The organism is Actinomycetospora sp. NBRC 106375 (assembly GCF_030269665.1).
In the GTDB taxonomy this organism is placed as follows: Bacteria; Actinomycetota; Actinomycetes; order Mycobacteriales; family Pseudonocardiaceae; genus Actinomycetospora.
On the sequence record NZ_BSTS01000010.1, the window covers coordinates 1 to 55,348 of the forward strand.

Consider the following 55,348-nt stretch of genomic DNA (forward strand, 5'->3'; position numbering starts at 1 on the left):
CGTCGCCGCCGAACTCAACGGCCGACCCCGCAAGACCCTCGACTGGCGCTGCCCCGCCCGAGCCATCGACCAACTACTCTCCGCCCCACCAACCACCGGTGTTGCGACCACCCCCTGAGCTCAAGGGGCGCCGGGGTGGACGGCGCGCTCCTGATCACCAGGTTCGCACGCGCGCTCGACGCCCGGTCAGTTCGCGCGGTTCCCGTCGCGCAGGGAGTGCCGGGGGCGGCTGGTCGACGGGTACGGCGCACGGGGCCCGTCGGACGCGTCGCGGGGCGTCGAGGGGAAAGACGGGTGCGGCTCGCGGAACGAGCCCGACGGCGCCGGGTCCCCGTACTCCCGGTCCTCGCCGAAGGAGAGCGAGGGCGCGGGGTCGCGGAACGCGTCGTCGAACGACGGCTCCGCGAAGGACGGCTCCGCGAACGACGGCTCGCCGAAGGACGGCGAGGGGAACGACGTCGACGGGAACGGCTCGGCGAACGGCGGGAACGAGGGGTGCGGTTCCCGGACGGCCGGGATGCCGCCCGACTGGGACGCGGCGATCTGCAACGCCGGGATGCCCTGCGAGTCCGTCGCGCTGCGCGCCGCCTCCTCGGCGGCCCGGGCCGGCACCGGGGTGACCGGACGGGATCCGGTCGTCGCCGGGTCGGCACCCCAGGTCGGCGTCGCCCCGGTCGTCGGGGCGGCCGCCGTCGGGGCGGCCGTCGGCATCGGCGCGAACACGGGCGCCGCCGCGGGCTGCCCGCCCGGGACGGGCTCCTCCTCGAGACGCGGGGCGACGGTCGACGGGGCGTCGGTGTCGGGCAGCGGGGCGGTGTCGCGGCGGCCGACGGCGACGAGGTCGCGGCCGAGCAGCCCGGAGACGAGCCAGTCGAGCGCGATGCGCACGGTGCGGTCGGCGGTCGGCATGGCCCAGAGGTGGTAGGCGCGGTGGAGCAGGAACGCGGGCCAGCCGGTCATCCGCAACGGGCCGATCTGGGCCGCACCGCGCCGGCGGCCCAGACCGGCCACCGCCCCCGCGTTCTTGTGGCGGTAGCCCTTGAGCAGCCGCCCGGCGAGGAAGGCGTCGACGTTGCGCGCGAGCAGGCGGGCCTGGCGCACGGCGTGCTGGGCGGTCGGCGCCGTCGTCGCGGGCTCGCCGTCGCGGGCGGCGGGCACCGTCACGTCGGGCACGGCGGCGCAGTCGCCGGCGGTGAAGACGTGGGCGCGGTCGCGGACCTGCAGCGTCGTCGCGCAGCGCACGCGACCGCGCGGGTCGAGGGGAAGGTCGGTGCGCTCGAGCAGCGGGTTGGGCACCGAGCCGGCGGCGACGACGATCGTGTCGGTGGCGAAGCTCGTGCCGCCGGCGAGCACGACGTTGCCGTCGCGGGCCGAGGTGATCTTGGCGCCGACGCGGACCTCGATGCCGCGGCGCAGCAGCTGGGCGTGCACGCGGGCGGCGAGCGCCGGGCTGACCTCGGGCATGATCCGCCCGGCGGCCTCCAGGAGCACCCACTGGATCTCGCCGGCGATGTAGCCCGGCTGGTGCTTGGCGGCACGGCGGGTCATGTCCTCGAGCTCGCCGAGCACCTCGAGCCCCGCGAACCCGCCGCCGATCACGGTGAAGGTCAGCAGGCGCCGGCGCTCGGCGGGATCGGTGGTCGACGCGGCCGCGTCGAGGCGGGACAGGACGTGCTCGCGCAGGGCGAGCGCGTCGGTGACCGACCGGAACGGGAGCGCCTGGTCGTCGAGGCCGGGGACCGGCAGGCGCCGCGGCGCGGTGCCGGGAGCCACCACGAGCACGTCGTAGTGGACCTCCCGCGTGCCGCCGCCGGGCAGCGACACGACGGCGCGGTGGCTCGCGTCGTCGATCGCGGCGACCGAGCCGGTGATGACGTCGCAGCGCCGTAGCACCCGTCGCAGCGGCACCGTGAGGTGCCGGGGCTCGATCGCGCCGGCCGCGGCCTCGGGGAGGAACGGCTGGTAGGTCATGTGGGCCTGCGGGTCCACGACGGTGATCGAGGCGATGCCGTCGCGCGCGTCCCCCGACCCGAGGTGCCGCCCGCCGCGGGTGCCGCCGGGCAGGCGGGCCTGCAGCGCCCGCGCCGCGACCAGTCCGGCGTAGCCGCCGCCGACCACGAGGACCCGGGCGCCCTCGCCGCCCTCCGGCCCCCGACCGCGCAGACGGGCGAGGAAGACCAGCGCGACCACGCACAGGAAGCCGCCGAGGGCGGCCGCGCCCCACGCGGGCAGCGCGCCGAACACCCACAGCAGGGCGACGATCACCGGGCCCGCCACGAGCAGGGCCCCGCGACCGACGATGAAGTCCGTGGTCGACCAGGGCTCACCCGACGCGTCGGGCTCGGGTTCCGGCGCCTGCGGAGGCACGCTGGACATGCAGAGGTCTCCTCGCGATCGGGGTCGAGGCGGCCGGTCCGGGCAGAGGGGGAGCTCCCGGAGTCACGGCCCGGTCACGGTACGAACGACGATCTTCACGTGGGGCCGACCTGAGAGCCCGACACGCGCCGGGCCGTCCATCACGCACCACCGCGCGGTCACCGGTTCGGTGATCGCCCGATCGGGCCAATCGACGACCGTCGGGCTCTCAGGGACGGCGACGAGCGGTCATCGCGGGAGACGGGCGTGGGCGCGGGTGACGGCCGCGTCGGTGCGGGCGTCGAGGGGACGGAACGGCGTGACCTCCAGCCGACCGCGCGGCGCCGCCCACGTCCCGACGACCCTCCCACGGTGGACGACCGTCGACCGGAACACCCCGTTGCCGCCGGGGACGATGCGCTCGAACCAGGCGGGCTCGAGGACGTCGTCGCGGCGCCCGTAGCCGAGGACGAACTCGTCGAAGCCCGGCAGCAGGTGCACCCCGAGGGCGGCACGCCGGTGCGCGGCCAGGCGGTCGGGCACCGCCGGGTCGAGGAGGTACTCGGTGCCGTCGACGTCCGTCGCGGCGAGATCGGGTCGGGCGAGGGCGATGCCGGTGTCCACGTCCGCGGCGGGGATCCCGGTCCAGCGGGCGAAGTCGGCCCGGGTCGCCGGGCCGTGCGAGCGGAAGTAGCGCCGCGCCCACTCCCCCAGCGCCTCGTCGCGCTCGAGGTGCCGCGGCACCGGGACCCAGCGGGCGACGTCGACGATCATCTGCTCGCCGTCGCGGTAGGGCCCCCAGCACAGGACGCCGGTGGACGCGAGCTCGGCGAGCAGGTGGTAGCCGCGGCCCCGCGCCGGCGCGAGCCCCGCGGACTCCCACGCCGCGAACAGCCCGGCGCGCGTGGCGGGCACCGCGCTCCGCGCGACCGCCCGGGCCCGGTCGACGTCGGCGTCGTCGAGCCCCAGCTCGCCGCGGCGCCGGGCGGCCTGCACGCGCGGGCGGGGCGTGCCCAGGGGCAGCATCCACGCGAGGTCCTCGGCGGGCAGGACGTGCAGCGTGCCGCGCATCGGCCAGCTGCGGACGATCGTGCCGGCGTCGAACGCGGCGACCACGGCGCCGGTCGACCGGCCGGCCGTGCGCAGGGCGAGCGACGTCAGCGCGCCCGCCGGGTCCTGGCCCTGCGCGGCGCCGAGGTGACGGACGACGCCGGCGACGTCGTCGTCGGGCGGGGCGACCAGCCGCTGCGCGACGAGCCGCAGCAGCCCGATCTCGGAGACGCCGCGGGAGCTCACACGCCCAGATACTTCCGGAACCACCCGACGGCGTGGTCGTCGACCTCGGCCGCGTGCGGTGTCTGCGGCGCGGGCTCGAGGCCCGGCTCCTCGGCCAGTGCGTGGCCCATCCCCTCGATCACCACGACGTCCGACGGCCCGGCCGCCGCGGCGGCGAGCTCCCGCGCGGGCTCGAGGAACGCCGTGGCGTCGTCCTCGGACCCGAGGACGAGGCGCACCGGCAGCGTGCCCAGCTCCCCGGCCCGCGCGACGTAGTCCATGCGCGCCGCCACCGCGTCGGACTCCGGCGACCACCGGTAGTCGACGCCGAACATCTTCCCGAGGGTCGCCACCACCGGACGCAGGCGCAGCATCGGGCTCACGCCGACGAGCGCCGCGAGATCGTCGCGGCGCGTGGCCACCTCCAGCGCGACGCCGGCCCCCGCCGACCCTCCGAAGATCGCCAACGGGCCCCCGGCGAACCCGTACCGCTCGCGCAGAGCCTGCAGGGCCCCGTCGAACTCGTCCGCGGCCCGCGCGTTGACCGGGCCGTGCATGAGCATGACCGCGTCCTCGTAGCCGCGGGCCATCAGCTCGTCCATCCCGCCCGCCGGCAGGCGCGCCCCATCTCGGGCAGGCCGAGGTAGATCCGCCAGGCGTCCAGCCCGTCCAGCGGCAGCACCGCCGCGAAGGCCGCCTCGCTGCGCGGCGCGTCCATGAGGTGCCACCCGACGACGACGGGTGCGTCCGTACGCCGCCCCGCCGGCGCCCGCAGCACGTAGGGCACGCCGGCGGCGACGCCGGTCTCGAGGTCCGTGACGGTCATGTGCGTTCCCCTGACTCTCGAACTGTACGGTGTCCAGCATACTGGACGGTGTACAGTTCGTCCATGCCGAGGACCCCCGGCCAGCGTGCCGGACTGACGCACGACGCCGTGCTGACCGCGGCGAGGACGGTGTTCGCCCAGCGCGGACTGCCCGGGCTGTCGATGCGCTCGGTCGCCGGCGAGCTCGGCGTCGCCCCCAACGCGCTCTACAGCCACGTCGCGGACAAGACGGCGCTGGTCGACGCGCTGCTCGACGACCGGCTCGGTGCGCTCACCCCGCCCCCGCCGGACGCGGACCCGGTGGGCGGGCTGCGCGACGTCATGCTCGCGACGTTCGACCTGCTCGCGGCGCACCCCGACCTCGTGCCGCTCTACCTCGCCCGCCAGGGCGCGCGCGGACCGAACGCCCGGTCCCTCGGCGCGGCCATGACCGTGCTGCTCGCGCGGGCCGGCGTCGACTCCGACGCCGCGGGCCGCGTGGTGCGGGCGCTGATCGTCAGCACCCTCGGCTACGCCGCGCTCGCGACCGCCGACGAGGCGAACCTGGCGCCGCCACAGCTGCGCGCCGACCTCGAGGTCACCCTCGGCTGGCTGCTGCGGGGTGCGATACCGCGCACGTGAGCACGAGCCCGGAGGGCACCTAGCGCAGCCGGGCCCCGAAGCGTTCGGTGGCCGTCGCGACCGCGGCGTCGCGGCGGGCCGACGCCTCCTCGAGGGTCAGCGTCCGGTCGGGGGCGCGCAGGCGCAGGGCGAACGCGAGCGAGCGCTTGCCCTCGCCGACCTGGGGGCCGGTGTAGACGTCGAACAGGCGGACGTCCTCGACGAGGTCGCCGCCGCCGTCGCGCAGCGCGGACACCACCGACGCCGCCGGCACCGCCTGGTCGAGCACGAGGGCGACGTCGAGCAGCACCGGCGGGAAGGACGACACCGCGGGCACCGGGCGGTCCTCGGCCAGCGGGAGCCGGTCGAGCTCGAGCTCCATCGCACACGTGCGGGCCGGCAGGCCGAGGGCCTCGAGGACCTTCGGGTGCAGCTCGCCGGCGTGCCCGACGAGGGTGTCGCCGAGGCTCAGCGCGGCGCAGCGGCCGGGGTGCCACGGGGCGTGGACGTCGGAGGTCACCGTGAGCTCGGCGCCGTACACCCGTCCGACGAGCCGGGCGGCCTCGATCGCGTCGGCCCAGTCGGCGGGGCGGCCCGATCCCCACCAGCCCGCGCGCTCCCAGGCGCCGGCGAGGACGGCGCCGACCCGCAGCGGCTGGGCCGGCAGGTTCGCGAGCACCGAGGTGACCGCCGCGTCGTCCGGGCGGTGGTCGACCGGCAGCAGCGGCGCCTCCGGCGGGTCGTCCGGACCGGGGCGGACCACCTGTCCGACCTGGTAGAGCGCGAGGTCGCGCAGGCCGCGCGAGACGTTGCGGACCACGGCGTCCAGCAGGCCCGGCAGCAGCGTCGTCGCCATGAGCGAGCGGTCGGCGTCGAGCGGGTTGGCCAGGCGCAGGGCGTTCCGGCGGTCGTCGTCGGCGTCCAGCCCGAACGCGTCGAAGACCGCGGGTGCGACGAACGGCGACGGGAGCACCTCGTCGTAGCCGGCGTCGGCGAGCGCCCGCGAGACCTGGCGGCGGCGCCGCTGGGCGAGGGTGAGGCCGGTACCCGGGCGCGCCAGGGGCAGCTGCGACGGGATCCCGGCGTACCCCTCGAGGCGCAGGACCTCCTCGACGAGGTCGGCGGGGCGGGTGAGGTCGGGGCGCCAGGTCGGCGGCACGGCGCGCAGCCCGGCGCCGCCCGTGTCGCCGGGATCGGCGGCGGCGACCTCGACCGCGCACCCGATCTGGCTGAGCCGCCGCACCACGGCGCCCCGTTCGTAGCGGGTGCCGGCGACCCGGTCGGGCAGGTCGAGCGCCATGTCGACGGGCTCCGGGGTCGGCACGCCGCCCTCGTCGGTGACGCCGGGCGACACCGTCGCGCCGCCGTAGTGCGCGAGCAGCCACGCCGCGCGGTCGGTGGCGGCCCGGGCGACGGCGGGGTCGACCTCGCGCTCGAAGCGGCGGGCGGCCTCGCTGGGCAGGCGGTGGCGGCGCGCGGCGCGGGCCACCGACGGCGCGTCCCACGTCGCGGCCTCGAGGAGGACGTCGGAGGTGCCCGTGCCGACCTCGGTGCTCGCCCCGCCCATGACGCCCGCGAGGCCGATGGGCCCGGAGTCGTCGGTGACGACGACGTCGTCGACGTCGAGCGCGCGCTGCGCGTCGTCCAGGGTGGTGATCTTCTCGTCCGCGGTCGCCCGCCGGACCACGACGTCGCCCTGCACGGTGGCGGCGTCGTAGGCGTGCATCGGCTGGCCCAGCTCGAGCATCACGTAGTTGGTGACGTCGACGGCCAGCGAGATCGGGCGCACGCCGCAGAGCAGCAGGCGCCGGCGCAGCCACCACGGCGACGGGGCCGTGGGGTCGAGGTCGGTCACCCGGCGGGCGACGAAGCGCCGGCACTGCGAGGACGGGTCCAGGCGCACCGGCCAGGCGTCCCCGTCCTCGGCGGGCAGGTCCCGGCCGAGCAGGGCCGGGTCGCCGTAGGGCGCGTCGAGGGCGCAGGCGAGCTCGCGGGCCAGCCCGCGGACCGAGAGGCAGTAGCCGCGGTCCGGCGTCACGGCGATGTCGAGGACGGCGTCGTCCAGTCCGAGCAGCGCCGCGCCGTCGTCGCCGGGATCGGCCGTCGCGGGCGGCAGCACGAGGATGCCGCTGTGGTCGTCGCCGAGGCCCAGCTCGTCGAGCGCGCAGATCATGCCGTCGGAGACGTGGCCGTAGGTCTTCCGCGCGGCGATCGCGAAGTCGCCGGGCAGGACGGCCCCGGGCAGGGCGACGACGACGAGGTCGCCCTCGGCGAAGTTCGTCGCGCCGCACACGATCCCCCGCGACCCGGTGTCCTCGTTGTGCTCGGGACCCACGTCGACGCGGCAGTACCGGATCGGCTTCTTGAACTCGGTGAGCTCCTCGACCGACGCGACGCGTCCGACCACGAGCGGGCCGGTGCTGGCCGGGATCGGGGCCACGTCCTCGACCTCGAGCCCGACGCGGATGAGCGCCTCGCCGACGGCGTCGGCCGTCAGCGAGTCGCTGTCCGCGGGCAGGTCGACATGCTCGAGGAGCCACGAGACGGGGACACGCACGGCTACGGGGCCTTTCTGGAGCTGGCGGGTGGGGCCGGGGACCGGCTCACGGTTCGACGGCGAACGCCGAGGTGAACCGCACGTCGCCCTCGACCATGTCGCGCATGTCGGGCAGGCCGTTGCGGAACATCAGCGTGCGTTCCAGCCCCATCCCGAAGGCGAAGCCGGAGTAGACGTCCGGGTCGACGCCGCAGGCGCGCAGCACGTTCGGGTCGACCATGCCGCAGCCGCCCCACTCGACCCAGCCCGCGCCGCCCTTCTTCTGCGGGAACCAGACGTCGGGCTCGGCCGAGGGCTCGGTGAACGGGAAGTACGACGGGCGCAGCCGGATCGTCGACTCCTCGCCGAACATCGCCCGCGCGAACGCGTCGAGCGTGCCCTTGAGGTGAGCCATGGTCAGGCCCTTGTCGACGGCGAGGCCCTCGATCTGGTGGAAGACCGGGGTGTGGGTGGCGTCGAGCTCGTCGGTGCGGAACGTGCGCCCCGGGCAGACGACGTAGACGGGCAGGTCGCGCTCGAGCAGGGCCCGGATCTGCACCGGCGAGGTGTGGGTGCGCAGCACCTGGCGGGCCGCGGCGGGCTCGACGTGGAAGGTGTCCTGCATCGTGCGCGCCGGGTGGTCGGGCAGGAAGTTCAGGGCGTCGAAGTTGAACCACTCCGACTCGACCTCGGGGCCCTCGGCCACCTCGTAGCCCATGGCGACGAAGATGTCCGCGATCCGCTCCGAGAGCTGCGTCAGCGGGTGCCGGCTGCCGCGCGGGTGCCGGTCGCCGGGCAGCGTGACGTCCACGGCCTCCTCGGCCAGCATCCGCTCGTCGCGCTCGGCGGAGAGCACCTCGTGGCGCTCGTCGTAGGCGGACTGGATGGCCACACGGATCTCGTTGACCCGCTTCCCGGATGCCGAGCGCGCCTGGGGCGGCAGGGCGCCGATCTCGCGGCGCGCGGTGAGCACCGGCGAGCGGTCGCCGAGGTGGGCGGGCTTCAGCGCCGTGAGCGCCTCGAGAGTGGCGGCGCCGGCGAAGGCCGAGGTCGCGTCCGCCCGCGCGGCGTCGAGCGTCTCGGGGTCGAGCGCCGCGACCTGCTTGGGGTCGTAGAGGTCGTTGGTGCCGGACATCGAGGTCGTCTCGCTCCTGCTGCTCTCGGGTGCCGACCGATCCTATCGGAGCAGGTCGAGGCCATCGGTTGCCTGCTCCCGGCTCAGGGCTCCGCGCGCCGCTCGTCGAGCGCCGCCAGCCGGGCCCGCACCGTGTCGCTGACGGCGGCGAGCGTCTCCAGCTCCTCCGGCGTGAGGTGGTCGACGACGGCCTCGCGGACGTCGGCGACGTGCCGTGGGGCCGCGGCCTCGACGAGCTCGCGACCGTGCGGGGTGATGGTCACGACCGCCCCGCGCTGGTCGGTCGGACACCGGTCGCGGGACACCAGGCCGCGCCGCTCCATGCGGCCCAGGTGCTGGGAGAGACGGCTCTTCTCCCAGCCCAGGCTGCGCCCGAGCACGAACGGCCGCAGGCACCCGTCCGGCGCCTCCGAGAGGTGGGCCAGCACCTCGAAGTCGGCGCCCGACAGCCCGCACCGGGTGCGGAGGCGACGGTCGAGGAACTCGGTCAGGCCGTCCTGCATCGCCATGAGGCCGCGCCAGGCCCGCTCCTCGCGCTCGTCCAGCCACCGCGTCTCCGCCACGTCGGCAGCGTAGTGGCTGGTTGACGTGTGAACCACAGCAGGCCTAGCGTCTGGTTAACACATGAACCATCGACGAGGGGACCACGGATGAAGATCGTGACGATCGGCCGGGGCAGCATCGGGGGCGGGCTGGCCCGGCTGTGGCGCGAAGCGGGCCACGACGTCGACGAGCTGGGCCGGGACGGCGGTGATGTGTCGGACGCGGACGTCGTCCTCGTCGCGGTGCCCGGCGACCAGGTCTCCCCCGCCCTGGCGAAGGTCAGCGGCCTCGCGGGGAAGACCGCCATCGACGCGACGAACGTCTTCCCCGCGCGGGCTGGAGACGCTCCGTCGAACGCCGAGGAGGTCAAGTCCGTCACCGGCGGACCGGTGGCCAAGAGCTTCAACATGAACTACGCGAGCCTGTTCGACCGCGTCCGCGAGCAGCGGGTCCGGCCGAGCAACTGGTACGTCGCCGACGACGAGGCCGTCGAGGTCACCGAGACGCTGATCCGCGACGCCGGCTACGAGCCGGTGCGTGTCGGCGACCTCTCGCGTGCCCGGGACTTCGAGGGCGCGGTGTGGCTGCTGCTCGGCGCCACGCCCCCGGGGGGTGTCTTCTACCGCTTCGCCGCGCCGGGCGAGCTCTGAGCGCCCTCAGCGCTGGGCGCGGGCGGAGGCGTAGAGGCACACGGCGGCCGCCGTCGCCAGGTTGAGGCTCTCCGCGCGGCCGTGGATGGGGACGCGGACGCGGTGGTCGGCCGCGGCGGCGGTGCGCTCGTCGAGGCCGCGGGCCTCGCTGCCGAACAGCCACGCGGTAGGCCGGGCGAGCAGGGCGTCCGCGCCGGCGTCGAGGACGGTCTCGCCGTCGCCGGCCGCGGCGAGCAGGGTCAGGCCGCGGTCCCGGAGCGCGGCGACGACGGCATCGACGTCGCGGTCGACGGCCAGGGCGACGTGGAAGAGGCTGCCCATCGTCGACCGCACGCACTTGCCGTTGTGCGGATCGACGGCGTCACCGGCGAGGACGACGGCGTCGGCGCCCGCGGCGTCGCTGGTGCGGATGACCGTGCCGGCGTTGCCCGGGTCGGCGACGCCGACGAGCACCGTGACCAGCCGGGGCGCGTCACCGAGGGCCTGCTCGAGCCCGACGGTGACCGTCGAGCACACGGCGGCCACGCCCTGCGGGGTGACGGTGTCCGAGAGGCCGGCCGCGGCCTTGTCGGTCACGCGCGCGACGCGGACGTCGAGCGCCCTCGCCCGGTCCTCCAGCGCGGGGTCCCGGTCGGCGACGGCGTCGGTGAGGAAGAGGTCGTAGAGGCGACCCGAGCCTTCCTCGGCCCAGGCCAGCGCCTCGTGCACGGGGCGGACGCCCTCGACGAGGAACCGCCGGGCATCGACACGCGCCGCGCGCCGCAGCAGCTTGCGGGCTGCGGCGACGCGCGGCGTGCGTTCGGTGAGGAGCGCCTCGCTCAGGCGGCGTCCTCGTTCTTCGCGTTCTTGTCCGCGGGGACCGCGGCGCGGGCGACCTCGACCAGCGCGGTGAACGCGGCCGGGTCGGACACCGCGATCTCCGCGAGGTTCTTGCGGTCGACCTCGACGCCCGCGAGCTTCAGCCCCTGCATGAACCGGTTGTAGGTCATGTCGTTGGCGCGGGCCGCCGCGTTGATGCGGGTGATCCACAGCTGCCGGAAGTCGCCCTTGCGCTGCTTGCGGTCCCGGTAGGCGTAGGTCAGCGAGTGGAGCGTCTGCTCCTTGGCCTTGCGGTAGAGCCGGGAGCGCTGGCCGCGGTAGCCGCTGGCCATCTCCAGGGTGGTGCGACGCTTCTTCTGCGCGTTGACCGCGCGCTTCACGCGTGCCACGTGGTCCTGCCTTCGATCTGATCAGGGAGCGGACGAACGTCCGCCCGGGGTGGGTCGGCGGGGCCGGGAGGTGGTCAGAGACCGCCGAGCAGGCGCTTCACGCGCCCGGTGTCCTGCGGCGCGACGTTCTCGTTGCCGGAGAGCTCACGGGTCTTGTGGCTGGACTTCTTCTCCAGCAGGTGGCGCTTGCCCGCCTTCTCGCGCAGCAGCTTGCCGGACCCGGTCACCTTGATGCGCTTCTTGGCGCCGCTGTGGGTCTTGTTCTTCGGCATGTCCAGTCCTTGGTTCCTCGTGCGGAGCGGGTGCTCCGGAGTCGATGGTCGAGCTCCGCGGCGCTCCGTCTCCGCCGGGGTGGATCGACGTCCGCGCCGTCGCTCGGGAGCGACGGTACGGGCGCCCGGGTACCCGGCCGCGCCCACCCCGGGAGGCGGGTGCGGCCGGTCGTGCGCCAGCTCAGCCGGCCGGCTCGGGGGCCGGCTCCGCTGCTTCCTGCTGGGATTCCTGGTTGGCGCGCGGGGCCTTCTGCGGCTTCTTGTTCGGCGCCAGGACCATCGTCATGTTGCGGCCGTCCTGCTTCGGCGTGGCCTCGACGTAGCCCAGCTCACCGACGTCCTCGGCGAGGCGCTGCAGCAGGCGGAAGCCCAGCTCCGGGCGCGACTGCTCGCGGCCGCGGAACATGATGGTGACCTTGACCTTGTGACCCTGCCCGAGGAAGCGGGTCACGTGACCCTTCTTCGTCTCGTAGTCGTGCGGGTCGATCTTCGGCCGGAGCTTCTGCTCCTTGATCACCGTCTGCTGCTGGTTACGCCGCGACTCGCGGGCCTTCTGCGCGCTCTCGTACTTGAACTTGCCGTAGTCCATGAGCTTGCAGACCGGCGGGCGGGCCTGGGCGGCCACCTCGACCAGGTCGAGGTCGGCCTCGCGGGCCAGGCGCAGGGCGTCCTCGATCCGGACGATCCCGACCTGCTCCCCGTTGGGGCCGACCAGTCGCACCTCGGGAACGCGGATGCGCTCGTTGATGCGGGTCTCTGTGGTAATGAGCTCTCCTCGGGTCCGTGACTGTGTCGCTGCGACCCGGCACCCGGAGCCCCGATGAACGTCGGGCCCCGCGCCATGCCTGGCGTCGGGGCCCACGGTCGACCGATCCGGTGTCCACCAGCGCGGACACCTCCGCCTCAGGACCGGCCTGAGGCGGCTGGACCGGACCCGCTCACCTGGACGGCGGACGGGTGGGAGCCGGGGCTCCACTTGCCGCTCGACGGACGCGCTGCACCCACCGAGCTGGTCGCTCAGGGTGTAACGCTACCACTGCCCTGCGGTGTTCCTTCCCGTCGCCCCGGGATCGGGCCCCGCCGGACTAGCCCGCCTTCTTCGCGCGGCTCTTGCGGACGGGGCCGGCGTCGGGCTCGACGAGCTTGGTCAGGAACTGGCCCGTGTAGCTCTCGGGCACCGCCGCGATCTGCTCCGGCGTGCCCTGGGCGACGATGGTGCCGCCGTTGTTGCCGCCCTCGGGACCCATGTCGACGACCCAGTCGGACACCTTGATGACGTCGAGGTTGTGCTCGATGACGAGCACGGTGTTGCCCTTGTCGACCAGGCCGTTGATGACACCGAGCAGCTTGCGGATGTCCTCGAAGTGCAGGCCGGTGGTGGGCTCGTCGAGGATGTAGAGCGTCCGGCCGGCGGAGCGCTTCTGCAGCTCGGACGCCAGCTTCACCCGCTGCGCCTCGCCGCCGGAGAGCGTCGGGGCGGGCTGGCCGAGCCGGACGTAGCCCAGGCCCACCTCGGTGAGCGTCTGCAGGTGACGGTGGATCGCCCCGATCGGCTTGAAGAACTCGGCGGCCTCCTCGATCGGCATGTCGAGGACCTCGGCCACGTTCTTGCCCTTGTAGTGCACCTCGAGGGTCTCGCGGTTGTACCGGGCGCCCTTGCAGACCTCGCAGGGCACGTACACGTCGGGCAGGAAGTTCATCTCGATGCGGATGGTGCCGTCACCCGCGCACGCCTCGCAGCGCCCGCCCTTGACGTTGAACGAGAAGCGCCCGGGCCCGTAGCCGCGCACCTTCGCCTCGTTGGTGGCGGCGAACAGCTTGCGCATGTGGTCCCACACGCCGGTGTAGGTCGCCGGGTTGGACCGCGGCGTGCGCCCGATCGGCGACTGGTCGACCCGGACCAGCTTGTCGAGGTGCTCCGTGCCGGTGACCCGGGTGTGCCGGCCCGGGACCTGGCGGGCCTTGTTCAGCTTGTTGGCCAGCACCGTGGCCAGGATGTCGTTGACCAGCGTCGACTTGCCCGACCCGGACACCCCGGTGATCGACACGAGGCAGCCGAGCGGGAACGAGACGTCGACGTCGTGCAGATTGTGCTCGCGGGCCCCGACGACGCTGACCTGGCGCTTCTTGTCGACCGGGCGCCGAATCTGCGGCACCGGGATCTCCTCCCGGCCCGCGAGGTAGGCACCGGTGAGCGATTCCTCGCTCTGCTCGAGACCCGCGACCGGCCCGGAGTAGACGACCTTCCCGCCGTGCTCGCCGGCGCCCGGGCCGATGTCGACCACCCAGTCGGACGCCCGGACGGTGTCCTCGTCGTGCTCGACGACGATCAATGTGTTGCCGAGGTCGCGCAGCCGGGACAGTGTGTCGATCAGCCGGCGGTTGTCGCGCTGGTGCAGCCCGATCGAGGGCTCGTCGAGCACGTAGAGCACGCCGACGAGGCCGGAGCCGATCTGGGTGGCCAGGCGGATGCGCTGGGCCTCGCCGCCGGAGAGCGTGGCCGCGGCACGCGCCAGCGACAGGTAGTCGAGCCCGACGTCGAGGAGGAACCCGAGCCGCGCGCCGATCTCCTTGAGCACCGCCCCCGCGATGACCTGCTCGCGGTGGCCGAGGACGAGGCCCGTCATGAACTCGGCGCAGTCGGCCACGGAGAGCGCGCAGACCTCGGCGATCGAGCGGTCGCCGAGGGTCTCGTGCCGCAGGGTCACGGCCAGGATCTCGGGCTTGAGGCGCGTGCCCCCGCACGCCGGGCACGGCACGTCGCGCATGTAGCCCTCGTAGCGCTCGCGGGCGCTGTCGGACTCCGCCTGGTCGAGCCGGCGCTCGAGGAACGGCACCACGCCCTCGAACGAGGCGTAGTACGAGCGCTCGCGGCCGTAGCGGTTGCGGTAGCGCACGTGCACCTGGTCTTCCGAACCGTGCAGCACCGCCTTCTGCACCCGCGCCGGCAGCTTGCGCCACGGGGTGTCCATGCGGAAGCCGACCTGCTCGGAGAGCGCGGTGAGCAGCCGCGTGAAGTACTCCGCCGACTGCCCGATGGCCCAGGGCGCGATGGCGCCGTCGGCGAGCGAGAGCTCGTCGTCGGGCACCAGCAGCTCGGGGTCGACCTCCTTCTTGATGCCCAGCCCGGCGCACGTCGGGCACGCGCCGTAGGGCGAGTTGAAGGAGAAGGCGCGGGGCTCGAGGTCGTCGACCTGGAGCTGGTGGCCGTTGGGGCAGGCCATGCGCTCGGAGAACCGGCGCTCGCGGTCCGGGTCGTCGTCGGGGAGGTCGACGAAGTCGAGCACGAGGATGCCCTCGGCCAGGCGCAGCGCGGTCTCGACCGAGTCGGTGAGGCGCTGCTTGGCGCTGGACTTCACCGACAGGCGGTCGACCACCACCGCGATGTCGTGCTTCTCCTGCTTCTTCAGCGTCGGCGGCTCCGAGAGCGGATAGACCGTGCCGTCGACCAGCACGCGGGAGTAGCCCTGGCCCTGGAGCTGGCTGAACAGGTCGACGTACTCGCCCTTGCGGCCGCGGATCACCGGCGCGAGGACCTGGAACCGGCGGCCGGGCTCCATCTCGAGCACCTGGTCGACGATCTGCTGCGGCGTCTGCTTCGAGATCACCTCACCGCACGTCGGGCAGTGCGGCGTGCCGGCGCGGGCGTAGAGCAGGCGCAGGTAGTCGTAGACCTCGGTGATGGTGCCGACGGTGGAGCGCGGGTTGCGGCTCGTGGACTTCTGGTCGATCGAGACCGCGGGCGAGAGCCCCTCGATGAAGTCGACGTCGGGCTTGTCCATCTGCCCCAGGAACTGGCGGGCGTACGCCGAGAGCGACTCGACGTAGCGCCGCTGGCCCTCGGCGAAGATCGTGTCGAACGCCAGGCTCGACTTGCCCGATCCGGACAGCCCGGTGAACACGACCAGGCTGTCGCGGGGCAGGTCGAGATCGACGCCCGTGAGGTTGTGCTCACGGGCGCCCTGGACGACGAGACGATCGACCACGTGCGGGGCCTCCTGGCTCGGGGCGAGACGCGCCGGGGTTCGGAACACACGCCATCGGATGCCTCTTCCCCCGGTGCACTCCATGCTAGGAGCGACCCCCGACAACGGCCGTGCCGCCCGCGGTCGGGGCGCCGGACGGGGTGCGAGGGACGACGAGCACCGGGCGGCGGGGACGGCGTCGCGACGGTCGCGTGACCGCTGCGCCGGTCGTCGCAACGACGGCGCCGGTCCCGGTGTTCCCGCCGCCCGGTTCGTGGAGGTCCGGACGGGTTCGTGCCCTGGGGCCCGGTGATCAGGAGCGCCTGGTGCACCTCGCGGCCCGCCCGGGGGTGGACAGCGCGCTCCTGATCTCCGGCCCGCCGGCCGCCCACGGCGCCGGCGCCGGCGCGGTGACCGTCAGACCGGTGATCCCGGGTAGCGGCGGGCGTACCAGGTCGGCGGTTCGCCGAAGAGGTCGGTGAAGTCGCGGGACAGGTGACCCTGGTCGGCGTAGCCGAGGGTCGCGGCGAGGTCCGCCCAGTCCACCTCCGGCCCGCCCGTCTCCAGGCGCTCGACGACCTCCTGGAGCCGGTAGCGCCGGATCACCCACTTCGGGCCGGGGCCGACGTGCTCGGCGAACAGGCGCTGCAGGGTGCGCATCCCCAGCCCGGCGGCCGCGGCGAGGCGGTCGACCCGCGCGATCGTCGGGTCGGCGGCGACGTGCGCGACCAGCTCCCCCGCCTCCCTCGCCGCCGCCCCGGGACCGTCGGCGGGCACGCCGGCCCGCAGCCAGGCGCCCATGTCCCCGCGCCAGACACCACCGAGGCCCGGGAGGTCCGCGGCGTCCAGCTCGCGGTCGACCAGCCGCCCGACGGGCCGGTCGGCCCACGCCCGGAACACGCCGGGCCGGAAGGCCGCGCCGACGACCGCGTCCCGGCCGACGAGCTCGCGCACCATGTGCCGGCTGCGCGGCCCGACGACACGGGGCCCGGAGTCGCCGATCACCGACACGTGCACCTGCGGCAGCGGGACGATCTTCTGGGCGTAGGGCTCGGCGTAGTCCCACGAGGCGGTCCAGATCCGCTCGACCCACGGCGCGAGATCGGGGTCGGGCTCGTGCACGGCGATCCGCTGGGCGGTGCGCCAGTGACCGCCGAGCTCGCGCGGATCCCGCTCGTCCACGGTGTCGCGTTCCTCCATGACGGGCGGCCGGGGCGTCACTAGCGTCCTCCGGGTGTTCCCCGACTTCGCGGCCCGCCCGCACCTCATCGGCGCCGCTGCCGCCCCGCACGAGGAGCTCGTCGCCGACGCCGCCGGTGACCTCGACGCGCTCGTGCCCTGCGAGGGCTGGACCGTGCGCGACCTCGCCGAGCACCTGATGACCTGGACGCCGGTCCTCGCCGGCGCCGGGCGCGGCACCCCGCCCGAGCCCACGACCCGCGCCCTCGGCGACGACTGGCCGACGGTGCTCGGTGCCGAGCGCGACGACCTCGTCGCCGTCTGGAGCGACCCGCAGGCGTGGACGGGCACCACCACGATGACCAGCTCGGAGATCCCGTCCGCGGTGGTCGGCACGATGGCGCTCTGCGAGCTGGTGCTGCACGGCTGGGACCTCGCGACGGGGCTGCGCCGGCCCGTGGCGTGGGACGAGGGCCTGCTCGAGGAGGTCCACGACGCCCTCACGGCCCTGACCCCGCTCGGCCGGCAGATGGGTGCCTTCGGCGCCGCGGTCGACGTCACCCGGGACGCGCCGCTGCTCGACCGCGTCGTCGCCCTGGCCGGCCGCGACCCGGCCCGGACGCCCTGACGGGCACCATGGAGCCATGAGCGGTATCGACCCGGCGGACCTGGCGCGGTTGCGGTCGCGCCCGGGCTGGAGCGGCGAGCGCGCCGAGTGCCGCCACCGCGAGGTGGTGATGGCCGAGGACGAGCTCCCGCGCTGCGAGAGCTGCGGCGAGATCCTCAGCCCGGACGCGTTGCGCCGCGCCGGCCACAAGCCGGTGCGGCCCTGACGCCACTAGGCTCACGGCCGTGGACCTCCTCGACGACTACACCGGCCACGTCGAGCCCGGCGGCCCCGCCGCCCGGCGCGACCTGAAGGACGTCTCGATCACCAAGGTGTCGGTCGGGCCGATGGACAACAACGCGTACCTGTTGGTCGACCACGGCTCCGGCGAGGCGCTGCTGATCGACGCCGCCAACGAGACCGACCGCCTGCTCGACACCGTCGCCACGGTCGCCGACCGCGGCAAGGTGACGAGCCTGGCGACCACCCACAAGCACTGGGACCACATCCAGTCCCTGGAGGACGCCGTGCGTGCCCTCTCCCCCGCCACCTACGCCGGGGAGGCCGACGCCCCCGAGCTGCCGGTCGCCCCGGACCACACCGTCGGCGACGGCGACACCGTGCGGTTCGGCGGCGCGCAGGTCGAGATCATCCACCTCGACGGGCACACCCCCGGCTCGATCGCGCTGCTCTACCGCGACCCGGCCGGCTCGGGGCACCTGTTCACCGGCGACTCGCTCTTCCCCGGCGGCCCGGGCAAGACCGCGGGCCCGGCCGAGTTCGCGTCGCTGATGGACGATCTCGAGGCGAAGGTGTTCGGGCAGCTCGGCGACGACACGCACGTCTACCCGGGCCACGGCGACGACACGACGCTCGGTACCGAGCGCCCGAAGCTCTCCGAATGGCGCGAGCGCGGCTGGTGACCCCGCTCCGGTCGTCCGCGTGACGCCGACGCTGCGGTGGGCCGGCCTGGCCTGCGCCGCAGCGCTCGTCGTCGCCGGGCTCGTCGTCGTGGTGGTGTCCGCGCTGCCCCGGGCGGAGCCGTCGGTCCTCGACGACCCGGCCCGCCTGCGCGCGGCGGGCGTCGCGACCCTGCGGCCCGAGGTCCTCGCCGTCATGCCGCACGACCCGACGGCGTACACCGAGGGGTTCGAGATCGACGGCGACGCGCTGCTGGAGAGCACCGGGCTGACCGGGCGCTCCCAGCTCCGCGCGCTCGACCCGGCCACCGGCGCGGTCCGCCGCGCCGAACCGCTGCCGCCTGCGGTCTACGGGGAGGGCGTCACCGCGACCCCGACCGCGCTCTGGCAGCTGACCTACCGCGACGGGATCGCCTACGAGCGCGACCCCGCGACGTGGACGATCCGGCGCACCGTCCCTCTCGAGCGCGAGGGCTGGGGGGCGTGCCACGACGGGACGCGCGTCGTCACGAGCGACGGCACCGACGAGCTGGTGCTCCGCGACCCGGCTTCGTTCGCGCCGGTGAGGACGGTGCGGGTGACGGCCGCCGACGTGCCGGTCGAACGGCTCAACGAGCTCGAGTGCACCGCCGAAGGCGTGTGGGCGAACGTCTGGCACACCGACCGCCTCGTGCGCATCGACCCGGGCTCCGGGCGCGTCACCGCGGTCGTCGACGCGGCCGGACTGCTCCCGCCCGGGCAGCGCCCGGACGACCCCGACGCCGTGCTGAACGGCATCGCCGCCGTCCCCGGGACCGACCGGTTCCTGCTCACCGGCAAGTACTGGCCCTCGATGTTCCGGGTGCGCCTCGTCCCGTCCTGACTCACGCGGTGCGGCAGTCCGCCGCCTCGGACGGGATGCGCGGGTAGCGGTAGGACGTGCGCTCCCACGCGCCGGTGAGGTTCTCCCAGAACCGCGCGGCGGTGAGGGGCTCCCGGACCGACGCCAGCATCTCCTGGGTGCGGGGGCAGGCGACGGCGGCGCCGGCCGCCGCGAGCTCGCCGGGGTCGAGCCACTGCGGATCGGTGACGCCGGCGTCGGCGAGGTCCCAGGACGGCGGCAGCTCCTTGTCGTGACCGATCCGGCCGTCGGGCACGCTCGTCGAGTGCGCGGCCAGCGGGTTGGTCAGCCCGACCGCGTCGTGCACGCGGACGTCGAGAGGGGCCAGCTCGCCGGTGACACCGAGGTTCAGCCAGACGATCGTCGACGGGACGCCGGGGGCCTCGCGGAACAGCGACCAGTCGTCCTGTGCCCCGCGCAGCACGAACGTGCCGGGCGGCGCCGCGGCCACGGTCGCCGCGCCGTCGGGGGCGACGGGGTGCCCGAGGTAGTCGTCGGTGGTGATCGGGTGCGGCGACCGCGTGATGTTCACGTAGTACATGCGCTCGTTGGCGATGAAGTTCGGGCCGAGCTCCTCGCCGTAGTCGGGCCGCAGTCCGGCCACGCAGACGAGCGCCCACGCGCCCAGCACCACCAGCCCCGGCACGAGGTCGCGGCGCAGCGGCACCGCCATCACGGGCAGCACCAGGCAGAACAGCGCCGGCAGCAGCATGCGCGCGTGCATGAAGTCGCCGCCGACGCGCGTGACGTAGAGGGTCAGCAGCAGGGCGGCGACCGGCGGCGCGGCGGCGACGGCCAGGGTCGTCCGGCGCCCCGCGGACCCCGTGCCCCGGGGCGGCGAGCCGAGCACCAGCGCCAGTCCCACCACCGCGAGGACCGCGAGCGGGACCCACAGCACGTAGGTCCGGACGAGGTCGTCGAGGTAGTGCAGGCCCTGCTCCCACCGGGGCGCGGACGCCTCCTTGGCCAGCGCGGTCGAGGGCACGAGCAGGCCGTAGTAGCCCGCCCGGAAGATCTCGTAGACGACGGGAAGGGCCGCGGCGGCACCCGCGAGCCCGGCGAGCCGCCACCATCCGTGCCGCGCCTCGAGCACGACCACGACGACGGCCACCACCAGCGCCACCAGGGTGAGGTCCGGCCGCACGAGCGGGGCGAGGCCCAGCACGACCGCGAGCCACCAGGCCTCCCGTGGCCGGCCCGGGTCGATCCGGCGCACAAGCAGCCACCACGTGAGGCCGAGCCACCCGATGATCAGCCCGGTCTCGAGCCCGGAGGTCCCGAAGTCCCAGAACGGCGGCATCGCCACGACCAGCAGGGCGCCGAACGGGACCATCCGCGGCGGCGCGCCGAACAGCCGGCGGGCGCCGTCGAGCCCGAGCGCGAGCCCGGCGACGGAGAGGACCAGGCCCAGGACGACGGCGGACCAGTTCAGCACCTGGCCCGGCAACAGGCCGGGGAGGGCGAGCAGCGCGGTCCACAGGGTCGAGGTGTTGGCCTCGACGCGCTCGCCGGCGTTGAACACCGGCCCCCGGCCGGCGGCGAGCTGGCGGACCGTCCGCAGCACGATGAGGCCGTCGTCGCTGATCCAGCGCCGGTGCCACACGAGGACCGCGAAGACGGCCGTCGTGGCGCCCAGCGTGACGAGGTTCCAGCGGGTCCGTCCGCGGTCGTCCGCGCGCGGCACGGTCTCGACGGTGTCCACCGTCGCCCTCGGTTCGATCACCGCGCTGATGAGTCCGCCCCCGACGCCCGACCAGAGGGGACATGCAACCACAGGCCACGGTGACCGCTGCCACGAGGTCCACCGTCCGCCCCGGGCACGCGGCATCCGAGGTCGCCGCCGCCGGGCCGGCCACCCGTTCGGGCGAACGAAGCTAACGCCCGGTGGCATCGCGCCGATCTAGCAGTGACACGTCGGAACGGATCGCTCGGGGGCCAGGGATGTCGGTACGGGAACGCACGCCGCAGCAGGGGAAGTCGCGCACGATCCTCGGGATCGTGGCGGCGGTCGTCATCGTGGTCGTCCTGCTGCTCGCCCTCGCCCTGACCGGCGTCGCGCGCGGCCTGTTCGCCAAGGACGTCGACCGGGTGGTGCGCAACGACGTGGACGCGAGTGGGCTGGTCGCGACGCTCGTCTCCTACCCCGACTCCCTCCGCGGCTCCACGCTGGCCCAGGGCCAGGTAGACCTCCAGGTGCAGATCGACCAGGCCGCGCTCACCGGCGGCAATGCGGCGGCCCAGCCGGCCACGGTGGTCGTGCGCAACTTCAGCTGCCCGGGCGCCGACAGCGCCGCCGCGGACGCCGTGCTGACCATCCAGGGTGCCGACGCCGCGCACGTCGCGCCGCGCCCGGCCGAGGCCGGCGGCGGGGTCGCGCTCACCGGCGCCTTCGAGATCGCGGCCGTGGCGCCGGTCCAGCCCGTCGTGCAGGTGCCGGCCGGGGCCGACCCGGTCGCGCAGTGCCGGATCGACCTCGTCGCCCGCTGATCCACGTCGTGCCCTGACCGTTACCCGGTTGACGGTGCACGGCGGTATCCCGCCGTGCGCCGTCCGGGGAACGCTCGGTCGTCCGGGTGGACGACGTGACGGGAGCGCGACGATGCGCGAGGACATCTCTTTCGACGCCGACGGTGTGACGCTGCGGGGCTGGTTCTACGCACCGGACGGCGCCGACGCGAACGGCGGCCACCCGTGCGTGGTCATGGCGCACGGCTTCTCCGCGGTCAAGGAACAGCACCTCGACGACTACGCGGAGGTCTTCGCCGCCGCCGGACTGGCGTGCGTCGTCTACGACAACCGCGGGTTCGGCGCGTCGGACGCCGCGCCAGGAAAGCCGCGCCAGGAGATCGACCCCTGGGAGCAGATCCGCGACTACCAGCACGCGATCACCTACGCCCAGGGCCGCGACGACGTCGACGCGGACCGGATCGGCGTGTGGGGCTCGAGCTACTCCGGCGCGCACTCCTACGTCGTCGGCGCGATCGACCGCCGCGTCAAGGCGGTGTCCGGTCAGGTCCCGCTCGTCTCGGGCCGGCAGGCGTTCGAGTCGCTCGTGCGCATCGACGCATGGGGTCCGACGTGGGAGGCGTTCGCCGCCGACCGCCTCGAGCGCGCCCGGGGCGGGGAGCCGGCGATGATGCCCGTCGTCAGCGAGGACCCGGCGGCGCCGGCCGCGCTGCCCACCCCGGACTCGTACGAGTTCTTCACCCGCACCCAGCGCGACCGCGCGCCGTCGTGGCGCAACGAGGTCACGCTGCGCTCGATCGAGCTCTTCCAGGGCTACGAGCCCGGCCGGTTCCTCCCGCTCATCTCCCCGACGCCCGCGCAGATGGTGGTGGCGCCGCACGACCGCCTCGTCGCCGGCGAGGCGGCCGCCGCCGCGTACGAGACCGCCGTCCACCCGAAGAAGCTCGTGATCGTGCCCGGCGGGCACTTCGACGCCTACACCGGCCCGGGCTTCGAGGTCAGCTCGGGTGCGGCACGCGACTGGTTCGTCGAGCACCTGCGGGTGGGCAAGGTGGGCTGAGCCGGCTGAACCGGCCTCAGCGCGCCGCGATCTCCCCCGAGATCGCCTCGGCGTGCTCGACGACCATCGGGGCGCAGCGTTCCCGCAGCTCGTCGGCCGACAGCCGCGCCGCGTTGACCGAGACGTTGAGCGCGGCGATGACCCGTCCCCGGTGGCGCACGCCCGCCGCCACCGACCGCACGCCCTCCTCGCGCTCGCCGTCGATCAGCGAGAACCCGTCCCGGCGCACCTGCCCGAGCACCTCGCGCAGGCGTGCCGGGTCGGTGACGGTGTGCGGGGTGAGCGGGCGCAGCTCGACCGCGTCCAGGTAGGCGTCGAGCTCGTCGTCGGGCAGGGCCGCGAGCAGCACCCGCCCGAGCGAGGTCGGGTAGGCGGGCAGCCGTGAGCCGACGTTGAGCGTGATCGCGACGCTGCGGGGGCTCGGCACCCGCGCGAGGTAGACGATCTCGGTGCCGTCGAGGGCGGCCAGCGACGACGACTCCTGCAGCGTCGTCGAGAGGCTGCGCATGTGCACCTCCGCGGTCTCCCACCACGGCGCCGACGACAGGTAGCCGTACCCCAGCCGCAGCACGCGCGGCGTCAGCCGGAACCGGCGGTCGCGCTCCTCGGCGTATCCGAGGCGGCGCAGCGTCAGCAGGATGCGGCGGGCCGTGGCCCGGGTGAAGCCGGTCAGCTCGGCGACCCGGCTGACGGACAGCTCCGGGTGCTCGGCGGAGAACACCGTGAGCACCTGCAGTGCCTTGTCCACGGAGTCGATGACGTCCGGATCCTCGCGGGACACGGCGCCAGTCTCGCACCGGCGGCGCGCCCGGCCCTTGACAACCGCGCCGCACGCCCCCACGGTCGTGTGCGTCCATCGCACAGATGTACGTCAGTCGTACACGGTGACAGCGAGGTCCCCGATGTCGGTCCGCTCGATCGTCCGCAGCGCCTTCACGACGAAGCTCTACGTGACCGTCCTCGTCGCGATCGTCGCCGGCGCCGCGGTCGGGCTGCTCGCACCGGGCGTGGGGGCCGCGCTCGAACCGATCGGCACCGGGTTCATCGCCCTGATCCAGATGCTCATCGCGCCGGTCGTGTTCTGCACGATCGTCACCGGCATCGCGTCGGCGGGCGAGCTCACGTCGGTCGGGCGGATCGGGGTGAAGGCCCTCGTCTACTTCGAGGTCGTCACCACGCTCGCGCTGATCGTCGGGCTCGTCGTCATGGACGTGTTCCGTCCCGGCGACGGCGTGAACGCCCGGCCCGACGCGCTGCGCCTGTCCGGGAGCGCCGCGCAGTACGTGGCCCAAGGCGAGGGCGGGCACTGGTACGACTTCCTCGTCGACATCATCCCCAGCGGCGTGGTCAACGCCTTCACCGAGGGCAACGTCCTGCAGGTCCTGCTGGTGTCGATCCTGTTCGCGATCGCGGTGAAGGCCATGGGACCCCGCGGCCAGGGCATCGTCACGGCCGTCCAGAAGATCGGCGACGCGACCTTCGGCATGATCCGCCTGGTCATGTACGCGGCGCCCCTGGGCGCCTTCGGCGCCATGGCGTACACGACCGGGAAGTTCGGGGCGTCGACGCTGGTGAGCCTCGGGAACTTCGTCCTGCTGTTCTGGGTCACCGGCATCGTGTTCAGCCTCGTCGTGTTCGGGGTGCTGGCCCGGCTGTGCGGGCTGCGCATCCTGCGGCTCTACCGCTACTTCCGCGACGAGCTGCTGATCACCCTGGGCACCTCGAACTACGAGGTCGTCATGCCCGCGCTGCTGCGCAAGCTCACCCACCTCGGCGCGCCCCGGCGGATCGTCGGGCTCGTCGTGCCCTCGGGCTACGCCTTCAACGGCGACGGCGTCTGCCTCTACCTCGGGTTCGCCTCGCTGTTCATCGCGCAGGCGTTCGGCGTGGAGCTCTCGCTCTGGCAGCAGATCGGCCTGCTCGCGGTCTTCCTGGTGACCTCGAAGGGCAGCGCGGGCGTCGCGGGCGCCGGGTTCGTCATCCTCGCCGCCACCCTGAGCACCACCGGGATCGTGCCCGTCGTCGGCATCATGTTGATCATCGGCGTCGACCGCTTCCTGTCCACCATGCGCGGGCTGGTCAGCCTCTCCGGACAGATCCTCGGCAGCCTGGTCGTCGCCCGCTGGGAGGACGGCCTCGACGTCGACCGGGCCCGCGCGGTCCTGCGCGGCGAGGACGTCCCGGAGATCCCCGACGGGGCCGAGACCGCCGACGCCGAGACCGAGCCCGCCGCCGCACCCGTCGCGGCGCCGTCCTGATCGAGTCCCGATCCACGGAGAACGAGGAGGAAGATGCCCCGCCTGGAGTACGTCGGCCCGGACGCGCTGACCGGACCGGACGCGGAGATCGCCGGACGGATCGTCGCCCGCCGCGGCGGGACGCTCACCCCGCTCGATCGGATGCTGCTGCACAGCCCCCCGATCGCCGACGGGTGGAACGACCTGCTCGGCGCCGTCCGCACCGGCGGGACGCTCGCCGGCGACGTGCGCGAGCTCGCCGTCCTGCGCATCGCCGCCCTCAACGGCGCCGACTACGAGTGGCACGCCCACGAGCCGCTCGGCCGGGCCGCGGGGCTGGACGACGACGACGTCGCCGTCCTGCGCGGCGAGCGCGGGCCCGCGGCCCTGACGCCCCGGCGCGCGGCGGCGCTGGCCTACACCGAGGCCATGACCCGCGACGTCGCCGTCCCCGACGAGGTCTTCGCCGGGCTCCGGGAGCACTTCGACGACCGCGAGATCGTCGAGCTGACGGTCACCGTCGGCGCGTACAACCTGGTCTCCCGCTTCCTCGTGGCCCTGCAGGTCGGCGACGACCGCCGGGACGCGGCGTGACCGGCCGCCTCGCGGACAAGGTCGCGGTCGTGACCGGGGCGGGCAGCGTCGGTGACGGCTGGGGCAACGGCCGGGCCACCGCGGTCGCCTTCGCCCGTGAGGGCGCGCGGGTGCTCGCGGTGGACCGTGACCGGGAGGCGCTGGACGCCACCCTCGCCCTCGTCGAGACCGGCACGGTGACCGCGCACGTCGCGGACGTGACCGCGTCGGACGAGGTCGCCGCGACGATCGCGGCCGCCGAGGACCGCCTCGGCGGCCTCGACGTGCTCGTCAACAACGTCGGCGGGTCCCGTGCCGGCGGCGTCGCCGAGCTCGACGAGGAGGCGTGGGCGGCGCAGCTCGACGTCAACCTCTCGACGGCCTTCCTCGGGTGCCGCCACGCGGTGCCGGCCCTGCGCCGCCGCGGCGGGGGCGCGATCGTCAACGTCGCCTCCACCTCCGGGCTGCGCTGGACCGGGTCCGCGCAGGCCGGGTACGCCGCGGCGAAGGCCGGCGTCGTGCAGCTCTCGCGCGTCACGGCCGTGCAGTACGCGCCCGAGGGCATCCGCGTGAACACCGTGGTGCCCGGGCAGCTGCACACCCCGATGGTCGAGGCGCGCCTCGCCGGCCAGCGCGCGGGCGGGGACGTCGACGCCCTGCTCGCCCAGCGGCTCGCCCGCATCCCGCTCGGGTTCATGGGCGACGGGCGCGACACCGCGGCCGCCGCCCTGTTCCTCGCCTCCGACGAGGCCCGCTTCGTGACCGGCACCGAGATCGTCGTCGACGGCGGCATGACCGCCCGGTGCGACTGACGCGAGGAGACCCGATGACCTCGGTCGTCCCCGACGCCCGCAACCCCGGGCCCCACCCCGACCCGCACGCCCCGTCCTGGACCCCGCCGCCCCGCGCCTGCGACGCGCACTGCCACGTCTTCGGCCCCGTCACGCGGTTCCCCTACGCGACCGACCGCACCTTCACCCCGCCCGAGGCGCCGTTGGCGGACCTGCAGGCGCGACACCGCCTCCTCGGCCTCGATCGCGCGGTGATCGTCCAGTCGGCGGTGCACGGCACCGACCACGCCGCGCTGCTCGCCGCGCTCGACGGGGGCGCCGGTCGGTACCGAGGTGTGGCGCTGATCCGGCCCGACACGGCGCCGGCCGAGGTCGCCCGTCTCCACGACGCGGGGGTCCGCGGCGCCCGGCTGCACTTCACCCCGCACCTCGGGGCCGCCCCGTCGCCCGCGGACATCGCCGCGATCGTGCGGCTCGTCGCTCCCCACGGGTGGCACCTCGCCCTGCACGTCGCGGGCGACGGGATCGCCGAGCACGCCGACCTCGTGCGCTCGCTGCCGTTGCGGGTGGTGGTCGACCACCTCGCGCGGGTGGACCTGTCGGCGGGCCCGGACTCCGCCGCGGTCACCGCCTTGCGGCACCTGCTCGACACCGGCGACGTGTGGGTCAAGACGTCCGGGGCCGATCGCCTGGCCGGCTCGCCGGACGGGCTCCCGGACGCCGCCGACCTGGCGGCGCTGCTCGTCCGCAGCGCCCCGGAGCGGGTGGTGTGGGGCACCGACTTCCCGCACCCGAACACCGCGGGCTACGTCCCCGACGACGGTGACCTGGTCGATCTCGTCGAGCGGATCGCGCCGGACCCGGCCGACCGGCACCGGCTGCTCGTCGACAACCCCACGACCTGCTTCGACTTCCCGTGAGCAGCGCCGACGGCCTGCTCCTCGTCCTGTCGGCACCCGGTGACGTGCCGGACGAGGAGTTCCACCGCTGGTACGACACCGACCACGCGCCGGCACGGGCCGCCCTGCCGGGCGTGCTCGGCGCCGAGCGCTTCCGGGCCGTCGACGGCCTCGAGCCCGGCTGGCTGGCCGTCTACCCGCTGCGGCGGGAGGCCCTGGCCTCGCCGGAGTACGCCGCGCTGCGGGTGCGCAGCCCCGCCGAGGCCGCCCTGGTCGAGCGGCTGGGCGCCCTCGACCGGCGCGTCTACGCCCGGCTCGACGGGGCGGGTCCACCCGCGCCCGGCCCCGCTCCCCTGCTGCTCACGGTCGGGCTGACCGGCACCGATCCCGGGGTCCTCGACGCCTGGTACGCCGAGGAGCACCTCGAGCTGCTCGCGGCCGTGCCCGGATGGCGGCGCGCGACCCGCTTCCGGCGGGTCGAGGGCGACGGGCCGGACCGCCTGGCGGTGCACGAGCTCGACGGCCCGGAGGTGTTCGCCACCGAGGAGTACCGGCGCGCGGTCACCACGCCCCGTCGTGACGGCGTCATGGCCACGGTGACGGCCCGCGAGCGGCGGCTGTTCGCCCACCACCGCTCGATCAGCCCCCCGACGGGCTGACGTTGGCCCGCATCCGGGCCAGCACGCGCCGGGTCGTCTCCAGCTCCGTCTCGGTGAGGCCCTCGCGCAGGCGGCGGTCGTGCTCGACGGCGACCGTGCGCAGCCGGTGGAACGCGGCCCGCCCGTCCCCGGTGAGCTCGACGCGGTGGACGCGGCGGTTGGCCGGGTCGCGGTGCCGGGTCACCAGGCCGTCGCGCTCCATGCCGGCGAGGTGGTGGGTCAGCGTCGCGCCCTGGATGCCCACGGCCTCGGCGAGCTCGCGCTGGCTCGCGGTCGCGCGGGTGGCCAGCGACAGCAGCACCAGCCAGGTCGACAGGGAGCCGCCCGCCGCGGTCAGCGCCGCGTCGAAGGCCCGCCCGACCTCGCGGGCGGCACCGGTCAGGACGAGACCCACGGGCGGGTCGGCGGGAGGTCCGGGCACGGCGACAGCGTAGCTCATCGTTCGATGTCTAAGGGATTGACAGCTAACCGTTAGATACCTAACGATATGGGCGTCGTCGTCGGAGGTCCCCATGAGCCACGCACCCCCAGAGGTCTCGCCCGCCCCGCCGGCCGTCGTGGCGCCCCGCCGCTGGTGGGCGCTCGCGGTCCTCGCCGTCGCCCAGATGATGATCGCCCTCGACGCCACGGTGATGACCGTGGCGCTGCCGTCCGCGCAGGCGGGCCTCGGGTTCCCCGACGCCGAGCGGCACTGGGTGATCACCGCGTACACCGCCGCCTTCGGGGGTCTCCTCCTGCTCGGCGGGCGCGTCGGCGACCACCTCGGACGCGCCCGCACGTTCCGCCTCGGGCTCGCCGGGTTCGCCGGGACGTCGGCGCTCGGCGCCCGGGCGCCGGACCTGACCCTGCTCGCGGTCGCCCGGGGCGCCCAGGGCGCGTGCGCCGCCCTGCTCGCGCCCACCGTGCTGGCGCTGCTCGCCACGACGTTCACCGAGCCCCGCGAGCGGGGCCGCGCCTTCGCCGTGTTCGGGGCGATCGCCGGCGGCGGGGGCGCGGTCGGGCTGGTGCTCGGCGGGGTGCTCACCGAGACCGTCGGCTGGCGCGGGTGCCTGCTCGCGGCGGTGCCGATCGCGCTGCTGGCGGGCCTGGGGGCGCGGGTGCTGCCGGTCCCGGACGGGTCGGGCGACGGCCGCCGCTGGGACGTCGCCGGCGCCGTCCTCGTCACCGGCGGGCTCGTCGCCGTGCTCGGGGCCTGCTCGCAGGCGGTCCTGCGGTCGTGGTCGTCGCCGGTGACGCTCGCGCTGCTCGCCGGGGGCGCGGTGCTGCTCGCGGCCTTCGTCGTGCGGGAGCGCCGGACCTCCCACCCGCTGCTCCCGCTGCGGATCCTCGCCGACCGGGACGTCGCGGGCGCGTGCCTCGCCGTCGCCCTCGCGATGGCCGGCATGCTCGGCGCGTTCCTCGTCCTGACCTACGTGCTGCAGGTCGTGCTGGGCTTCGCGCCGCTCGCCGCCGGGATCGCGTTCCTGCCGCTGTCGGCGGCGCTCTTCGCGAGCGCGCAGGTCGTCGGCCGCGTCATGGCCGGCGTCGCGCCGCGCACCCTGATCGTCCCCGGCCTGCTCGTGGCCGCGGCCGGCATGCTCCTGCTGACGCGCCTCTCCCCCGCCGACGGCTACCTCACCGCGGTCCTGCCGGCGGAGATCCTGCTCGGCGTCGGCATGGGCGCGGTGATGACGCCGGCGGTCAGCCTGGCGACCTCCCGGGCCCGGCCACGCGACGCCGGGGTCACCGCCGCGGTCGTCTCCGCGTCGCAGCAGGTCGGCGGCGCGGTGGGCGTCTCGGTGCTCAACACGGTCGCGGCCGCCGCGACGCTCGGCGCCGGTGTCGCCGCGCTGTCCCGCGGTGCCGCCGCGGCCGCCGCCGGCGGCGCGGTCGCCCTGATCGCCGCCGCCGTCGTCACCGCCGTCCTCGTGACGGCCGGACCACCACGCCACGGAGGCACGTCATGATCGTCGTCACCGGAGCCACCGGCCACGTCGGCCGCGAGCTCGTCCAACGCCTCGCCGCCGACGGCCACCCCGTCCGCGCCGTCACCCGCCGTCCCGACGCCTACGACGCGCCGCCCGGCGTCGAGGTCGTCGGCGGCGACGCCGAGGACCCCGCGAGCCTGGACGCCGTGTTCGCCGGCGCCGACCGCGCGTTCCTCCTGTCCGCGCAGGCCGTCGGCAGCGCGCCGCGGCCCACCCACGTCCCGGCGCTGGTCCACGCCGCCGTCCGCGCGGGCGTCGGGCACCTCGTGCTGCTCTCGGTGTACCGGGGCGGCGAGGGTGACGACGTCATCGCGGCGTGGTCGGGTGCGGTCGAGGACGCGGTGACCTCGAGCGGGGTGCCCTCCACCCTCCTGCGGCCCGGACGGTTCATGTCGAACGCCCTGCCGTGGATCCCGCAGATCCGGCGCGGCGACGAGATCGCGATCCCGTTCGCCCGCCGCCCCGCGGCCTCCACCGATCCCGCCGACATCGCCGCGGTCGCCGCGGTCGCCCTCACCACGTCCGGGCACGCGGGCGCGGCCTACCAGCTCTCGGGGCCCGAGGCACTGACCCCGATCGACGAGCTGGCCGTCCTCGCCGCGCTCCTCGACCGCCCGCTGCGTGCCGTCGAGCCCCCGCGCGAGGACGTGCGCGCCGGCATGGTGCGCGCCGGGTTCGGAGAGCACGTCGTCGACGCGATCCTCGCCCGCAGCGAGGACACCGAGGACGGCACCGCGGTGCTCGACACCGTCGAGCGCGTCACCGGGCGCCCGCCGGGCACGTTCGCCGCCTGGGCGGCCCGCCACGTCGACGAGTTCAGGTCGCCGACCACCCCGACCAGCGGGTGACCTCCACCGTGATCGCCGGACCCTCGGGCGGGGACTCACGGTCCTGGCGGTAGCGGGCGCCCAACGCCGCGCGGGCCCGGGCGACCACGTCGTCGGCCTCGGTCACCGCCGCCGTGCCGTCGGCGCGCACCCACCACAGCTGGTCCCAGTCGTCGTCGTAGCGGTCGACGAGCAGCGACACCGCCGGGTTGTCCGCGATGTTGCGCAGGCGCTTGAGGTCGCGGTGGCGCTTGGGCTTGGCGTCCACCGCCATGACCACCGTGTCGCCCTCGACCGCGAACACCACCGGGACGAGGTGCGGCTGCCCGTCGCCGGAGACGGTGGCGAAGCGCGCGACGCGCGCCGCGGCGAACCGGCGGCGCGCGTCGTCGGCGTCGAGGGTGGGCACGGGCGCTAGCCCGTCACCTTCGCGAGCTCGTCGAGCTCCTTGAGGACGGTGTCGCGGTCGGAGGAGCTGACGCCGTGGATGGCGCGCTCGAGGCCGATGCGCCGGTAGCCGTCGAGCGCCTCGGGCGACGTCTCGGCGCCGAACAGCGACATCGGGATCGGGCCCCGGCCCGCGTCGGCGGCCCGCTGCTGGAGGGCGTTCGCCCGCTCCTCGAACTGCCCGATGTTGTCCGGGCCGACCCGCTGCGGCAGCCAGGCGTCGCCGTAGTCGAGGATGCGGTCCTCGACGCCGGGCCCCATGCCGCCGACGTACACCGGCGGGTGCGGCTGCTGGGCCGGCTTGGGCCAGGCCCAGCTGCGGTCGAAGTCGACGAACTCGCCGTGGAACTCGGCCTCGTCCTGCGTCCACAGCTCCTTCATGGCCTTGACCTGCTCGGCCATGAGCCGCATGCGGGTCTTCGGGTTCGCCCCGTGGTGGGCCATCTCCTCGCGGTTCCAGCCGGCGCCGATCCCGAAGAGGAAGCGACCGCCCGAGAGGCGGTCGAGGCTCGCGACCTGCTTGGCGGTGTGGATCGGGTCGCGCTGGATGACCAGGCAGATGCCGGTGGCGACCTGGAGCGTCGACGTCGCGGCCGCGGCGGCGGTGAGGGCGACGAACGGGTCGTAGGTGTGGATGTACATCCGCGGCAGGTCGCCGCCGCCGGGGTACGGCGACTCCCGCTTCGTCGGGATGTGGCTGTGCTCGGGGAACCAGAGCGAGTCGAAGCCCCGGTTCTCCACCTCCCGGGCCAGCTCGGCCGGGTCGATGGCGTAGTCGGTCGGGAACATCATGATGCCGTGCTGCACGTTCTCCCGGTTATCCCGTGGAGCGCGGTGCCATGCTGGGAGCGATGGAGTCCACCCGCGTCGACCGCTGGCTCTGGGCGGTGCGGCTGACGAAGACCCGCGCCGACGCCGCCGAGGCCTGCCGCGGCGGGCACGTGCGCGTCAACGACACCCCCGCCAAGCCCGCGACGACGGTGAAGCCCGGCGACACGGTCCGCACGCGGGTGTACGAGATCCCGCGGATCGTCGAGGTCGCCAAGGTGATCGAGAAGCGTGTCGGGGCGCCCGTGGCCGTCACCTGCTACGTCGACCACACCCCGCCGCCCCCGCCGCCCGAGGAGCGCCCCGCGCCGATCGCCGTGCGCGATCGCGGCGCCGGGCGCCCCACGAAGCGCGACCGTCGGATGATCGACGCCTTGCGGGAGGACTCGGTGCGGGAGGACTCAGGGTGCGGGTGACGCGTCGGGCAGGCTCGCGGCGAACGACCGGGTCGCCAGGCCCGCGCCCCCGATCCAGGGCTCGAAGCCGGCCTGCACGCTCGTCATGTACCACTCGGGCTTCGCGACGCCGCGGTTCTGGGCGTCGGTGACGAACTGGTCGAGGGGCAGGTCGCGGACCTCGTCGGTGGGGTCGTGGCGGACGTAGCTGATCGTCGGCAGGTCGATCGCGCCGAGCCAGACGTCCCACTTCGTGCCAGCGATGTCCACCTCCGCCTTCTTCTCGCCGATGGGCTGCACGCGGTCGGTGTGGCGCAGCCAGATCATCAGCTCGAGCCCGGTGGGCCGGCCGTCGCGACGGGGCGTCGGGTCCATCCAGAGGTCGTAGGAGACGTTGTAGTCGCCGGCCGGCGGGACCGTGACGGCCCAGGAGGACTTCAGGCCGGCGAGCTGCGACACCGGGCGCGGGAACGGGCTGTCCTTGGTGCAGTTGCCGTAGTTGCAGCCCCAGACGATCGACGGGTACGACGCCGGCTCGTCCTCCTTGTGGTGGTCGGCCGGGTCGACGACGAAGCCGGTGTCGAACGCCGTGACGCACTGCGGGGTGTCGGCGCCCCAGACGTCGTTCTGCACCTCGTAGCGCCCGCCCTCGACCGGCGTCGAGCCGAACTTGTCGCAGACCCGCGTGCCGTCCACGCGCGGTGTCGTGGCCGTGACCGCCGTGGCGGGGCTCGCGCCCAGCAGCACCGAGAGCACGGCCGCGAGCACCACGATCAGTCCGCTCATCGCCCGTCGTCGACCGTTCATCTTCCGCCATCCTCGCGTCTCGACCGTTCGTCGCGACAGAAGTTACGGTTGGCGTGCCATGTGGGGGAACGGCCCCACCCGGAAGAGATCGACTCTTTCGGGTCTCAGACCCCGTTGCGGGTGAGCGCGAAGGCGTCGGTGGTCAGGCCGTCGCCGCCGATCCAGGGCTCGAAGCCCGCCTGGATGTTGGTGAGGAACCAGGTCGGTGCGACCACGCCGCGGCGGGTGGCGTCGGTGACGAAGTCGGTGATCGGCAGGTCGAGCACCTGGGTGGTCGCCTCCTCGCGGACGTAGGAGATCACCGGCGTCCCCTGGTTCTCGCCGGTCCAGACGGCCCACCGCGCGTCGCCGATCTCGACGGTGCCCCGCTCGGCGCCGATCGGCTGGACGCGGTCGGTGCGGTCGAGCCAGATCATCAGCTCGGCGCCGGTGTTGGCGCCCTCGCGCCGCGGGGTCGGGTCGAGCCAGACGTCGTAGGCGACGTTGTAGTCGCCGCGCCGGGGCGTCGTGACCGCCCAGCTGGAGCGGATGTCGCCGAGGTCGGCGACCGGACGCGGGAACGGCGCGTCGCGGGTGCAGGTGCCGTAGTTGCAGCCCATGACGATCGAGGGGTAGGCGGCGGGGCCGGAGTCCTTGTCGTGCTGGGCGTCGACCGCGAACCCGGTGTCGAACGCCGTCGTGCACTGCGGGGTGTCGTCGCCCCACGCGTTGTTCTGCACCTCGAAGCGCCCGCCGGCCACCGGCGTGGACTCGGTCTTGCCGCAGATGCGCTGCCCGTCCTGCCCGCCGCGCGCGGGCAGGGGCGCCAGCTCGCCGGGGCCGGGGTTGCGGGGGGCGGCCGGCGCGCCGGCCTGCGGGGCGGCCGGTGCCGGGCCGCCGCTCGTGCCGCATCCGGCGAGGGCCAGCGCGAGCACGGCCAGGACGAGGGCGCTCGCGCGCCGGATTCTCGAGGTGTCCCCCATACGGGGGAAGGCTAGCGACCGCCCTGCGACGCCCCGATCCGGGTGGCGAGCACGGCGTCGAGGCTCGTCCCGTGGGTGGCGAGGGCGTCGAGGACGTCGTCGGGCGGCGCGTCCCCGCGGATCACGGCGGCCGCGAGCTCCGCGGCGGCGGGCGCGGTCTCGATGCCCGAGCCGCCCTGCCCGGCGAGGAGGTGCAGGCCCCGATGGTCGGGGCGGTCGCCGATCACCAGGGCGCGGTCGGCGACGAACGAGCGCAGCCCCGTCCAGCTCGTGACGACCGAGCGCAGGCCGAGCGTCGTCACCGCGTTGACGTCCTCCAGGGCCGCGGCCACGTCCAGCTCGTCGGGGCGCGGGTCGCCGGGCTCGGCCGGGGTCTCCTCGGACGGCGACACGAGCAGGTGCTCGCCCTCGGGCTTGGCGTACCAGCGCTCGCCGGCGGAGACGACGAACGGGTCGTCGCGGCGCACCGGGGCGCCCTCGGGGATGCGCGCGACCGCGATGGTGCGCCGCAGGGGACGCAGGCCCACCGGTGCGGCGCCGGCGAGGGCGAGCAGCCGGTCGGTCCAGGCGCCGGCGGCGAGGACGACCTCGTCGGTGTCGATCCGCTCGTCGCCGAGGGTCACGCGCCAGCCGGTGTTCGTCCGCTCGAGGGCCGTGACCGGGGCGCCGGTGCGGATCGTCCCGCCGCGGGCCCGGAGCGCCTTGCGGTAGTACTGGTGCAGTCCCAGCGGGTCGGCGTCCTGGGCGTCCTCGACGACGGCGGCGGCGTGCAGGGCGTCGGGGCGCAGGGCGGGCCAGCGTCTCGTGGCCTCGTCCACGGTCAGCTCGTCGACCCCGGAGAGCGGGAGGATCTCCTCGCGCAGGGTGCGGGCCTCCGTCGCGTCGTGGGCCACCCGCAGGCAGGGCCGCGGGCGCAGGAACGGGTGGCCGGCGTCCTCGGCGAGGGCGGCGAAGCGCTCCCACGACGCGTCGATGAGCGCCCGCGCCGGCGGCGCCCCGTGGCCGGGGATGTAGCTCGCGGCCGAGCGGCCGGTGGTGTGCCGGGCGAGCTCGCGCTCGCGCTCGACGAGCACGACGTCCCGGTCCCGCGCGAGCTCCGCGGCCACCGACATCCCGGCGATCCCGCCGCCGACGACGACCGTACGTGAGCGAACTTTGGGGCTATAGCCCGGAACTTCGCTCACGTACGGAGGTCCAGGCCCAGGTCGAGGACCGGGGCGGAGTGGGTGAGGGCGCCGACGGCGAGGAAGTCGACGCCGGCCGTGGCGTGGGCGGCGGCCGTGTCGATCGTCAGGCCGCCGGAGACCTCGAGGCCGGTTCCCGGCGCCGTCCGGTCGCGGCGGGCCACCGCCTCGACCGTCATCGCCGGCGTGAAGTTGTCGAGCAGGACGAGCTCGACGTCCAACCCCAGTGCCTCCTCGAGCTGCTCGAACGAGTCGACCTCGACCTCGCAGGACAGGTGCGGGGCGGCCGCCGTCGCGGCCCGCCACGCCGCGGTCACCGACCCGGCCGCGGCCACGTGGTTGTCCTTGATCAGGATCGCATCGCCGAGCGACATCCGGTGGTTCACCCCGCCGCCGCAGCGCACGGCGTACTTCTGCAGCGCCCGCAGCCCGGGCACCGTCTTGCGGGTGTCGCGGATGCGCGCCCCGGTACCGGCGACGGCGTCGACCCACGCCGACGTCGCCGTCGCGACCCCCGAGAGCTGGCCGAGCAGGTTGAGCGCCGTCCGCTCGGCGGTCAGCAGGGTGCGCAGCGGCGCCCGGACGGCGAGGGCGACGTCGCCGGGGTCGAGGCGGTCGCCGTCCGTGCGCGCCGCCAGCACCTCCAGGTCGGGCCCGCACACCCGCTCGAGCACCCGCACCGCCACCCCGATCCCCGCGAGCGTGCCCGCCGGGCGGGTGCGGAACTCGCCGACCGCGACGGTGCCCGCGGGCACGCACGCCGTCGTCGTGACGTCCGGGCCGTCGCGCAGGTCCTCGTCCAGCGCGCGGGCGACGACGGCGTCGACCTCGGCCGGGTCGAGGGTCTCCGGGAGAGCAGGAGCGATGGTCATGCGACACCTCCGTGCCGGGCGTCCGTGGTGCCGACGTGCAGGCGGCCGTCCCCGTCGAGGACGACGGTGCTCGACGCGCGCTGCCAGTGGTCGTCGGTGGCCGGGTGGTCGTGGCGGACGTGGCAGCCGCGGGTCTCGGTGCGCGAGCCGGCGGCGGCCAGCAGGGCGTGGGCGGCGAGGGTGAGGTTGGCGTCCTCGACCTGCGCGCGCGTCCTCGGGACCCGGACGGCGCTCGCCGCCTCGACCGCGTCCGACGCCGCCGCGAGCCCGGCGGCGTCGCGCCCGATCCCCGCGCCCCGGGTCATGGCCCCCTGCAGGACGCGGCGGTCGGCGACCGGGACCGGCGCCGTCGCGGTCTCGACGGCGGCCGCGAGCCGGCGGGGCCCCGCGAGCGCCGCGGTGATGTCCTCCGCGGCCCGCCCGCCCACGACGAGGCCTTCGAGCAGGCTGTTCGAGGCGAGCCGGTTGGCGCCGTGCAGGCCGGTGCGCGCGACCTCGCCGGCGGCCCAGAGCCCCGGGACCCCGGTGCACCCGCGGGTGTCGGTGACGACGCCCCCGCAGGAGTAGTGCGCGGCGGGGCGGACCGGCACGGGGTCGGCCGCGAGGTCGACGCCGATCGCCGCGCAGGCGCCGGCGACGGTCGGGAAGCGGGCGGCCACGTCGGGGACGCCGGTGGCGTCGAGCCAGACGTGCTCGGCGCCCAGCTCGGAGATCCGCCGGGTGATGGCGGCGGCCACGACGTCGCGGGGCGCGAGGTCGCCGAGGGGGTGGACGCCCGCGGTCACCGACGCGCCGGCGGTGTCGCGCAGCACGGCGCCCTCGCCGCGCAGGGCCTCGGTGACCAGCGGCGCGCGCCCCGTCGACGACCGTCCCGTGAACAGCGCCGTCGGGTGGAACTGCACGAACTCGACGTCGGCCAGGGTGGCCCCGGCCCGCAGCGCCAGCGCCCAGCCGTCGGCCGTGGCGACGGCGGGGTTGGTGGTCGTCTCGTAGAGCCCGCCGACGCCGCCCGTCGCGAGCAGCACGGCGGGCGCGGCGAGGCGCCCGGCGGTGCCGTCGGCGTCGCGGACCTCGAGCCCGCGCACGCTGCCGTCGGCGCCGGTGAGCACCGCGACCGCCGCGTGCCCGGCGAGCACCGTCAGCTCCTCGCGGCGCGCGGCGGCGAGCAGGGCCCGCTCGACCTCGGCGCCGGTGGCGTCGCCGCCCGCGTGCACGACGCGGTACGCCGAGTGGCCGCCCTCCCGGCCCCGGGCGAGCCGCTCCGGGGCCCCGTCGAACACGGCGCCCTCGGCGCGCAGCGCCGCGACCGCGGCGGGGCCCGCGCGCAGGATCGCCCCGGCCGCGACGGCGTCGACGAGCCCGCCGCCGGCGGCGACCGTGTCACCCAGGTGCGCGCCGACGGTGTCGCCGGTGACGTCACCGAGGACCACCGCGATGCCGCCCTGCGCCCAGCGGGTGCTGCCCTCCTCGGGCACGTCCTTGGTGACGACGACGACGCGCAGCCCGGCCCGTCGCGCCGCCAGGGCCGCGGTGAGCCCGGCGACGCCCGAGCCGACGACGACGAGGTCGGCGGACGTCTCCCAGCTCACTCGCCACCGCCCGGGCGGCCGATCTCGATCATCCGCTGGACGGCGCCGCGGGCCCGTGCCGCCGTCTCGGCATCGACGTGGACCTCGTCGCGACCCTCGACCAGCGCCCGGGTCAGGGCACCCGGCGTGATCATCTTCATGTAGCCGCAGGCGGCGCGGTCGTTCACCGGGCGGAAGTCGACGTCGGGGTTGGCGCGGCGGAGCTGGTGGAGCATGCCGACCTCGGTGGCCACGAGCACGCTGCGCTTGGTGGTGTTCTTGGCGGCGTCGAGCATGCCGCCGGTCGAGAGGATGTGGACCTGGTCGGCGGGCACGGCGCCCGCGCCGGCGAGGTAGAGCGCGCTGGTGGCGCAGCCGCACTCGGGGTGCACGAACAGGTCGGCCTCGGGGTCGGCCTGGGCCCGGGCGGTGAGCTCGGCGCCGTTGATCCCGGCGTGGACGTGGCACTCGCCGGCCCAGACGTGCAGGTTCTCCCGCCCGGTCTCGCGCTTGACGTGGGCGCCGAGGAACTGGTCGGGGAGGAAGAGGACGTCCCTGTCGGCGTCGATGCTCCGGACCACCTCGACCGCGTTGGACGACGTGCAGCAGACGTCGGTCTCGGCCTTCACCGCTGCGGTGGTGTTGACGTAGCTGACGACGACGGCACCGGGGTGCTCCGCCTTCCAGGCGCGCAGCTCGTCGGCGGTGATCGAGTCGGCGAGGCTGCAGCCGGCGCGCTCGTCGGGGATGAGCACCGTCTTGTCCGGGGCGAGAATCTTCGCGGTCTCGGCCATGAAGTGGACGCCGCAGAAGACGATCGTGCTCGCGTCGCTCGCCGCGGCGACCCGGCTCAGGGCCAGCGAGTCGCCGGTGTGGTCGGCGACGTCCTGGATCTCGGGGCGCTGGTAGTTGTGCGCGAGCACCACGGCGTCGCGCCCCCGGGCGAGCCGGCGGATCTCCTCGGCCCACCCCGGACCGGCGGCGACCGGTGCGACGAGGTCCGTGGCAGCGGTGACGGTCATCGCCGTCTCCTCCCCCGGCGACCCCTCGGCGTCGAGGGCGGCCGGTCTCGGTGGTTTTCGCCTATTGGTCGAAAACGTGGTCGACCGTACCCGCCCGCCCCGCCCTCGCGCCAGAGCCCGGTCACCCCGCGTGGCGTGGACCACCCCGTGGATCGCGAGCGTGTGGTGCTGCGGACGCTGAGTGTCGGCGGTGGCCCACCGCTGGTACGGCCTACGATCACTCTCCGTGGAGACGGCTGGTGCGGGCGGGGAAGCGGGGACGTACGCGCACGACGTGCTCGCCGTCGTGCTGCGCATCACCGGCGCGGTGCCGAGCGTGCTGCTCTGGCAGCGGGCGCGGGAGCCGCAGGCGGGCCGCTGGTCGCTGCCCGGCGGACGCCTCGGGCCCGACGAGGACGTCGAGGCCTCGGTGCGGCGGCACCTCGCGGAGAAGGTGGACCTCGCCGAGGTCGCCCACGTCGAGCAGCTGGGCGTGTTCTCCGACCCCCATCGCGGACCGGCCCCGCGGCGCATCGCGACCGCGTTCCTCGGCCTCGTGCCCACCGACGCCGACCCGGCCGTCCCCGACGACACCGCCTGGCACCGCGTCGACCGCCTCCCCGAGACGGCCTTCGACCACGGCGCCATCACCCGCGACGGCCTCGACCGCCTGCGTGCCAAGCTCTCCTACACCAACATCGGGTTCGCGCTCGCACCCGCCGAGTTCACCGTCTCGGAGCTGCGTGACCTCTACGCCGCCGCTCTCGGGCACCGCGTCTCGGCCACCAACCTGCAGCGGGTGCTGACCCGGCGCGGGGTGCTCGTGCCCACCGGCGAGATCGCGGCGTCGGGACCCGCGGGCGGCCGCCCGGCGGCCGTCTTCCGGTACTCGGAGCGCGGGTTGCGCGTCACCGACCCCTTCGCCGCGCTCCGCCCACCCGGCGAACCCGGCTGAGGAACGGCCCGGAACGGCGGGGACCGCGCACCGCGCCACCCGGCGGCGAGCCCGTGGTGGTCGTAGCGTGGGCGCCGTGGTCGAGACGCTGCCCCTGTTCCCGCTGGGAACCGTGCTGCTCCCGGGCGCCTCGTTGCCACTGCACATCTTCGAGCCCCGCTACCGCCAGCTGACGATCGACCTGGTCACGGGCGCGATCCCCGGCAAGCAGTTCGGCGTGGTCGCGGTCCGCGAGGGCTGGAGCCCGGACGACGGCCGCGACGGCCTGCACGACGTGGGCTGCACCGCGTCGCTGCGCGAGGTGCGCCGCCTGCCCGACGGCCGGTTCGACATCCAGACCACCGGGGACCGGCGGTTCCGCCTCGTCGACGTCGACGACACGACGGCCCCCTACCTGGTCGCGAACGTCGAGTGGCTCCCCGACGAGGACGACGAGGACGAGCAGGACCTCGCTCCGTTCGCGATGGCCGCACGCGCCGCGCACCGCCGCTACTGCACCACCGCCTGGCGCCAGCAGGGCGGCGGCGACGGCGAGATGCCCACGGAGCTCACCGAGGAGGCGGCGCCCGACGTCGCCGATCCCGAGCTCGCGCACATCCTGGCGGGGGACTGCCTGCTGCCGCTCTCGGACCGCCAGGAGCTGCTCGAGCAGACCTGCCCGATGGAGCGCCTGCAGCTCGTCCGGCGCTCGATGACCCGCGAGGCCGTGCTGCTCGGCGAGTTGCGCGCGGTGTGGGCCCCGAGCATCAAGTTCGCGGTCGAGCACAGCCTGAACTGAGGGCGCGCGGTGGATCTGCCCGTCCCCGGCCTGGAGTTCCTCGCCCACGTCGAGGTCGCGCTCGGCGAGCTCCTCGACCTCGGCACCACTGACGCAGGCCACCGGCGCATCGTCCCGATCGTCGGGGGCACCGTGCGGGGCGAGCGCTTCTCCGGGGTGGTCCTCCCGGGCGGGGCCGACTGGCAGGTGGTCCAGGACGACGGCGCGGTGGTCATCGACACCCGCTACACGTGGCGGGCCGACGACGGCGCGCTCGCGCACATCCGCACCGCCGGCGTGCGCGCCGGCCCGCCCGCGGTGCTCGACGCCCTGGCACGCGGCGACGACGTCGACCCGGCCGCGTACTACTTCCGTGTCTCCGCGACCTTCGAGACCTCCGCGCCGCGGTACCGCTGGATGACCCGGGTGCTGACGGTCGCCACCGCGCGGCGCACGCCGTCGGCCGTGGTCTACGACGCTTACACGCTCACCTGAGCGCGACCACCTCCCGGACCCGGTCGCGCAGCCACCGCCGCGCCGGGTCTGTGTCGGTCCGCGGGTGCCACGACTGTTCGATCACCAGCGGCGGCAGGTCCAGCGGCACCTCCCAGGTCACGAGGTCGGCGCCGCCGACGACGTCGGTCACCCACCGCGGCGCGAGGGTGACCAGGTCGGCCGCGCGGACCAGGGCGAACGCGGCGACGAGGTCGGGCACGGTCGCGACCACGTCGCGGGCGAGGCCGCGGGTGGCGAGCGCGTCGTCGAGCGGGCCGCGCCGACGCCCGCGCCGCGTGGCGTTGACGTGCCCGACCTCGGCGAGCGCCTCCGGGGTCACCGCGTCCCGGCGCGCCAGCGCCCCGTCGTGGCGACCGACCAGCACCATCCGGTCGTGCCGCAGCACCTCGCGGTGCAGCTCTCCGGAGTCGTCGGAGTCCGACGCCGCGCCGACGTCCAGGTCGACGGCGCCGTCGCGCAGCGCCGCGACGCTCTCGTCGCCCTCCCCCACGAGCCGCAGCCGCACCCGCGGAGCGCGCGGGCGGATCGCGGCCAGCAGCGCCGGTCCGAGCGCGGCCGCGGCGGCGTGCCCGGTGCGGACGGCGAACGTCGCGTCGAGGGTGGCCTCGTCGACCGCGCCCCGCGGCCCGAGGAGCTCCTGGGCCGCGACGTGCACGGCGTGGACGCGCTCGCGCAGGCGGTCGGCCTCCGGGGTCGGGACGAGGTCCCGGCCCACCCGGACCAGCAACGGGTCGCCCGTCGCGCGGCGCAGCCGGGCGAGGCTGCGACTCACGGCCGGCGGGCTGAGGTGCAGGCGCTGCGCGGCGCCGGTGACGCTGCCCTCGGCGAGCAGCGCGTCGAGCGCGGCCAGCAGGTTGAGGTCCACGGATTGCACAAGACGCAATGATAGGTGCACGAACATTCACTGGTGCGCACGCGAGGCCCTTCCTAGCGTCGGAGCCATGACCTCCACGCTCGACGCCCCCGCCGTCCACGACGAGCTCACCGGCCTCCTCGCGGCCGCCGACGCCCAGGAACCGGAACTGCACGCCCGGCTCGCCACCCGCTTCCCCGGCAGCAGCAGCGACCCCGGCACCCGCCCGACCTCCGACGAGGACGTCGCCGACCTCCTCACCGACGCCTACATCGCCGTGCCCCGCGAGGTGGGCGAGCTGCTCGCCCTGCTCCTGCGGGCGACCGGCGCGCGGACCGTGGTGGAGTTCGGGACCTCGTTCGGCATCTCGACGATCTACCTCGCCGCCGCGCTGCGCGACAACGGCGGCGGCCGCGTCATCACGACCGAGATCGAGCCCGCCAAGGCCGACGCCGCGACGGCCTCGCTGCGCCGCTGCGGGCTCGACGACCTCGTCGACGTCCGGGTGGGCGACGCCCGGGAGACGCTCCGCGGGCTCGACGGCCCCGTCGACGTGCTCCTGCTCGACGGCTGGAGCACCCTGTACCTGCCGGTGCTCGAGATCGTGGAGCCCGCGCTGCGTCCCGGGGCACTCGTCGTCGCCGACGACACGTCGCTGTTCCCCGAATCCTCGCGCCCTACCTCGCGCGTGTCCGGGACCCGGGGGCGGGCTACCGGTCGGTCGACCTCCCCCTCGGCGACCGACTCGAAGTGACCGTCCGGACCGCGTGAGCGACGAGACCCAACCTCGTCCCGCCCTGCACCTCGACGTGACGCGGCGCTCCGATCCTGCACCCTCCGACGGCGGCCGACGGAGTCCGCCGTCCCGGACACCAGGAGCACCCGTGGACACGCGCGCACTGATGGAGCTGAACCTCGAGCGGTGGAACGCCAAGGACCAGGCCGGCTGGTGCGGCCTCTTCACCGAGGACGCGACGCTGACGGCGCCGGGCGGGGTCAGCGGCTCGGGCCCGGAGACCGTGACGATGTTCTACCGGCTCTGGCAGGAAGCCTTCCCCGACAACCGGTGCCGCATCGTGCGCCTCGTCGACGGCGGGGACAACGGGGCCGTCGAAGCCGTGTTCGAGGGCACCCACACCGACACCCTCCGTGCGCCGGGCGGCGACGTCCCGGCCACCGGACGCCGGGTGAGCGTTCCCTTCGTCAACATCGTCGAGGTCGCCGGGGACCGCTACCGCTCGTTCGGCCTCTACTTCGACCAGGTCGAGATGCTGACCCAGCTCGGGCTCGCGGCGGCGCCCGCCGGGTGATCAGGTCAGCGCGGCCAGCACGCGCCGGTAGGCCTCGGCCGCCGGTTCGATCAGCCCGGCCGGTGCGGTCTCGTCGGTGACGTGGGCCTGCTCGGGCTCGCCGGGGCCGCAGACGATCGTGTCCGCGCCGCCGAGGGCGCCGGCGAGCACGCTCGCGTCGGTGAAGTAGGTGGCGTACTGCCCCGTCCCGCCACCGAGCAGCTCGACGACCCGGGTCACCCGCGCCGGGTCGGTGTCGATCAACGGGAGCTCGACGAGGCGCTCGGTCTCGACGGCCACGCCCGCGAGCTCGGCGACGGTGGCCGCCGCGGCGTCGGCGGTGTCGCCGGGCACCAGGCGCAGGTCGACCGTGAGCGCGGCGCGGTCCGGGACGACGTTGGGCTGGATGCCGGCGCGCATCATGCCGACGTTCGCCGTCGTCGACCCGTGCGTCGCGCTGCTCGGCCAGGCGTCGTGCTCGTGGATGCGCACCGCGGCGCGGGCGAGGTCGACGAGCGCGTTGTGGCCGAGGTCGGGCCGCGACCCGTGGGCCGGGACACCGAGCGCCACCAGCTCGAGCCACAGCACGCCCTTGTGGCCGAGCACGACACGGTTGGCGGTCGGCTCGGCGACCAGCAGCGTCCCGGACGGCCGCAGCGCGCGGGCGGGGATCTCGCGGGCGCCCTCGCAGCCCGTCTCCTCGCCGAAGGTCAGCACGACCTGCACGCCGCGCCCGCCGGCGCGGACGTGCTCCGCGGCCGCGACGACGGCGGACGCGACCCCGGCCTTCATGTCGCTCGACCCCCGGCCCCGCAGGCGCCCGTCGACGACGTCGCCGGCGTGCGGGTCGAACGACCACACCGCGGCGTCGGCGGGCACGGTGTCGAGGTGCCCGGTCACCGTCACCGGGGTCTCGTCGCCGCGGTGGGCGACGACGTTGGCCCGCCCGGGCCGCGTCTCGTGCACCGTGACGGCGAGCCCGGCGTCGTCGAGGCGGTCGGCGAGCAGGTCGGCGGCCGCCCGCTCCCCACCGCCGCGGGTGTCGAGGCGGACGAGCTCGCGGGCGAGGTCGACGGCGGTCATGCGGTGTCGTCCCGGCTCATGTCCTCGTGCCCGTCGACGATCGCCGCCAGGACATACGCGAGCGCCGCGCCGAGCCCGGCGATCAGCGCGATCCACCAGGGCCCGGGCGACGGCGGCAGGCTCGTCATGACCGCCGGCACCGGGGCTGCCGGGGCGGCGCTGCCCAACGCGGCCGGGTCCACGAGCACCGGCACCGGCGACGCCGCCCAGGCCAGCAGCGCGCCGACCCGGCCCGCGACCCACGCGCCCGCCAGGGACCCGAGGACCACCGCGATCAGCATCACCGGCCCCCGGCGGTGCCGGCGGCGCCAGGCGACCGCGCCGGCGATCACCCCGAACGACGCCACCAGCAGGACGTGGATCGCGACGGCGTCGAACGCGTGGTCGGCCTCCCCGGCGGGCGACCCGATGCCGGCGCCGGGCAGGGCGACGACGTGCACGACGGGGGCGAGCAGAGCCCACAGCGCCCCGAGCGGCAGGCCCACCACCAGCAGGATCGCCGCGTAGCGCAGGGCGGCGGGCACGTCCTCGCGCAGCTCCTCCCGCCCGAGCCGGCCCGTGGGCTCGGCGGGCAGGAAGTCGTCCTCGAGGACGGAGCTCACGGGTCGAGCTCTCGCTTCGCTTCGTCTCCCGGCCACGAGAACCCGTTCTGCCCCGCCGACTCGCCGTGCCGGCTGCACCGCGCGGTCCAGCCCACCGGGTCGACCTGCACGACCATGCGCCGGGCGCACACCGGGCAGTGCCGCGGCGGGTCGACCGTCGCGAGCCGCCGGTCGCACGCGGCGTGCTCGCCCTCGGTGCGGGCGCCGCCGCACCAGGCGCAGTAGACGGCGGCGGCGCCGGCCCCGTCGGTCGGCTCGAGGACGGCGCTCACAACGTGTCGTTCAGGGCCTTGATCGGCATCTTGAGGGTCTCGAGCATGTCGAGGTCCTGCTCGGCCGGGCGCCCGAGGTTGGTCAGGTAGTTGCCGACGATGATCGCGTTGACCCCGCCGAGCATGCCCTGCTCCGCGCCGAGGTCGCCGAGGGTCAGCTCGCGGCCGCCCGCGAAGCGCAGCACGGTGCGCGGGAGCGCGAGGCGGAACGCCGCGACGGTCATCAGGGCGTCGGCGCCCTGGGGCACCTCGAGGTGCGCGAACGGCGTGCCAGGGTTCGGGATCAGGAAGTTCAGCGGCACCTCGTCGGGCTCGAGCTCGGCGAGCTGCACCGCGAACTCGGCGCGCTGGTCGAGCGTCTCGCCCATCCCGACGATGCCGCCGCAGCACACCTCCATGCCGGCCGCGCGCACCATCTGCAGGGTGTCCCAGCGCTCCTCCCAGGAGTGCGTGGTGACGACCTCCGGGAAGTGCGACCGGGCGGTCTCGAGGTTGTGGTTGTAGCGGTGCACGCCCATGGCGGCGAGCTCGTCGACCTGCTCCTGGGTCAGCATCCCCAGAGAGCACGCGACGTTGATGTCGACCTCGGCGCGGATCGCGGCGATGCCGGCGCGGACCTGCTCCATGAGCTTGGCGTCCGGTCCGCGCACCGCGGCGACGATGCAGAACTCCGTCGCGCCGGTCTTCGCGGTCTGCTTGGCGGCCTCGACCAGCCGGTCCTTGTCCAGCCACGCGGCGCGCACCGGGGACTCGAACAGCCCGGACTGCGAGCAGAAGTGGCAGTCCTCCGGGCAGCCGCCGGTCTTGAGCGACACGATGCCCTCGACCTCGACCTCGGGACCGCAGTGACGCATGCGCACCTCGTGCGCGAGCGCCAGCGCCTCGGACAGCCGGTCGGACGGGAGCTGCAGGACGGCCAGGACCTGCTCCTGCGACAGCCCCTCACCCCGCTCGAGCACCTGCTCGCGGGCCACGGCGAGGACGTCCTCGCCGGTGTCCTCGGACGTGGTGCCGGTTTCGACGGCCGTCACGCACGGCTCCCTTCATCGGGTACTCGTCGGGCCCTCGCGGGCTCGGTGGGTTCGCCGCAGTGTGCCTCACGCACCGCGATCCGGGGACCACCCACCGCCGAGGACGGGACCCAGGCCACACCGCGCGGCGGCGAGCAGGGCGTCGGGGCTCGCGGTGCCGAGACCGGCCGGCAGGACGCCGAGCAGCGGGGCGCCGGTGACGGCCGGGAGGTCGTCCAGGTTGGTCCGCGCGGCGAGGTCGGGCTGGTCCGGGTAGGCGCCCACGACGGTGCCGCCGAGCGTGATCCCGCGCCGGCCGAGCACCTCCGCGGTCAGCGCGGCGGTGTTGAGCACGCCGAGCCCGGCGCTCGCGACGAGGACCACCGGGGCGTCGAGGGCCGCGGCGACGTCGGCGAGGGTTTCGGGCGGGTGGGTTTCGGCACCGTCGTTGAACCGGACGAGCAGCCCGCCCGCCCCTTCGACGATCACCAGGTCGGCGTCGATCCCCCGCACGGCGGCGACCACCTGCGCGGCCATCACCGGCATCGCCCCGGCCCGGCGCGCGGCGGTCGCGGGCGCGAGGGGCTCAGGGAACCGGGCGAGCTCGACCGTGCCCACCGGACCGGCCAGGCGCGCCACGTCGGCGAGGTCGCCGTCCTCCCCCGGCGCGACGCCGGTCTGCGTGGGCTTCACGACCGTGACGCGCTCCCCCGCCGCGCGGGCGAGGGCCGCGATCGCGGCGGTCACGACGGTCTTGCCGACGCCCGTGCCCGTGCCGGTGACGATCAGGGTCCGCACGGCGCGCGAGGGTAGTTCAGGCCGTGGACAGGACCCGCACCGCGCGACGGTCGGGGTCGTCGTGCAGCGCGGCGCGGGCGCAGAACGGGCGCACGTGCGCGAGCGGGTCGCCCGGCGACACCATCGCCGTCGTCGCGCCGCGCGGCCCCGTGATCTCGCAGAACACCGTCGGCCCGGTGTCGGAGCGGATCTCGACGGTGAGCCCGGCGTGGTCCGGGTCGCCGTCGCGGACGCCGAGCACGACCGCCTCGTGCACCGCGAGCACCGCGGCGCGCACGGCGTCGCCCTCCAGCCCGGCACCGGCGGCGGCGTCGGCGACCCGGCGGCGGACCTCGGCGAGGTCGGCGGTGCCGTCGACGCTCACCCGGACCGTGACCGTGCCCCAGACGGCGGCCGGCACGGGACTGGTGGGTGACGGCGGGCGGTAGTCGGGGTTGTCGACGGTGCCGACGGCCGTCGCCAGCCGGGGGTGGCTGCGCCGGGCGACCGCGAGCTGCTCGGGGTCCTCGTCGTGCCGGCAGCAGCAGATGAGGGTCAGGGGCAGGTCGTCGAGCACGAGGCCGAGCGCGTCCTCGCCGTACGCGCGGTCCGCGCCGGGCACCGCGGGCGCGTACTGGCCCAGCAGCGTGGTGCGCCGGCCGGGAGGCGCCCAGCCGCGGACGGCCGCGACGAACCCGGGTGCGGACGGTCCGGCCAGGGCCGACGGCGGCGGGAACTCGACGCGCTCCGCGTCGGCCCCGAGCGCCTCGCGCACGCGGCGCACGGTGGCGCGGTCGGCGGCCACGACGACGTCCTCGCCGTCGGCCAGGGCGCGCCGGAGCTCGGGGACCGCGCTCGCCGCCAGGTCGTCGGGGCCGCGGTGGAGGAGCCCCAGGTGGACGAGACCCGCCGGCGGGGCGGTCATCGCGGGTCCTCGCTCTCGCGCACCGACGGCGGGCGCCCGACCGCGTCGAACAGCCGCCGCAGGAAGCGGGGCCCGTTGTGCAGCACGATGTGCTGCTCCGCAGGCGCCGACCGGGCCGCGAGCATGAGGATCTCCGCGCAGGAGACGTCCATGAAGTCGACCGCGGCGAGGTCGACGTGCAGGTCGGAACAGCCCTCCCGCTCCCGCGCGGCGCGCAGCGCCCCGTGGACGGCGGCGCCGAACCGCCGCGAGACGTGGGCGTCGAGGTCGCCGCGGGGACCCCAGCGCCCGTGGTCCTCGGCCGCCGACCAGACGCCGTCGACGAGGTCGCGGTGGTGGACCGCGACCGTCTCCCACATCGCGCGCTCGGACTCGGCCGGGACGCTGAGCTGACAGAGCATCCGCACCGGCCACTCGCCGGTGAGCACGTCGAAGCCCGACTCCCACGTCGCGTACTCGCTCACGAGGTGCGCGTCGTCGGCCATGGGGAGCTCCGGGCTCTCCTGGGTCATCGCCACGGTCGGCCAGAGGTCGTCGAACGCGCGCTCGACCTCGTCCTGGTAGACGGCGAGCACGCCGGCGGAGGTGGCGCCGGAGCGCTCGACGAGCGTCGGGAAGTCGAGGAACTCGAGCTGGCCGCTGGCGAAGGCGTCACGCGCCCCGCGGGGTCCGGCCGGCCCGCTGAGCCAGTGCTGCTGCCCCTCGGGCAGCCACCCCTTGTAGTAGACCTTGGAGCCGAGGGCGAGCTCCCGCTCGACCCACGACGCCGTGCCCCGGCGACCCTGCTCGACGGCGTCGGCGACGAGCAGCGTGTGACCCGAGCCGGCCGCGGGCGCGTCGGGGCGCCCGTGCAGCACAGCGGTCACGTCGTCTCCCGGGTCCGTGGGGCGGGCCACGGTGAGTACCCCCCGGACGGGGGTCCCCATGCACGTCCTAGCGGCCGGCGACGATCGGGCCGAGCACCTTGTGCAGCACCTGGTCGACGAGGGCGAGGTCGTCGGGGGTGAGGTCGGCGCGGGCGGTCAGCCGCAGCCGCGAGGTGCCCGCGGGCACCGAGGGCGGGCGGAAGCACCCGGCACGCAGGCCGTGCTCGGCGCAGCCCGCGGCGGCCGCGACGGCGGGCTCCGGGTCGCCGAGCACGACCGGCACCATCGCGGCGGTCGGCGTCGGCACCTCCAGACCCGGCGCGGCGGCGCGAGCCGAGGCCGCCACGGACGCCGCGTGCGCGTGCAGGGCCGCGACCCGCTCGGGCTCGGCACGCACGATGCCGAGCGCCGCGAGCGCAGCGCCGGCGGCGGCCGGGGCGAGACCGGTGTCGAAGATGAAGGGCCGGGCGGTGTCGACGAGGTGCTCGACCACCGCGCTCCCGGCCAGCACCACCCCGCCCTGGGCGCCGAGGGACTTCGACAGCGTCGTGGTGAGCACGACGTCCGGCGCGCCGGCGAGTCCGGCCTCGGCGAGGGTCCCGCTGCCGCCCGGGCCGCGGACGCCGAGGCCGTGGGCGTCGTCGACCAGCAGGACCGCGTCGCGCTCCCGGCAGACGGCGTGCAGCTCGGCGAGCGGCGCGATGCCCCCGTCGACGCTGTCGACGCCGTCGACGACCACCAGCGCGCGCGGCTCCTCCCGGGCGGCGAGCACGAGGTCGACCGCGGCCGGGTCGGCGCACCGCGCGACCTCGACCCGCGCCCGCGACAGCCGGGCGGCGTCGACGAGCGAGGCGTGCGCGGCGACGTCGGAGACCACCAGCGCGCCGCGCCCGGTCAGCGCGGTGACGGCGCCGAGGTTCGCGGTGTAGCCCGAGGAGAACACCAGCGCGGCCTCGCTGCCGGTGAACGCGGCCAGCGCCTCCTCCAGCTCGGCGTGCAGGCGCGTCGACCCGGTGACCAGGCGCGATCCCGTCGACCCGGCGCCCCAGGCGCGCAGGGCGTCGGCGCCGGCCGCGACGACGCGGGGGTCGCGGGCGAGGCCCAGGTAGTCGTTGGAGGCGAGGTCGACGACGCGGTCGGCCTCGCCCCGGGGTCGCAGGGTGCGGTGCAGCCCCGCGTCGTGGCGCGCGGCCGCCGTCTGCGCCAACCACGCGTCCAGCCAGGTCACGGCGGACACCCTACGTTCGGGCCATGCGCCTCGAGACGCTCCTGCCGCTCGGGAAGGTCGACCCGGGCCTGCGGACGCCCGACACCCCGCTGGACCTCCACGCCGTCGCGGCGAACGCCGCCCTGCTCGAGGAGCTGGGCTACGGCGGGATGGCCGTCGAGGAGACCAAGGACGACCCGTTCGCCGTCCTGACGCTCGCCGCGAGCGCCACCCGCTCGCTGCGGCTGGGCACCGCGGTCGCGATCGCGTTCCCGCGCAGCCCGACGGTGATGGCCCTGCAGGCGTGGACGCTGCAGAAGCTCTCCGGCGGGCGGTTCACGCTCGGGATGGGCACGCAGGTGCGCGGGCACATCCGGCGGCGGTACGGCATGACGTGGTCGGCGCCCGCGCCGTGGATGCGGGAGTACGTGCAGGCGGTGCGCGCGGTGTGGCACACCTGGCAGACGGGGGCGCCGCTGGACCACCACGGCGAGCACTACGACCTCGACCTCATGGTGCCCCTGTTCGACGCCGGGCCCATCGCCGATCCCGACATCCCGATCCACCTCGCCGGGGTCAACACGAACATGTGCGCGGTGGCCGGGGAGGTCGCTGACGGCCTGCGCCCGCACCCGGTGTGCACGCCGAGCTACATCGCCGAGGTCATGCTCCCGGCCGTGCGCCGGGGTGCCGGCCGCAGCGGCCGGTCGCTCGAGGGCTTCCGGGTGGCGATGAAGCCGCTGGTCGCCTCGGCGCGGACGGAGTCCGAGCTCGTCGCGAAGGTCCGCGACGCCCGCGCCCGCATCGCGTTCTACGCGTCGACGCCCGGCTACCGGGCCGCGTTCGACCACCTCGGCCTGGGCGACCTCGCCGACGAGGCCAAGGGGCTGTCGAAGGCCCAGCGCTGGGAGGAGCTCCCGGACATGGTCGACGACGAGACCCTGCACCGCTTCGCCGTCATCGGCACCCACGACGAGATCGGCGACAAGCTGCTCGAGCGGTTCTCGTCGGTGGTGACCGACGTCGAGTTCTCGATCGCGGTCCGCGACGACACCGACCGCGACCGGTTGCGCTCCCTGGCCGCCACCATCCAGTCCGCCTCCGACGCCCCCGCCCGGGCGACGATCACCGGTATGTGAGCAGTTGGCGCCCCGATGAGGGCGCCAACTGCTCACATAGGGGGTCAGGCGGGGTCGGGCGTCGCGACCGGGAGGGCGGCGGTGGCCGGGTCGCCGGGGGTGGCGGCGGCGCCGGCGCCGAGACGGTCGCGCGACGCCGGGACGAAGCGGTCGCCGTCGAGCACCGCCATCCGTGCCGTGGCGATGTCGAAGAACAGCCCGACCAGCCGCACCCGGCCCTCCTCGAGCGCCCGCGCCACCGCGGGGTGGCGGGACAGGCGCTCGAGCTGGACCGCGACGTTGACCATCGCGAGCTGGTCGACGTCCGACGCGCCCCGGGCCGCGGGCGCGACGGCGACCGGGTGACCGGCCTGCCAGCGCTCCAGGCTCTCGGCCGCCCCGTCCAGCCAGCGGCCGAGCTCGCCGTCGCCGCCGGTGCCCCGCAGGGTCGCGGTCATCGCACCGCAGCCGGAGTGGCCGCACACCACCAGCGTCGGCACCTCGAGCGCGTCGAGGGCGTACTCCACCGAGGCCCCGACCGAGGCGTCGGCGTCCGTGCCCAGCGGCGCGAGGTTGCCGACGTTGCGGACGGTGAACAGGTCCCCGGGCCCGCTGGAGGTGAGCACGTTCGGCACCACGCGGGAGTCCGAGCACGTCAGGAACAGCGCGTGCGGCGACTGCCCCTCGGCGAGGTCGGTCAGGTACGGCGCGACGAGCCCGGCGGCGCGGCGGTGGTACTCCTGCAGGCCGGTCAGGATCGGGTCCGAACCGGCCTCGTGCCCGTGGCCGGCGCCGGTCCCGTACCGCGCGTCGTGCCCGGTCCCGATGGTCCAGCTCCGCTGCGCTCCGTGTCCCGCCTGCCACACCGACCACGGGCTCAGGAACCGCGGCACCGGACCGGGACGACGGTCGCCGGGACCGCCGTTCGACGTCGTGTGCCGGTCGAGCAGCCCCATCGTGCCGACCTCGTCGACGCGGACGCGCCCGCCGCCCTGCTCGTGGCGCTCCACCCACTCCTGGAGGTGGTCGTAGGCGGCGTGGTCGAGGTAGTCGGTGACCAGGTCGACCACCACGGGCGCGCCGGCCGGCACCTGGCCGAGCCTGCGGGCCAGGCGCGGGATCGACGGGAAGCACAGGGCGCCCTCGACGACCACGTGCCAGTCGCCGTCCGGGGTGCCGGCCGGCTCCTGCACCTCGATCGACGCCCACACCACCCGGCGCAGCACGAGTAGCAGCGCCAGCGCCAGCCCGGCGATCACGCCGGTCAGCAGGTCGGTGAACACGACACCGACGATCGTCACGACGTAGACGGGCAGCTCGCCGTGGCGGTGCAGCTCGCGCATGTGGGCGAGCTTCACCAGCCGCGCGCCGATGACCACGAGGAGCCCGGCGAGCACCGCCATGGGGATCTGCTGCACGAGCCCGAGCAGCGCGACGGAGAACACGACGATCCAGACGCCGTGCAGGATCGCCGAGGCGCGGGTCTTCGCGCCGGCGGCGACGTTGGTCGAGCTGCGCACGATGACACCGGTGATCGGGAGGCCGCCGAGCAGCCCGGAGAGGGTGTTGCCGGCGCCCTGGCCGACCAGCTCGCGGTCGAGGTCGGACTTCCGGCCGCCGTGCATGCGGTCGACCGCGACGGCCGAGAGCAGGCTCTCGACGCTCGCGATGATCGCGATGGTGAGGACGCCGACGGCGAACGCCCCGAACTGCCCGTCGGGCAGCACGGGCGGGGTGATCGCCTCGAGCAGCGAGCCGCCGATCTCGACGCGCTCGACCGGCAGGGCGAGCACCGCCGCGACCGCGGTCACCGCGACGACCGCCAGCAGCGGCGCGGGGATGCCGCGCACCCAGCCGGGCACGGCCTTCGGCAGGCGCGGCCACGCCAGCAGGATCGCGATCACGGCGAGCCCGAGGGCGGTCGCCGGGCCGTGCAGCGCGAGCAGCTGGCCGGGCAGCGCGAGAACGTTCGCGAGCGCGTCGTCCTGCTGCTCGCCGCCGAGGACGACGTGCAGCTGGCCGAGCACGATGGTCACGCCGATGCCGGCGAGCATCCCGTGGACGACCGCCGGGGAGATCGCGAGCGCCGCGCGGCCGGCCTTCGTCAGGCCGAAGACCATCTGCAGGACGCCGGCCGCGACGGTGATCGCGCAGGTCACGCCCCAGCCGAACTGGTTGACGAGGTCGGCGACGACCACGGTCAGCCCGGCCGCGGGCCCGCTGACCTGCAGCGGCGAACCGCCCAGGGCGCCGGCGACGAGGCCGCCGACCGCGGCCGCGATCAGCCCGGCGGTCAGCGGGGCGTCGGAGGCCACCGCGATCCCCAGCGAGAGGGGCACGGCGACGAGGAAGACGACGAGGGAGGCGGGGACGTCGGCGCGCAGGCGCTCGCGCCAGGTGACATCCGGGTCGGGGGTGGGGGCCGCGGGGGCGGCCGGGGCTCCGGTGGTCATGGGTCCTCCGTCGGGGGCCGTGGACCGGCCCGGCGGGGGGTGATCGGTGCGATCACCGGGGGCATCAGGGAGCGCTCGCGGGGCCGGAATGCCGACCCGCGGTCGGTCACCCGGCGTCACCGGCGGGGCGTCCTTGCCCCGTGCCGGAAGCGCTGTGATCACTGTGCCCGACAGTTGGGCGACCACCCGGGAAGGCCACGAGTTGATCGTGACGCTCCGTTCGAATCACCGGCGGGTGGGCGGTACCGGCGGTCCCTCGTCCGGGTGTGACGTGGCGCCGAGCTGGACATCTGCCGCGTCGCGACCACGCCCGGTCCGTGCCGATCTCCGGGGTCTGTTGGTCCACCCGAGTGAAATCGTGCGAATCCGACGGAAAGGACAGAAACGTCACACCGGACCGCGCCGGGCTCATCGCGGGCTCACACCGTCGTCACGCAGTGTTCACCTGAGCCGTCACCCGGCGCGGGCCGCCGCGACCATCGCCGCCCCGATGCGCACGACGTCGTCGGACGGCGTGACGTAGGGGGGCATGGCGTAGACGAGGTCGCGGAACGGACGCAGCCACACCCCGTGCGCCTCCGCGGCGGCCTGGGCGGCGGGCACGTCGACGGGGTGGTCGAGCTGGATCACCCCGATCCCGCCGAGGACGCGGACGTCGGACACCCCCGGCGCCGACCGCGCGGGCTCCAGCGCCGCGCGCAGGCCGGCCCCGAGCGCCGCGACCTCGCCCGCCCAGTCGCGCCGCAGCAGCTCGTCGATGCTCGCCGCGGCCACCGTCGCCGCGAGGGGGTTCGCCATGAACGTCGGGCCGTGCATGAGGCCGCCGGCCTCGCCCTCGCTGATCGCCGTGGCCACCGCGGGCGTGCAGAGGGCGGCGGCCGCCGTGAGGTAGCCGCCGGTCAGCGCCTTGCCCAGGCACATGACGTCCGGCGCGACCGCGGCCTGCTCGGCGGCGAAGAGCGTGCCGGTGCGCCCGAAGCCGGTGGCGATCTCGTCGAAGACCAGCACGAGGTCGTGCTCGTCGGCGATCGCCCGCAGCGCCCGCACGTGGCGCGGGTCGTGGAAGCGCATGCCGCCGGCCCCCTGGACGACGGGCTCGACGACGATGCCGGCGATCTCGTCCGCGTGGGCCTCGGCGACGGCGCGGAGGTGCTCGTCGTACGCCGGGTCGTAGGCGCCCGGCGGGCGGTCGGCGAACACCTGCTGCGGCAGGAACCCCGTCCACGCGGCGTGCATCCCGCCCTCGGGGTCGCAGACGCTCATCGCGCCGAACGTGTCGCCGTGGTAGCCGCCCCGCCACGTCATCATCCGTGTGCGTCCCGGGCGGCCGCGGGCGCGCTGGTACTGCAGGCACATCTTCAGCGCGACCTCGATCGACACCGAGCCGGAGTCCGCGAGGAACACGTGCTGCAGCGGTTCCGGGGTCAGGGCGACGAGACGCTCGGCGAGCGCCACCGCCGGGTCGTGGGTCAGGCCGCCGAACATCACGTGGCTCATCGCCCCGGTCGCGCGGACCACGGCGTCGTCGAGGGCGGGGTGGCGGTAGCCGTGCACGGCGGCCCACCACGACGACATCCCGTCCACGAGCTCGCGCCCGTCGTCCAGCGTCAGCCGGACCCCCTGCGCCGACCGCACGACGAGCGGGTCGGTCCGTCCGGGCATCGGGCCGTAGGGGTGCCAGACGTGGGCGCGGTCGATATCCCGGAGGCTGGAGGTCACCCGCGACGTCATCCGCGCACCGTAACGGCGTGTGCGGATCCGGGCCCTAGGATCACCCGTGATGTCCACCGCCGACGGGAGCAGCGCCGAGGGCCGGCCGGACCCGTTCTCGCGCCGGCGGGAGGTCGCGGCCACGAGCGCGCGCTCGCTGCTCATGACGGTGCTCGGCGAGCTGGTCCTGCCCGGCGACGGCCCGGTGTGGACCCAGTCCGTCGTCGACGTCCTCGGCCTGGTCGGCGTCGAGGAGAAGTCGGCGCGCCAGGCGCTCGCCCGTACGGCCGCCGACGGGCTGCTCGTGTCCGAGCGGGTCGGGCGGCGGGTGCGCTGGGACCTCACGGACTGGAGCCGGCGGCTGCTCACCGAGGGCGCCGCGCGGATCTACGCCCACGGCCGGGCGCGGACGCGGTGGGACGGGCGCTGGCTCGTGGTCGTCGCGAGCGTCCCCGAGCAGC

General features: G+C 75.3%; 58 protein-coding genes (1 of these 58 cut by a window edge). 23 read left to right on the forward strand and 35 right to left on the reverse strand.

Going from position 1 to position 55,348, the window contains the following annotated elements:
• Positions 1-186 precede the first annotated feature (186 nt).
• The 4 genes from QSK03_RS17360 to QSK03_RS17375 all read right to left on the reverse strand — a co-directional run bounded on the left by QSK03_RS17360 (position 187) and on the right by QSK03_RS17375 (position 4,456).
• A complete protein-coding gene (locus QSK03_RS17360) occupies positions 187-2,376 on the reverse strand; it encodes an NAD(P)/FAD-dependent oxidoreductase (RefSeq protein ID WP_285654390.1) in 2,190 nt (729 codons plus the stop codon).
• Positions 2,377-2,604: 228 nt separating this feature from the next.
• Positions 2,605-3,651 (reverse strand): winged helix DNA-binding domain-containing protein, encoded by a 1,047-nt coding sequence (locus QSK03_RS17365; protein WP_285654392.1) that lies wholly within the window; start codon positions 3,649-3,651, stop codon positions 2,605-2,607.
• Positions 3,648-4,232: an alpha/beta hydrolase family protein gene (locus QSK03_RS17370; RefSeq protein ID WP_285654395.1), complete on the reverse strand. Its 585-nt coding sequence runs from the start codon at positions 4,230-4,232 to the stop codon at positions 3,648-3,650. The genes QSK03_RS17365 and QSK03_RS17370 overlap by 4 nt, the downstream gene beginning before the upstream one ends.
• On the reverse strand, positions 4,220-4,456 hold the full coding sequence (locus QSK03_RS17375; protein WP_285654397.1) for a hypothetical protein: 237 nt from the start codon (positions 4,454-4,456) through the stop codon (positions 4,220-4,222). Before QSK03_RS17375 ends, QSK03_RS17370 begins: the two co-directional genes overlap by 13 nt.
• Before the next feature lie 63 nt (positions 4,457-4,519).
• On the opposite strand from QSK03_RS17375, the gene QSK03_RS17380 reads away from it, so the two are divergent.
• Entirely contained in the window at positions 4,520-5,077 is a 558-nt protein-coding gene (locus QSK03_RS17380) for a TetR/AcrR family transcriptional regulator (RefSeq protein WP_285654399.1), read from the forward strand.
• A gap of 19 nt (positions 5,078-5,096) precedes the next feature.
• On the opposite strand, the gene pheT is transcribed toward QSK03_RS17380, so the two are convergent.
• The 3 genes from pheT to QSK03_RS17395 all read right to left on the reverse strand — a co-directional run bounded on the left by pheT (position 5,097) and on the right by QSK03_RS17395 (position 9,290).
• Positions 5,097-7,613, reverse strand: coding sequence for a phenylalanine--tRNA ligase subunit beta (gene pheT, locus QSK03_RS17385; RefSeq protein ID WP_285654401.1), 2,517 nt, complete (start codon positions 7,611-7,613; stop codon positions 5,097-5,099).
• A 46-nt stretch (positions 7,614-7,659) separates the two neighbouring features.
• Positions 7,660-8,727, reverse strand: a complete 1,068-nt coding sequence (gene pheS / locus QSK03_RS17390) for a phenylalanine--tRNA ligase subunit alpha (protein ID WP_285654403.1) — start codon at positions 8,725-8,727, stop codon at positions 7,660-7,662.
• An 83-nt stretch (positions 8,728-8,810) separates the two neighbouring features.
• Positions 8,811-9,290 (reverse strand): MarR family winged helix-turn-helix transcriptional regulator, encoded by a 480-nt coding sequence (locus QSK03_RS17395; RefSeq protein ID WP_285654405.1) that lies wholly within the window; start codon positions 9,288-9,290, stop codon positions 8,811-8,813.
• 87 nt (positions 9,291-9,377) lie between these two features.
• On the opposite strand from QSK03_RS17395, the gene QSK03_RS17400 reads away from it, so the two are divergent.
• The gene (locus QSK03_RS17400) at positions 9,378-9,920 is read left to right on the forward strand and encodes an NADPH-dependent F420 reductase (protein WP_285654407.1); all 543 of its coding nucleotides are present in this window, start codon (positions 9,378-9,380) and stop codon (positions 9,918-9,920) included.
• A 6-nt stretch (positions 9,921-9,926) separates the two neighbouring features.
• Here QSK03_RS17400 and QSK03_RS17405 read toward each other — a convergent pair whose 3' ends face one another.
• From QSK03_RS17405 to QSK03_RS17430, 6 genes are all read right to left on the reverse strand, one after another.
• The gene (locus QSK03_RS17405) at positions 9,927-10,742 is read right to left on the reverse strand and encodes a TrmH family RNA methyltransferase (protein ID WP_285655020.1); all 816 of its coding nucleotides are present in this window, start codon (positions 10,740-10,742) and stop codon (positions 9,927-9,929) included.
• Complete coding sequence (gene rplT / locus QSK03_RS17410) at positions 10,739-11,128, reverse strand: 50S ribosomal protein L20 (protein WP_285654409.1); 390 nt, start codon at positions 11,126-11,128, stop codon at positions 10,739-10,741. The genes QSK03_RS17405 and rplT overlap by 4 nt, the downstream gene beginning before the upstream one ends.
• Before the next feature lie 74 nt (positions 11,129-11,202).
• Positions 11,203-11,400, reverse strand: coding sequence for a 50S ribosomal protein L35 (gene rpmI, locus QSK03_RS17415; RefSeq protein WP_285654414.1), 198 nt, complete (start codon positions 11,398-11,400; stop codon positions 11,203-11,205).
• A gap of 181 nt (positions 11,401-11,581) precedes the next feature.
• Positions 11,582-12,166, reverse strand: a complete 585-nt coding sequence (gene infC, locus QSK03_RS17420) for a translation initiation factor IF-3 (RefSeq protein WP_285655022.1) — start codon at positions 12,164-12,166, stop codon at positions 11,582-11,584.
• Between the two features lie 319 nt (positions 12,167-12,485).
• Positions 12,486-15,386, reverse strand: a complete 2,901-nt coding sequence (gene uvrA / locus QSK03_RS17425; RefSeq protein WP_285654416.1) for an excinuclease ABC subunit UvrA — start codon at positions 15,384-15,386, stop codon at positions 12,486-12,488.
• Between the two features lie 396 nt (positions 15,387-15,782).
• Positions 15,783-16,547: a helix-turn-helix domain-containing protein gene (locus tag QSK03_RS17430; RefSeq protein WP_285654418.1), complete on the reverse strand. Its 765-nt coding sequence runs from the start codon at positions 16,545-16,547 to the stop codon at positions 15,783-15,785.
• Positions 16,548-16,599: 52 nt separating this feature from the next.
• Here QSK03_RS17430 and QSK03_RS17435 point away from each other — a divergent pair, with 52 nt between their 5' ends.
• The 4 genes from QSK03_RS17435 to QSK03_RS17450 are packed head-to-tail and all read left to right on the forward strand — an operon-like array spanning position 16,600 to position 18,933.
• Entirely contained in the window at positions 16,600-17,172 is a 573-nt protein-coding gene (locus QSK03_RS17435) for a TIGR03086 family metal-binding protein (protein ID WP_285654421.1), read from the forward strand.
• A 16-nt stretch (positions 17,173-17,188) separates the two neighbouring features.
• Positions 17,189-17,377, forward strand: a complete 189-nt coding sequence (locus QSK03_RS17440; protein ID WP_285654423.1) for a hypothetical protein — start codon at positions 17,189-17,191, stop codon at positions 17,375-17,377.
• Positions 17,378-17,396: 19 nt separating this feature from the next.
• A complete protein-coding gene (locus QSK03_RS17445; protein ID WP_285654425.1) occupies positions 17,397-18,074 on the forward strand; it encodes an MBL fold metallo-hydrolase in 678 nt (225 codons plus the stop codon).
• Between the two features lie 19 nt (positions 18,075-18,093).
• Positions 18,094-18,933: a glutaminyl-peptide cyclotransferase gene (locus tag QSK03_RS17450; protein ID WP_285654427.1), complete on the forward strand. Its 840-nt coding sequence runs from the start codon at positions 18,094-18,096 to the stop codon at positions 18,931-18,933.
• A 1-nt stretch (position 18,934) separates the two neighbouring features.
• Here QSK03_RS17450 and QSK03_RS17455 read toward each other — a convergent pair whose 3' ends face one another.
• Positions 18,935-20,653 (reverse strand): arabinofuranosyltransferase AftB family protein, encoded by a 1,719-nt coding sequence (locus tag QSK03_RS17455; protein WP_285654429.1) that lies wholly within the window; start codon positions 20,651-20,653, stop codon positions 18,935-18,937.
• 239 nt (positions 20,654-20,892) lie between these two features.
• On the opposite strand from QSK03_RS17455, the gene QSK03_RS17460 reads away from it, so the two are divergent.
• Both QSK03_RS17460 and QSK03_RS17465 read left to right on the forward strand, forming a co-directional pair.
• On the forward strand, positions 20,893-21,438 hold the full coding sequence (locus QSK03_RS17460; RefSeq protein WP_285654430.1) for a hypothetical protein: 546 nt from the start codon (positions 20,893-20,895) through the stop codon (positions 21,436-21,438).
• Between the two features lie 112 nt (positions 21,439-21,550).
• Positions 21,551-22,477 carry an alpha/beta hydrolase gene (locus QSK03_RS17465; protein WP_285654432.1) on the forward strand — a complete coding sequence of 309 codons (927 nt, stop codon included), beginning with the start codon at positions 21,551-21,553 and terminating at the stop codon, positions 22,475-22,477.
• Positions 22,478-22,493: 16 nt separating this feature from the next.
• Here QSK03_RS17465 and QSK03_RS17470 read toward each other — a convergent pair whose 3' ends face one another.
• Entirely contained in the window at positions 22,494-23,258 is a 765-nt protein-coding gene (locus QSK03_RS17470) for an IclR family transcriptional regulator domain-containing protein (RefSeq protein ID WP_285654434.1), read from the reverse strand.
• A 121-nt stretch (positions 23,259-23,379) separates the two neighbouring features.
• Between QSK03_RS17470 and QSK03_RS17475 the strand changes: the two genes are divergently transcribed.
• The 5 genes from QSK03_RS17475 to QSK03_RS17495 are packed head-to-tail and all read left to right on the forward strand — an operon-like array spanning position 23,380 to position 27,636.
• Positions 23,380-24,735, forward strand: a complete 1,356-nt coding sequence (locus tag QSK03_RS17475) for a cation:dicarboxylate symporter family transporter (protein ID WP_285654436.1) — start codon at positions 23,380-23,382, stop codon at positions 24,733-24,735.
• Between the two features lie 33 nt (positions 24,736-24,768).
• On the forward strand, positions 24,769-25,308 hold the full coding sequence (locus tag QSK03_RS17480) for a carboxymuconolactone decarboxylase family protein (RefSeq protein ID WP_285654438.1): 540 nt from the start codon (positions 24,769-24,771) through the stop codon (positions 25,306-25,308).
• Complete coding sequence (locus tag QSK03_RS17485; protein WP_285654440.1) at positions 25,305-26,099, forward strand: SDR family NAD(P)-dependent oxidoreductase; 795 nt, start codon at positions 25,305-25,307, stop codon at positions 26,097-26,099. Before QSK03_RS17480 ends, QSK03_RS17485 begins: the two co-directional genes overlap by 4 nt.
• Before the next feature lie 14 nt (positions 26,100-26,113).
• Positions 26,114-26,998, forward strand: a complete 885-nt coding sequence (locus tag QSK03_RS17490) for an amidohydrolase family protein (RefSeq protein ID WP_285654442.1) — start codon at positions 26,114-26,116, stop codon at positions 26,996-26,998.
• A complete protein-coding gene (locus QSK03_RS17495; RefSeq protein ID WP_285654444.1) occupies positions 26,995-27,636 on the forward strand; it encodes a hypothetical protein in 642 nt (213 codons plus the stop codon). Before QSK03_RS17490 ends, QSK03_RS17495 begins: the two co-directional genes overlap by 4 nt.
• Here QSK03_RS17495 and QSK03_RS17500 read toward each other — a convergent pair.
• Complete coding sequence (locus tag QSK03_RS17500; protein WP_502872180.1) at positions 27,617-28,075, reverse strand: MarR family winged helix-turn-helix transcriptional regulator; 459 nt, start codon at positions 28,073-28,075, stop codon at positions 27,617-27,619. The genes QSK03_RS17495 and QSK03_RS17500 overlap by 20 nt on opposite strands.
• Before the next feature lie 73 nt (positions 28,076-28,148).
• Between QSK03_RS17500 and QSK03_RS17505 the strand changes: the two genes are divergently transcribed.
• Both QSK03_RS17505 and QSK03_RS17510 read left to right on the forward strand, forming a co-directional pair.
• A complete protein-coding gene (locus QSK03_RS17505) occupies positions 28,149-29,582 on the forward strand; it encodes an MFS transporter (RefSeq protein ID WP_285654450.1) in 1,434 nt (477 codons plus the stop codon).
• Positions 29,579-30,451 carry an NAD(P)H-binding protein gene (locus tag QSK03_RS17510; RefSeq protein ID WP_285654452.1) on the forward strand — a complete coding sequence of 291 codons (873 nt, stop codon included), beginning with the start codon at positions 29,579-29,581 and terminating at the stop codon, positions 30,449-30,451. Before QSK03_RS17505 ends, QSK03_RS17510 begins: the two co-directional genes overlap by 4 nt.
• On the opposite strand, the gene QSK03_RS17515 is transcribed toward QSK03_RS17510, so the two are convergent.
• The gene (locus QSK03_RS17515) at positions 30,420-30,839 is read right to left on the reverse strand and encodes a TIGR03668 family PPOX class F420-dependent oxidoreductase (RefSeq protein WP_285654454.1); all 420 of its coding nucleotides are present in this window, start codon (positions 30,837-30,839) and stop codon (positions 30,420-30,422) included. The genes QSK03_RS17510 and QSK03_RS17515 overlap by 32 nt on opposite strands.
• A 5-nt stretch (positions 30,840-30,844) precedes the next feature.
• Complete coding sequence (locus QSK03_RS17520; RefSeq protein ID WP_502872181.1) at positions 30,845-31,684, reverse strand: LLM class F420-dependent oxidoreductase; 840 nt, start codon at positions 31,682-31,684, stop codon at positions 30,845-30,847.
• A 44-nt stretch (positions 31,685-31,728) separates the two neighbouring features.
• On the opposite strand from QSK03_RS17520, the gene QSK03_RS17525 reads away from it, so the two are divergent.
• Positions 31,729-32,121, forward strand: a complete 393-nt coding sequence (locus tag QSK03_RS17525) for an RNA-binding S4 domain-containing protein (protein ID WP_285654458.1) — start codon at positions 31,729-31,731, stop codon at positions 32,119-32,121.
• Here QSK03_RS17525 and QSK03_RS17530 read toward each other — a convergent pair.
• From QSK03_RS17530 to nadA, 6 genes are all read right to left on the reverse strand, one after another.
• The gene (locus QSK03_RS17530) at positions 32,107-32,886 is read right to left on the reverse strand and encodes a GH12 family glycosyl hydrolase domain-containing protein (protein WP_285654460.1); all 780 of its coding nucleotides are present in this window, start codon (positions 32,884-32,886) and stop codon (positions 32,107-32,109) included. The two genes, QSK03_RS17525 and QSK03_RS17530, sit on opposite strands and share 15 nt — an antisense overlap.
• A 125-nt stretch (positions 32,887-33,011) precedes the next feature.
• Complete coding sequence (locus QSK03_RS17535; protein ID WP_285654462.1) at positions 33,012-33,869, reverse strand: GH12 family glycosyl hydrolase domain-containing protein; 858 nt, start codon at positions 33,867-33,869, stop codon at positions 33,012-33,014.
• Positions 33,870-33,880: 11 nt separating this feature from the next.
• The gene (locus tag QSK03_RS17540) at positions 33,881-35,053 is read right to left on the reverse strand and encodes an NAD(P)/FAD-dependent oxidoreductase (protein ID WP_285654464.1); all 1,173 of its coding nucleotides are present in this window, start codon (positions 35,051-35,053) and stop codon (positions 33,881-33,883) included.
• On the reverse strand, positions 35,050-35,925 hold the full coding sequence (gene nadC, locus QSK03_RS17545) for a carboxylating nicotinate-nucleotide diphosphorylase (protein WP_285654466.1): 876 nt from the start codon (positions 35,923-35,925) through the stop codon (positions 35,050-35,052). Before nadC ends, QSK03_RS17540 begins: the two co-directional genes overlap by 4 nt.
• Positions 35,922-37,514 (reverse strand): L-aspartate oxidase, encoded by a 1,593-nt coding sequence (locus QSK03_RS17550; RefSeq protein ID WP_285654468.1) that lies wholly within the window; start codon positions 37,512-37,514, stop codon positions 35,922-35,924. The genes nadC and QSK03_RS17550 overlap by 4 nt, the downstream gene beginning before the upstream one ends.
• On the reverse strand, positions 37,511-38,515 hold the full coding sequence (gene nadA, locus QSK03_RS17555; RefSeq protein WP_285654470.1) for a quinolinate synthase NadA: 1,005 nt from the start codon (positions 38,513-38,515) through the stop codon (positions 37,511-37,513). The genes QSK03_RS17550 and nadA overlap by 4 nt, the downstream gene beginning before the upstream one ends.
• Before the next feature lie 226 nt (positions 38,516-38,741).
• On the opposite strand from nadA, the gene QSK03_RS17560 reads away from it, so the two are divergent.
• From QSK03_RS17560 to QSK03_RS17570, 3 genes are all read left to right on the forward strand, one after another.
• Positions 38,742-39,449 (forward strand): NUDIX hydrolase, encoded by a 708-nt coding sequence (locus QSK03_RS17560; RefSeq protein ID WP_502872182.1) that lies wholly within the window; start codon positions 38,742-38,744, stop codon positions 39,447-39,449.
• Positions 39,450-39,516: 67 nt separating this feature from the next.
• Positions 39,517-40,227 carry an LON peptidase substrate-binding domain-containing protein gene (locus tag QSK03_RS17565; RefSeq protein WP_502872183.1) on the forward strand — a complete coding sequence of 237 codons (711 nt, stop codon included), beginning with the start codon at positions 39,517-39,519 and terminating at the stop codon, positions 40,225-40,227.
• A gap of 9 nt (positions 40,228-40,236) precedes the next feature.
• Complete coding sequence (locus QSK03_RS17570; protein WP_285654474.1) at positions 40,237-40,701, forward strand: DUF3237 domain-containing protein; 465 nt, start codon at positions 40,237-40,239, stop codon at positions 40,699-40,701.
• Here QSK03_RS17570 and QSK03_RS17575 read toward each other — a convergent pair.
• Positions 40,694-41,596, reverse strand: coding sequence for a LysR family transcriptional regulator (locus QSK03_RS17575; protein ID WP_285654476.1), 903 nt, complete (start codon positions 41,594-41,596; stop codon positions 40,694-40,696). The genes QSK03_RS17570 and QSK03_RS17575 overlap by 8 nt on opposite strands.
• A 67-nt stretch (positions 41,597-41,663) precedes the next feature.
• On the opposite strand from QSK03_RS17575, the gene QSK03_RS17580 reads away from it, so the two are divergent.
• Together QSK03_RS17580 and QSK03_RS17585 are read left to right on the forward strand one after the other, a co-directional pair.
• Positions 41,664-42,329 carry an O-methyltransferase gene (locus QSK03_RS17580; RefSeq protein ID WP_285654477.1) on the forward strand — a complete coding sequence of 222 codons (666 nt, stop codon included), beginning with the start codon at positions 41,664-41,666 and terminating at the stop codon, positions 42,327-42,329.
• A 130-nt stretch (positions 42,330-42,459) separates the two neighbouring features.
• The gene (locus QSK03_RS17585) at positions 42,460-42,885 is read left to right on the forward strand and encodes an ester cyclase (RefSeq protein ID WP_285654478.1); all 426 of its coding nucleotides are present in this window, start codon (positions 42,460-42,462) and stop codon (positions 42,883-42,885) included.
• Here QSK03_RS17585 and QSK03_RS17590 read toward each other — a convergent pair whose 3' ends face one another.
• From QSK03_RS17590 to QSK03_RS17625, 8 genes are all read right to left on the reverse strand, one after another.
• Positions 42,886-43,947, reverse strand: coding sequence for a M20 family metallopeptidase (locus QSK03_RS17590; protein ID WP_285654479.1), 1,062 nt, complete (start codon positions 43,945-43,947; stop codon positions 42,886-42,888).
• A complete protein-coding gene (locus QSK03_RS17595) occupies positions 43,944-44,549 on the reverse strand; it encodes a DUF2567 domain-containing protein (protein ID WP_285654480.1) in 606 nt (201 codons plus the stop codon). Before QSK03_RS17595 ends, QSK03_RS17590 begins: the two co-directional genes overlap by 4 nt.
• Complete coding sequence (gene bsaP / locus QSK03_RS17600; RefSeq protein ID WP_285654481.1) at positions 44,546-44,821, reverse strand: biotin synthase auxiliary protein BsaP; 276 nt, start codon at positions 44,819-44,821, stop codon at positions 44,546-44,548. The genes QSK03_RS17595 and bsaP overlap by 4 nt, the downstream gene beginning before the upstream one ends.
• Positions 44,818-45,852 (reverse strand): biotin synthase BioB, encoded by a 1,035-nt coding sequence (bioB, locus tag QSK03_RS17605; RefSeq protein WP_285654482.1) that lies wholly within the window; start codon positions 45,850-45,852, stop codon positions 44,818-44,820. The genes bsaP and bioB overlap by 4 nt, the downstream gene beginning before the upstream one ends.
• Before the next feature lie 66 nt (positions 45,853-45,918).
• Entirely contained in the window at positions 45,919-46,629 is a 711-nt protein-coding gene (gene bioD, locus QSK03_RS17610; RefSeq protein WP_285654483.1) for a dethiobiotin synthase, read from the reverse strand.
• A 16-nt stretch (positions 46,630-46,645) separates the two neighbouring features.
• The gene (locus QSK03_RS17615; protein ID WP_285654484.1) at positions 46,646-47,533 is read right to left on the reverse strand and encodes a hypothetical protein; all 888 of its coding nucleotides are present in this window, start codon (positions 47,531-47,533) and stop codon (positions 46,646-46,648) included.
• The gene (locus QSK03_RS17620) at positions 47,530-48,399 is read right to left on the reverse strand and encodes an STAS domain-containing protein (protein ID WP_285654487.1); all 870 of its coding nucleotides are present in this window, start codon (positions 48,397-48,399) and stop codon (positions 47,530-47,532) included. The genes QSK03_RS17615 and QSK03_RS17620 overlap by 4 nt, the downstream gene beginning before the upstream one ends.
• A gap of 67 nt (positions 48,400-48,466) precedes the next feature.
• Positions 48,467-49,627 (reverse strand): 8-amino-7-oxononanoate synthase, encoded by a 1,161-nt coding sequence (locus QSK03_RS17625; RefSeq protein WP_285654490.1) that lies wholly within the window; start codon positions 49,625-49,627, stop codon positions 48,467-48,469.
• Between the two features lie 23 nt (positions 49,628-49,650).
• Between QSK03_RS17625 and QSK03_RS17630 the strand changes: the two genes are divergently transcribed.
• Positions 49,651-50,745, forward strand: coding sequence for a TIGR03617 family F420-dependent LLM class oxidoreductase (locus QSK03_RS17630; protein ID WP_285654491.1), 1,095 nt, complete (start codon positions 49,651-49,653; stop codon positions 50,743-50,745).
• 44 nt (positions 50,746-50,789) lie between these two features.
• Here QSK03_RS17630 and QSK03_RS17635 read toward each other — a convergent pair whose 3' ends face one another.
• Positions 50,790-53,177: a SulP family inorganic anion transporter gene (locus QSK03_RS17635; RefSeq protein ID WP_285654493.1), complete on the reverse strand. Its 2,388-nt coding sequence runs from the start codon at positions 53,175-53,177 to the stop codon at positions 50,790-50,792.
• Between the two features lie 453 nt (positions 53,178-53,630).
• Positions 53,631-54,908: an adenosylmethionine--8-amino-7-oxononanoate transaminase gene (locus QSK03_RS17640; protein ID WP_285654496.1), complete on the reverse strand. Its 1,278-nt coding sequence runs from the start codon at positions 54,906-54,908 to the stop codon at positions 53,631-53,633.
• A gap of 49 nt (positions 54,909-54,957) precedes the next feature.
• Here QSK03_RS17640 and QSK03_RS17645 point away from each other — a divergent pair, with 49 nt between their 5' ends.
• Positions 54,958-55,348 carry the start of a PaaX family transcriptional regulator gene (locus tag QSK03_RS17645; protein WP_285654499.1) on the forward strand. 467 nt of this gene lie beyond the right edge of the window, so 391 of the gene's 858 nt are visible here — the first part of the coding sequence; the start codon lies at positions 54,958-54,960; its stop codon lies off the right edge, out of view.

Bases quoted from the DNA above. Each gene is read 5' to 3' on its own strand.
- rpmI (WP_285654414.1), bottom strand. From the start codon at position 11,400: ATGCCGAAGAACAAGACCCACAGCGGCGCCAAGAAGCGCATCAAGGTG.
- QSK03_RS17360 (WP_285654390.1), bottom strand. From the start codon at position 2,376: ATGTCCAGCGTGCCTCCGCAGGCGCCGGAACCCGAGCCCGACGCGTCG.
- QSK03_RS17440 (WP_285654423.1), top strand. From the start codon at position 17,189: ATGAGCGGTATCGACCCGGCGGACCTGGCGCGGTTGCGGTCGCGCCCG.
- QSK03_RS17465 (WP_285654432.1), top strand. From the start codon at position 21,551: ATGCGCGAGGACATCTCTTTCGACGCCGACGGTGTGACGCTGCGGGGC.
- QSK03_RS17490 (WP_285654442.1), top strand. From the start codon at position 26,114: ATGACCTCGGTCGTCCCCGACGCCCGCAACCCCGGGCCCCACCCCGAC.
- nadC (WP_285654466.1), bottom strand. From the start codon at position 35,925: ATGACCATCGCTCCTGCTCTCCCGGAGACCCTCGACCCGGCCGAGGTC.
- QSK03_RS17505 (WP_285654450.1), top strand. From the start codon at position 28,149: ATGAGCCACGCACCCCCAGAGGTCTCGCCCGCCCCGCCGGCCGTCGTG.
- QSK03_RS17475 (WP_285654436.1), top strand. From the start codon at position 23,380: ATGTCGGTCCGCTCGATCGTCCGCAGCGCCTTCACGACGAAGCTCTAC.
- QSK03_RS17370 (WP_285654395.1), bottom strand. From the start codon at position 4,232: ATGGACGAGCTGATGGCCCGCGGCTACGAGGACGCGGTCATGCTCATG.
- QSK03_RS17525 (WP_285654458.1), top strand. From the start codon at position 31,729: ATGGAGTCCACCCGCGTCGACCGCTGGCTCTGGGCGGTGCGGCTGACG.
- QSK03_RS17590 (WP_285654479.1), bottom strand. From the start codon at position 43,947: ATGACCGCCGTCGACCTCGCCCGCGAGCTCGTCCGCCTCGACACCCGC.
- QSK03_RS17640 (WP_285654496.1), bottom strand. From the start codon at position 54,908: ATGACGTCGCGGGTGACCTCCAGCCTCCGGGATATCGACCGCGCCCAC.
- QSK03_RS17615 (WP_285654484.1), bottom strand. From the start codon at position 47,533: ATGACCGCCCCGCCGGCGGGTCTCGTCCACCTGGGGCTCCTCCACCGC.
- QSK03_RS17500 (WP_502872180.1), bottom strand. From the start codon at position 28,075: ATGAGCTACGCTGTCGCCGTGCCCGGACCTCCCGCCGACCCGCCCGTG.
- QSK03_RS17380 (WP_285654399.1), top strand. From the start codon at position 4,520: ATGCCGAGGACCCCCGGCCAGCGTGCCGGACTGACGCACGACGCCGTG.
- QSK03_RS17580 (WP_285654477.1), top strand. From the start codon at position 41,664: ATGACCTCCACGCTCGACGCCCCCGCCGTCCACGACGAGCTCACCGGC.
- QSK03_RS17635 (WP_285654493.1), bottom strand. From the start codon at position 53,177: ATGACCACCGGAGCCCCGGCCGCCCCCGCGGCCCCCACCCCCGACCCG.
- QSK03_RS17630 (WP_285654491.1), top strand. From the start codon at position 49,651: ATGCGCCTCGAGACGCTCCTGCCGCTCGGGAAGGTCGACCCGGGCCTG.
- QSK03_RS17510 (WP_285654452.1), top strand. From the start codon at position 29,579: ATGATCGTCGTCACCGGAGCCACCGGCCACGTCGGCCGCGAGCTCGTC.
- QSK03_RS17400 (WP_285654407.1), top strand. From the start codon at position 9,378: ATGAAGATCGTGACGATCGGCCGGGGCAGCATCGGGGGCGGGCTGGCC.
- nadA (WP_285654470.1), bottom strand. From the start codon at position 38,515: ATGACCGTCACCGCTGCCACGGACCTCGTCGCACCGGTCGCCGCCGGT.
- QSK03_RS17460 (WP_285654430.1), top strand. From the start codon at position 20,893: ATGTCGGTACGGGAACGCACGCCGCAGCAGGGGAAGTCGCGCACGATC.
- pheS (WP_285654403.1), bottom strand. From the start codon at position 8,727: ATGTCCGGCACCAACGACCTCTACGACCCCAAGCAGGTCGCGGCGCTC.
- QSK03_RS17530 (WP_285654460.1), bottom strand. From the start codon at position 32,886: ATGAGCGGACTGATCGTGGTGCTCGCGGCCGTGCTCTCGGTGCTGCTG.
- QSK03_RS17535 (WP_285654462.1), bottom strand. From the start codon at position 33,869: ATGGGGGACACCTCGAGAATCCGGCGCGCGAGCGCCCTCGTCCTGGCC.
- QSK03_RS17480 (WP_285654438.1), top strand. From the start codon at position 24,769: ATGCCCCGCCTGGAGTACGTCGGCCCGGACGCGCTGACCGGACCGGAC.
- QSK03_RS17375 (WP_285654397.1), bottom strand. From the start codon at position 4,456: ATGACCGTCACGGACCTCGAGACCGGCGTCGCCGCCGGCGTGCCCTAC.